This window comes from Halobellus sp. H-GB7, from assembly GCF_030848585.1.
GTDB lineage: Archaea > Halobacteriota > Halobacteria > Halobacteriales > Haloferacaceae > Haloquadratum > Haloquadratum inordinatus.
The window spans coordinates 1-57,671 of the sequence record NZ_JAVDDW010000011.1; the positions used below are offsets into that span (position 1 = coordinate 1).

43 protein-coding genes and 5 pseudogenes are annotated in these 57,671 nt (G+C 57.0%); 17 read left to right on the plus strand and 31 right to left on the minus strand.

The genetic code is table 11. The features are described from left to right. Nucleotides 1-234: 234 nt before the first annotated feature. Nucleotides 235-348: pseudogene (locus RBH22_RS14885) on the plus strand (IS5/IS1182 family transposase); the annotation flags it as partial. Nucleotides 349-403: 55 nt separating this feature from the next. Here the strand turns inward: RBH22_RS14885 and RBH22_RS14890 are convergent. The 7 genes from RBH22_RS14890 to gcvT all read right to left on the minus strand — a co-directional run bounded on the left by RBH22_RS14890 (nucleotide 404) and on the right by gcvT (nucleotide 8,787). After that, nucleotides 404-703, minus strand: a complete 300-nt coding sequence (locus RBH22_RS14890) for a UPF0175 family protein (RefSeq protein WP_306678025.1) — start codon at nucleotides 701-703, stop codon at nucleotides 404-406. A gap of 444 nt (nucleotides 704-1,147) precedes the next feature. Next, nucleotides 1,148-2,407: a tyrosine-type recombinase/integrase gene (locus RBH22_RS14895; RefSeq protein ID WP_306678026.1), complete on the minus strand. Its 1,260-nt coding sequence runs from the start codon at nucleotides 2,405-2,407 to the stop codon at nucleotides 1,148-1,150. A 630-nt stretch (nucleotides 2,408-3,037) separates the two neighbouring features. Beyond that, entirely contained in the window at nucleotides 3,038-4,447 is a 1,410-nt protein-coding gene (lpdA, locus tag RBH22_RS14900) for a dihydrolipoyl dehydrogenase (protein ID WP_306678027.1), read from the minus strand. Next, a complete protein-coding gene (gcvPB, locus tag RBH22_RS14905) occupies nucleotides 4,440-5,885 on the minus strand; it encodes an aminomethyl-transferring glycine dehydrogenase subunit GcvPB (RefSeq protein ID WP_306678028.1) in 1,446 nt (481 codons plus the stop codon). The genes lpdA and gcvPB overlap by 8 nt, the downstream gene beginning before the upstream one ends. Then, on the minus strand, nucleotides 5,882-7,249 hold the full coding sequence (gcvPA, locus tag RBH22_RS14910; protein ID WP_306678029.1) for an aminomethyl-transferring glycine dehydrogenase subunit GcvPA: 1,368 nt from the start codon (nucleotides 7,247-7,249) through the stop codon (nucleotides 5,882-5,884). Before gcvPA ends, gcvPB begins: the two co-directional genes overlap by 4 nt. 5 nt (nucleotides 7,250-7,254) lie before the next feature. Continuing rightward, nucleotides 7,255-7,629 (minus strand): glycine cleavage system protein GcvH, encoded by a 375-nt coding sequence (gene gcvH, locus RBH22_RS14915; RefSeq protein ID WP_306678030.1) that lies wholly within the window; start codon nucleotides 7,627-7,629, stop codon nucleotides 7,255-7,257. Nucleotides 7,630-7,692: 63 nt separating this feature from the next. Beyond that, a complete protein-coding gene (gene gcvT / locus RBH22_RS14920) occupies nucleotides 7,693-8,787 on the minus strand; it encodes a glycine cleavage system aminomethyltransferase GcvT (protein ID WP_306678031.1) in 1,095 nt (364 codons plus the stop codon). A 470-nt stretch (nucleotides 8,788-9,257) separates the two neighbouring features. Between gcvT and RBH22_RS14925 the strand changes: the two genes are divergently transcribed. Then, complete coding sequence (locus tag RBH22_RS14925; protein ID WP_306678032.1) at nucleotides 9,258-10,004, plus strand: IclR family transcriptional regulator; 747 nt, start codon at nucleotides 9,258-9,260, stop codon at nucleotides 10,002-10,004. 410 nt (nucleotides 10,005-10,414) lie between these two features. On the opposite strand, the gene RBH22_RS14930 is transcribed toward RBH22_RS14925, so the two are convergent. After that, nucleotides 10,415-11,056 carry a helix-turn-helix domain-containing protein gene (locus RBH22_RS14930; RefSeq protein WP_306678033.1) on the minus strand — a complete coding sequence of 214 codons (642 nt, stop codon included), beginning with the start codon at nucleotides 11,054-11,056 and terminating at the stop codon, nucleotides 10,415-10,417. Nucleotides 11,057-11,189: 133 nt separating this feature from the next. Beyond that, complete coding sequence (locus tag RBH22_RS14935) at nucleotides 11,190-11,543, minus strand: hypothetical protein (RefSeq protein ID WP_306678034.1); 354 nt, start codon at nucleotides 11,541-11,543, stop codon at nucleotides 11,190-11,192. A gap of 510 nt (nucleotides 11,544-12,053) precedes the next feature. Between RBH22_RS14935 and RBH22_RS14940 the strand changes: the two genes are divergently transcribed. From RBH22_RS14940 to RBH22_RS14950, 3 genes are all read left to right on the plus strand, one after another. Then, entirely contained in the window at nucleotides 12,054-13,838 is a 1,785-nt protein-coding gene (locus RBH22_RS14940; protein ID WP_306678035.1) for a 4Fe-4S dicluster domain-containing protein, read from the plus strand. A gap of 2 nt (nucleotides 13,839-13,840) precedes the next feature. Then, nucleotides 13,841-17,086, plus strand: coding sequence for a molybdopterin-dependent oxidoreductase (locus RBH22_RS14945; RefSeq protein ID WP_306678036.1), 3,246 nt, complete (start codon nucleotides 13,841-13,843; stop codon nucleotides 17,084-17,086). Nucleotides 17,087-17,149: 63 nt separating this feature from the next. Beyond that, nucleotides 17,150-18,331, plus strand: coding sequence for an Mrp/NBP35 family ATP-binding protein (locus RBH22_RS14950; RefSeq protein ID WP_306678037.1), 1,182 nt, complete (start codon nucleotides 17,150-17,152; stop codon nucleotides 18,329-18,331). Between the two features lie 557 nt (nucleotides 18,332-18,888). Here RBH22_RS14950 and RBH22_RS14955 read toward each other — a convergent pair. The 7 genes from RBH22_RS14955 to RBH22_RS14985 all read right to left on the minus strand — a co-directional run bounded on the left by RBH22_RS14955 (nucleotide 18,889) and on the right by RBH22_RS14985 (nucleotide 29,201). Continuing rightward, nucleotides 18,889-20,217, minus strand: a complete 1,329-nt coding sequence (locus RBH22_RS14955; protein WP_306678038.1) for an orc1/cdc6 family replication initiation protein — start codon at nucleotides 20,215-20,217, stop codon at nucleotides 18,889-18,891. A 791-nt stretch (nucleotides 20,218-21,008) separates the two neighbouring features. After that, entirely contained in the window at nucleotides 21,009-21,638 is a 630-nt protein-coding gene (locus RBH22_RS14960) for a hypothetical protein (protein WP_121570480.1), read from the minus strand. Between the two features lie 80 nt (nucleotides 21,639-21,718). Further along, nucleotides 21,719-23,086 carry a glycine cleavage T C-terminal barrel domain-containing protein gene (locus RBH22_RS14965; RefSeq protein WP_306678039.1) on the minus strand — a complete coding sequence of 456 codons (1,368 nt, stop codon included), beginning with the start codon at nucleotides 23,084-23,086 and terminating at the stop codon, nucleotides 21,719-21,721. Between the two features lie 837 nt (nucleotides 23,087-23,923). Next, on the minus strand, nucleotides 23,924-25,288 hold the full coding sequence (locus RBH22_RS14970) for a hemolysin family protein (protein WP_306678040.1): 1,365 nt from the start codon (nucleotides 25,286-25,288) through the stop codon (nucleotides 23,924-23,926). 277 nt (nucleotides 25,289-25,565) lie between these two features. Then, a complete protein-coding gene (locus tag RBH22_RS14975; RefSeq protein ID WP_306678041.1) occupies nucleotides 25,566-26,582 on the minus strand; it encodes an ornithine cyclodeaminase family protein in 1,017 nt (338 codons plus the stop codon). A gap of 209 nt (nucleotides 26,583-26,791) precedes the next feature. Beyond that, entirely contained in the window at nucleotides 26,792-27,904 is a 1,113-nt protein-coding gene (locus tag RBH22_RS14980; protein WP_306678042.1) for an NAD/NADP-dependent octopine/nopaline dehydrogenase family protein, read from the minus strand. Between the two features lie 112 nt (nucleotides 27,905-28,016). After that, nucleotides 28,017-29,201, minus strand: a complete 1,185-nt coding sequence (locus RBH22_RS14985) for an FAD-dependent oxidoreductase (protein ID WP_306678043.1) — start codon at nucleotides 29,199-29,201, stop codon at nucleotides 28,017-28,019. A gap of 442 nt (nucleotides 29,202-29,643) precedes the next feature. Here RBH22_RS14985 and RBH22_RS14990 point away from each other — a divergent pair, with 442 nt between their 5' ends. The 4 genes from RBH22_RS14990 (at nucleotide 29,644) to RBH22_RS15005 (ending at nucleotide 32,556) form a co-directional block, all read left to right on the plus strand. Continuing rightward, nucleotides 29,644-30,099, plus strand: a complete 456-nt coding sequence (locus tag RBH22_RS14990; protein WP_306678044.1) for a universal stress protein — start codon at nucleotides 29,644-29,646, stop codon at nucleotides 30,097-30,099. A gap of 139 nt (nucleotides 30,100-30,238) precedes the next feature. Next, the gene (locus RBH22_RS14995; RefSeq protein WP_306678045.1) at nucleotides 30,239-30,946 is read left to right on the plus strand and encodes an ATP-binding cassette domain-containing protein; all 708 of its coding nucleotides are present in this window, start codon (nucleotides 30,239-30,241) and stop codon (nucleotides 30,944-30,946) included. Beyond that, nucleotides 30,943-31,779: an ABC transporter permease gene (locus RBH22_RS15000; protein ID WP_306678046.1), complete on the plus strand. Its 837-nt coding sequence runs from the start codon at nucleotides 30,943-30,945 to the stop codon at nucleotides 31,777-31,779. The genes RBH22_RS14995 and RBH22_RS15000 overlap by 4 nt, the downstream gene beginning before the upstream one ends. 87 nt (nucleotides 31,780-31,866) lie before the next feature. Further along, entirely contained in the window at nucleotides 31,867-32,556 is a 690-nt protein-coding gene (locus RBH22_RS15005) for a thioredoxin family protein (RefSeq protein WP_306678047.1), read from the plus strand. Nucleotide 32,557: 1 nt separating this feature from the next. Here RBH22_RS15005 and RBH22_RS15010 read toward each other — a convergent pair whose 3' ends face one another. The 5 genes from RBH22_RS15010 to RBH22_RS15030 form a co-directional block, all read right to left on the minus strand. Continuing rightward, a complete protein-coding gene (locus RBH22_RS15010) occupies nucleotides 32,558-34,351 on the minus strand; it encodes an ABC transporter substrate-binding protein (RefSeq protein ID WP_306678048.1) in 1,794 nt (597 codons plus the stop codon). 145 nt (nucleotides 34,352-34,496) lie between these two features. Further along, entirely contained in the window at nucleotides 34,497-35,492 is a 996-nt protein-coding gene (locus RBH22_RS15015) for an ABC transporter permease (RefSeq protein ID WP_306678049.1), read from the minus strand. Beyond that, nucleotides 35,492-36,541: an ABC transporter ATP-binding protein gene (locus RBH22_RS15020; protein ID WP_306678050.1), complete on the minus strand. Its 1,050-nt coding sequence runs from the start codon at nucleotides 36,539-36,541 to the stop codon at nucleotides 35,492-35,494. The genes RBH22_RS15015 and RBH22_RS15020 overlap by 1 nt, the downstream gene beginning before the upstream one ends. After that, nucleotides 36,538-37,572: an ABC transporter ATP-binding protein gene (locus RBH22_RS15025; RefSeq protein WP_306678051.1), complete on the minus strand. Its 1,035-nt coding sequence runs from the start codon at nucleotides 37,570-37,572 to the stop codon at nucleotides 36,538-36,540. Before RBH22_RS15025 ends, RBH22_RS15020 begins: the two co-directional genes overlap by 4 nt. Then, nucleotides 37,572-38,486 (minus strand): ABC transporter permease, encoded by a 915-nt coding sequence (locus tag RBH22_RS15030; RefSeq protein ID WP_306678052.1) that lies wholly within the window; start codon nucleotides 38,484-38,486, stop codon nucleotides 37,572-37,574. The genes RBH22_RS15025 and RBH22_RS15030 overlap by 1 nt, the downstream gene beginning before the upstream one ends. A gap of 404 nt (nucleotides 38,487-38,890) precedes the next feature. Between RBH22_RS15030 and RBH22_RS15035 the strand changes: the two genes are divergently transcribed. Further along, on the plus strand, nucleotides 38,891-39,652 hold the full coding sequence (locus tag RBH22_RS15035; RefSeq protein ID WP_306678053.1) for an IclR family transcriptional regulator: 762 nt from the start codon (nucleotides 38,891-38,893) through the stop codon (nucleotides 39,650-39,652). 1,323 nt (nucleotides 39,653-40,975) lie between these two features. On the opposite strand, the gene RBH22_RS15040 is transcribed toward RBH22_RS15035, so the two are convergent. From RBH22_RS15040 to RBH22_RS15050, 3 genes are all read right to left on the minus strand, one after another. After that, nucleotides 40,976-41,560 carry a methyl-accepting chemotaxis protein gene (locus tag RBH22_RS15040; protein WP_306678054.1) on the minus strand — a complete coding sequence of 195 codons (585 nt, stop codon included), beginning with the start codon at nucleotides 41,558-41,560 and terminating at the stop codon, nucleotides 40,976-40,978. Nucleotides 41,561-41,904: 344 nt separating this feature from the next. Next, on the minus strand, nucleotides 41,905-43,107 hold the full coding sequence (locus RBH22_RS15045) for a threonine synthase (protein ID WP_306678055.1): 1,203 nt from the start codon (nucleotides 43,105-43,107) through the stop codon (nucleotides 41,905-41,907). 162 nt (nucleotides 43,108-43,269) lie between these two features. Beyond that, nucleotides 43,270-43,758, minus strand: a complete 489-nt coding sequence (locus RBH22_RS15050; protein ID WP_256289332.1) for an ArsR family transcriptional regulator — start codon at nucleotides 43,756-43,758, stop codon at nucleotides 43,270-43,272. A 115-nt stretch (nucleotides 43,759-43,873) separates the two neighbouring features. Between RBH22_RS15050 and RBH22_RS15055 the strand changes: the two genes are divergently transcribed. The 5 genes and pseudogenes from RBH22_RS15055 to RBH22_RS15075 all read left to right on the plus strand — a co-directional run. Further along, the gene (locus RBH22_RS15055; protein WP_306678056.1) at nucleotides 43,874-44,668 is read left to right on the plus strand and encodes a hypothetical protein; all 795 of its coding nucleotides are present in this window, start codon (nucleotides 43,874-43,876) and stop codon (nucleotides 44,666-44,668) included. A 106-nt stretch (nucleotides 44,669-44,774) separates the two neighbouring features. After that, entirely contained in the window at nucleotides 44,775-45,533 is a 759-nt protein-coding gene (locus tag RBH22_RS15060; RefSeq protein WP_306678057.1) for a HEAT repeat domain-containing protein, read from the plus strand. Between the two features lie 38 nt (nucleotides 45,534-45,571). Beyond that, nucleotides 45,572-45,865 (plus strand): hypothetical protein, encoded by a 294-nt coding sequence (locus RBH22_RS15065; protein ID WP_306678058.1) that lies wholly within the window; start codon nucleotides 45,572-45,574, stop codon nucleotides 45,863-45,865. A 505-nt stretch (nucleotides 45,866-46,370) separates the two neighbouring features. Continuing rightward, nucleotides 46,371-47,393, plus strand: a complete 1,023-nt coding sequence (locus tag RBH22_RS15070; protein WP_306678059.1) for an alpha/beta hydrolase — start codon at nucleotides 46,371-46,373, stop codon at nucleotides 47,391-47,393. Nucleotides 47,394-47,473: 80 nt separating this feature from the next. Then, nucleotides 47,474-47,742 (plus strand): annotated as a pseudogene (locus RBH22_RS15075) (PIN domain-containing protein); the annotation flags it as partial. 37 nt (nucleotides 47,743-47,779) lie between these two features. Here RBH22_RS15075 and RBH22_RS15080 read toward each other — a convergent pair. After that, nucleotides 47,780-48,225: pseudogene (locus RBH22_RS15080) on the minus strand (transcriptional regulator TrmB); the annotation flags it as partial. Nucleotides 48,226-48,362: 137 nt separating this feature from the next. Between RBH22_RS15080 and RBH22_RS15085 the strand changes: the two are divergent. Further along, a pseudogene (locus tag RBH22_RS15085) lies at nucleotides 48,363-49,639 on the plus strand (transposase). A 48-nt stretch (nucleotides 49,640-49,687) separates the two neighbouring features. On the opposite strand, the pseudogene RBH22_RS15090 reads toward RBH22_RS15085, so the two are convergent. The 3 genes and pseudogenes from RBH22_RS15090 to RBH22_RS15100 form a co-directional block, all read right to left on the minus strand. Beyond that, nucleotides 49,688-49,872, minus strand: a pseudogene (locus RBH22_RS15090) (transcriptional regulator TrmB); the annotation flags it as partial. A 367-nt stretch (nucleotides 49,873-50,239) separates the two neighbouring features. Then, complete coding sequence (locus tag RBH22_RS15095) at nucleotides 50,240-51,514, minus strand: orc1/cdc6 family replication initiation protein (RefSeq protein WP_256289503.1); 1,275 nt, start codon at nucleotides 51,512-51,514, stop codon at nucleotides 50,240-50,242. Between the two features lie 1,031 nt (nucleotides 51,515-52,545). Next, nucleotides 52,546-54,711 (minus strand): type B DNA-directed DNA polymerase, encoded by a 2,166-nt coding sequence (locus RBH22_RS15100; RefSeq protein ID WP_306678060.1) that lies wholly within the window; start codon nucleotides 54,709-54,711, stop codon nucleotides 52,546-52,548. A gap of 206 nt (nucleotides 54,712-54,917) precedes the next feature. Here RBH22_RS15100 and RBH22_RS15105 point away from each other — a divergent pair, with 206 nt between their 5' ends. Then, entirely contained in the window at nucleotides 54,918-55,307 is a 390-nt protein-coding gene (locus tag RBH22_RS15105) for a hypothetical protein (RefSeq protein WP_306678061.1), read from the plus strand. Nucleotides 55,308-55,524: 217 nt separating this feature from the next. Here the strand turns inward: RBH22_RS15105 and RBH22_RS15110 are convergent, their stop codons facing one another. Genes RBH22_RS15110 through RBH22_RS15120 form a run of 3 tightly spaced genes read right to left on the minus strand, consistent with a single transcriptional unit; the run spans nucleotide 55,525 to nucleotide 57,337 of the window. Next, nucleotides 55,525-56,181, minus strand: coding sequence for a ribonuclease H-like domain-containing protein (locus tag RBH22_RS15110; protein WP_306678062.1), 657 nt, complete (start codon nucleotides 56,179-56,181; stop codon nucleotides 55,525-55,527). After that, a complete protein-coding gene (locus RBH22_RS15115; RefSeq protein ID WP_306678063.1) occupies nucleotides 56,178-56,495 on the minus strand; it encodes a hypothetical protein in 318 nt (105 codons plus the stop codon). The genes RBH22_RS15110 and RBH22_RS15115 overlap by 4 nt, the downstream gene beginning before the upstream one ends. A 2-nt stretch (nucleotides 56,496-56,497) precedes the next feature. Beyond that, a complete protein-coding gene (locus RBH22_RS15120) occupies nucleotides 56,498-57,337 on the minus strand; it encodes a hypothetical protein (RefSeq protein ID WP_306678064.1) in 840 nt (279 codons plus the stop codon). Between the last annotated feature and the right edge of the window lie 334 nt (nucleotides 57,338-57,671).

Genomic DNA, 57,671 nt, shown 5'->3' on the forward strand with positions numbered 1-57,671 from the left:
TGAAAAGAGTGAGAACCAGTAACGGAACGAGCGAAATGAACGCTTGGTAGGCGATACTACCAGCCATGAACGTCACGTTCTCTTCACGCATCCGCCGCCAGACAACTCGAACAAACATGATAGATTCTCGAAAACGGCCCATTACGGCCAGTTACGGTCTGGAAATCGTTAGGAATTTGGATCGCGTTGGACCACGGTACCGCCAACGAGCATATGCGAAACCGCTTTTTCATGATCAAGCGCACGCTCGACACTGCCGTGCGTGTACGGATCTGGTGGCTGGAGTTCCGTGAAATGATCCTCAAGGCCACCGTCCACAACCTCTGCCGGAGCGTCCGGGACCGGTGAAATCCAGCGTCGTATACCGAAACTACAGAGCCGCCCGTTGGAATTTCGTCAGTCGTCATTGCGGGCGCGACGCCTCGTCACCAGCAGACTCGTCATCAAAATCGAATTCCGTCGCCGCCTCCGCCTCGTAATCCGCATCTTCCTCATCTACGACCCCGAACTGGAGTTCGACATCGTACTCACGGAGGATATCACGCATCGTCCAACGGTCGGCATCAGCGAGTCTCGTAGCATCACCGAGCGTGATCCGCTCGCGTTCGTAGAGGGCGACCGCAGCTGCAATGCGCTCGTTTTCGTGTTCCTCGAAGTATTCACGCACGAACTCCCGCAACGCATCGCTCTTGCCCCCGAACACACCAGCCTCGCAGCACCCTCGATGAGGAGGTCAAGGTCGTCTGGATACGACCCGGTGATTCGTGCCATCGTTCTATGGCCGACTACGCCTCCATACTATTCATGAACTACGCCAGAATACCATATGCATTGAGAAGACGAGTCTCAACTATTGACAGTGAAACTGTATATAGCGGTAAGTGGTTCACGCGAAGCCTGGGTCTGTCCAGATCGGCTTCACGAGACGATCGCTACGCTCAGCCTACGGAATGTATTGAGAGGCGGGCAATGGACCTCATTGAGCCGTGCCAAAACGAGAGGCGAGCACTATAGTAGCGTTTGCAAGTCTTCACCCACCTAATCCCACGCAGTCGTGCGGTTGACTGTGTAATCAGTTGCAAACGCTACTATAGAAGACTCGATGCTGATTGAGAGGCATCACACTTACACTCGGCACCAGCCACAGTTACAGATACTCGTCGAAGATGTCCGCAAACTCGTCTTGGACGAGATCCCGCATTGCATCTGCACGGGCCTGTCGGCGGGTGCGTTCGTCGAGGTAGTTTCGTTCAGAAACGGACGCATCCCGACTGCCTTGGGAAGCCGCGACAGCCGCGGTCCCCGCTTCGATACTGGGGCGTTGCTGGCGGTACAGACGGTACCAGGTTCGGCGTCCCATCTTTGGGAGCGGATGAGTACCGTCGATGTCCACGTCAGCTCGTTCGCCGAGATCGCGGAACCAACGCCGCGCTGTCTGTGTCGACATCGGCCGCGTGATCGATTGACCCGGGAGGAGATAGCCAGTCCACTCGTCGTTGTATGCGAGGGTATCGATACGGTCAGAAACAGCCTCAACGCCGGCGAGGAGTTCAACGGTGTTCCGGGCTCGGCGGGCGTTCTTCCGTTGGCCAGCCTCGAATTCGATGTAGGGGACGTCGCCTTCCTCCGGGTCTAGAACGAGTTGATCGACGTGGAGTTCACACGCCTCGATCGGACGGAGCCCCCAGCCAGCAAGCGCGAGGAGGAGAAACCGTTCGTCAGCATTGCCAGCTTCGAGGAGTGCAGAGAGGTCGCTCCGAGAAAGTGCAGGATGATCGTAGATCGGGTCTTCGTCCCACCCAAACCGGTTCAGAAGGTTCTCAGCCGGGTTGTAGAGGCTGCGTCCCATCTCTTCGAGGAACGTGTACCAGTTCTTCACCGCGGAGACGTACTTTTTCTTCGAGGCGAGTGTCCCCAGCTCGTCGTCGAGCACGCGGAACGTGTCGCGCACGCGCGCTATTTCGTCGGGTTTCGTGGTTTCGTCGAGGAGTGGCGAGAGCAAATCGTCCGTTTCGTTGACCTCATAGTAGGTCGTGACGTACGTCCGCAACCGAGAGCGGCGCGGTCCCACGGTCGTCGGGGCGCGCCCGCGGTCCCGTTCGAGTTCTTCGAGGTAGTCTTCGAGCCCGCGGATCGTTGGCTCGTGGTCGATGCCCCATTCGTCGTCGGCATCATCAGAGTTCGGTGGGAGGCCGACGGCGTCGTAGAACTCACCGGGTGAGAGGTCGTACTCACGGCGTAGGCGCTCGACGAATCCGGAGTAGTTACGCTTCAGCCACGCGTACGTGGGCGTTTCACGTTCGGGATCGGTGTCGACGTCTGCGTCAGCGCGAAGTGTAGGTGCGACTTCCTCACGGTAGAACTGGGCGAAGTCGTCGAGGCCGTCGAAGCGTGCGTAGTTTGGCATCGTTAGATCGTACCTGCAGGGAGAAGCCGACTCGCTTTCCGAGAGTGTGATTCTAAGGACACGGTTTTGAGCACGTAGAGAGATACAGTCGGTTTTCTTAGTATTTGTGGTGTAGTGTTGTCGGGGTGCGACAACAAAACAACACAGCTAACCAGAGGTTGTTCACTACGTTTTGATATACTACATATCGCTATACAAAATTTGAGGGATCGGGCCTCCCTATCGAATGCGGGGAGAGCAACTCAACATACTCCAGAGCTTCAATAGCGTTCGCAATTCTCGACTCAGCCGAACACACGCGGCCGTTCGATCAGCTGTGTACCGTTGCAAACACAGCTAGAGAGACAGTTGTTTTCAACAACGGTGAGCTGACACTCCCGCACAGTTATCCTCCGACACACACCCAATAACATACGTACTTCTGTTATTCTGTTGCCCAGCAAAACACAGTTACTTACTACGAGGTCACACCATCTTGACCTATTAATCCGCGTATAGCAAGCATTCGCCCATCAAGCACTGACGACACCGCTCCCGAAGCGCATTCGACAACCGACGAACTTCTGGGCGGCGTCAGCGGCCCTATTGCAGACCTTCTGGACGAGAGAGCTGGTAGACGCTGCCAGCGTATCAACGGTTGAGCGTGTGAATGGCCAGTCCCCGTTCGTTGGCGGCGGCTTCGTAGGTCGCTTCCGACAGCGTCGGGTGAGAGTGTACCACTTCGGCGAATTCGCTCGTCGTCAGTCCCTCCTCGACTGCGAGCGTGATTTCGGCGATCAACTCGGAGGCCTCCGGACCGACGACTTGGCCGCCGAGGACGACGCCGTCGTCGCCGCTCACGAGACGGACGAACCCCTCTGCGTGCCCGGTCGTGAGCGCGCGGCCGCTGGCACGCATCGGAAACTCCCCGACTGACACCGTGTGCCCGGTCTGTTCGGCTTCCGCTTCGGTCATTCCAACGGTGGCGATCTCTGGCGACGTGAACGCGACGGCGGGCGTCGCCCGGTCTTTCGAGACGGGATTCCGACCAGCAATCTCGGCGGCGGCGATCTCGCCCTCCGTCGAACCGGCGTGCGCGAGCATCGGTTCACCCGCCACGTCGCCGACGGCGAACACGTGGTCGACGTCCGTGCGTCCGTACTTGTCCGTTTGAATGAATCCGTCCTCGTCGGGGTCGAGACCGATCTGGTCGAGATCCATCGTATCGGTAACCGGATTCCGACCAACCGCGACGAGCACCGCCTCGGCCTCGTATTCGTGCCGAGCGTCGCCGTCGACAGATTCCGTACACACCACGACACCCTGATCGGTGGATCGACACTCCGAGGCGAGTTCGCCGTAGTTCGTTTCGATGCCGAGTTCCGACGCTGCCGAGGAAACGGGGGCGACCAGATCGGACGAGAACGCGGGCATCATCGTATCGAGCGCCTCTAAGACCGTAATGTCGACGCCGAGTTTCGCGAACAGCATCGAGAGTTCCATCCCGATGTAGCCCGCGCCGACGACGACGAGGCTCTCCGGGAGCTCGTCAAGTTCGAGCGCACCCTTGGCGTCGAGCACTCCGGAGTTGTCGAACTCGAACCCCGGCAGTTCGATTGGGCGGCTCCCCGTGGCCAACACGGCGTGCTCGAAGGTGAGTCGGTCCGACCCACCGTCCGACTGCTCAATGTGAACCGTGTGTTCGTCCGCGAACGTCACGCGTCCTTCCACGAACGAGACACGATTGGCTTTACAGAGCTTCTCCACGCTCCGGTTCATATTTCGAACGACGTCGTCTTTCCACTCGACCATCTGCTGGAAGTCGACGTCGATCTCGGCCGTGATCCCCATTGCCGACCCATTTCGGGCCTCGTGGACGACGTTTGCCGCAGATATCAGCGCCTTCGAGGGGATACAGCCGCGGTTGAGACAGGTCCCGCCCAGGGCGTCCATCTCGACGAGCGTCACGTCGAGGTCGTACTGCGCCGCTCGGATAGCGGTGACGTACCCCGCTGGACCGCCGCCAACGACGAGGACTTCCGTATCGAAGTTGTCACTCATCGGTTCCCTCCACATCCTGCCACGAGAGCCGCGGGTTCCGTGCAGCACTCGTCTGGTCGATGCGCGCCGCAGCAGTCTTCGTCGGTGCGTCGGCAAGTTCGTCGGACGTCTTTTGATTCGTCGCGGTGAACGCCGCTGCCAACACGTCGAGTTGCTCCTTACTCAACGCCTCGGTGGGCTCGGTCATCAGCGCCTCGTCGACAATCTCCGGCCACTTCGTCGTCGGCGGGTGGACGCCCTCGTCGAGCATTCCCTTGGCGAACTCAGCAGCGTCGACGTCGCCGGCGCTGGCGACGAACTCGTGGTGGAACGGCCCGTACGGGATGTCCAAATCGGTCTGGGAAGCCAGATAGTTCGCGTTCAGGACGGCCATCGCCGAGGTGTCTTTCAGGCCGCCGTCGCCGAGCCGAGAGATGTACGCGTAGGTCTTCAACAGCACCAGCCAGTTGCCGTAGAAGCCGTGGACCTTCCCGATGCTCTCGGCGGGCTCGTAGAACTCGAACGATCCGTCGTCGGTCTCACGGACGTGTGGATCGGGGAGGAACTCCGTGAGTTCGTCGACGACGCCGATCGGACCGGCTCCCGGGCCACCGCCGCCGTGCGGCGACGCGAACGTCTTGTGGACGTTGTAGTGCATAATGTCGAAGCCCATATCGCCGGGGCGGGCTCGACCGAGCAGCGCGTTGAGGTTCGCGCCGTCGTAGTAGAGCAGTCCGCCCGCGTCGTGGACGATGTCAGCGATATCGGCGATGTCGCGTTCGAAGAGCCCGAGCGTGTTCGGGTTCGTCAGCATCAGTGCGGCCGTCGAATCACCAACTGCCTCTTCGAGCGCGTCAACGGGGACTCGTCCGTCCTCGTCGCTCGGAAGTTCCACGACGTCATAGCCGGCCATCGCCGCGCTCGCGAAGTTTGTGCCGTGGGCCGACGCGGGCACGATCACTTCGCGGCGCTGGTCGTCTTCGTCGTTCGATTGGTGGTAGGCGCGGGCCACGAGAAGGCCAGTGAACTCGCCTGCCGCTCCAGCGGGCGGTTGGAGGGTGGCGGTCTCCATTCCGCCGATCTCCGCGAGATACTCCTGGAGTCCGTGGAGGATCCCGAGGGTCCCCTGGGCGTACTCGTCGGGACGGTCGGGGTGGATCGCACCGTCCTCCAGCGCGGCGACGTCCTCGATGAACTTCGGGTTGTACTTCATCGTACAACTCCCCAGCGGGTAGGGGCCGTGTTCGACGGAGTAGTTCATCTGTGAGAGCCGCGTGTAGTGGCTCGCGACCTCGGGTTCGGCCGGTTCCGGGAGCGTCAGTTCGTCGCGCACCAACTCGTCCGGGAGGTCGACGTCGTCGTAGGTGACCGTCTGCGTGCGCTTTTCGGACAGGAGCGGTTCGTTGACCGGTTCGCCGCTGTCGGTTTCGCGCGTCCACGTGGCTTGTTGGTAGTTCATTCGAGTACCTCCTGGACGGCCGCGACAAGGCCATCCACTTCGTTGCTGTTGGTTTCGGTCACGCAGATCTGGACCTCGAACTCCCCGACTTCGTGGACGAGGAACCCACGATCCGCCAGTTCTGAGGCAACCTCGGCTGCGGGACGCTCCGTGCGCGCGACGAACTCACGGAAGTGATGCCGATCGTCCACTGGAGCTGTGACGCCCTCAACGGCGTCGAGTCGAGCAGCGGCCTCAGACGCCGTCGCCACGCAGTCCTCGGCGAGCGCCGCCAGCCCCGAGGCACCGAGCGTCGCAATGTGGATCGCTGTTCGGAGCGCGACCCACGCCTGGTTCGTACAGATGTTCGACGTGGCTCGCTCCTTCCGGATGTGTTGTTCTCGGGTCTGGAGGGTCAGGGTGTACGCACGCCTACCCTCGGCTGTCTCACTCGTTCCCACGAGTCGCCCAGGGACCTGCCGCAGATACCCTTCTTTGACGGCGAACAGACCGAGTCCCATCCCGTGGCTGGCCGAGAGGCCAAGGACGCTCGCGTCGCCGATGACGATGTCAGCGCCCACGGCGGCCGGCTCTTTCAGAAGCGCGAGCGCGACAGGGTCAGATCCCAGGCAGAACGCCGCCTCGTGGTTGTCTGCGAGGGTAGCGACCGCCGACAGTCGCTCCTCGATCGCCCCGCGGGCCGTCGGAGATTCGGCGTACACCATCACGACGTCCTCGTCGATCAACTCCGAAAGCGCGTCGACGTCGGTGTTCCCCTCAGCAAGGGGGTACGTCTCTACCGTCAGCTCCGCGCCGTCAGCGTAGTTTTCCAACACGCTGTGTCGCTCCGAGCGGATCGTCTCGGGGACGAGGACGCGCGATCCGCTGGTCTCTCGGACGCGTGCGGCAAGCAGCGCTGCCTCACCGAGTGCGGTCGCGGCGTCGTACATCGAACAGTTGGCGACGTCGAGCCCAGTCAGTTCGACGATCATCGACTGAAACTCGAAGAGCGCCTGGAGGAACCCCTGCGACGTCTCCGGTTGGTACTGCGTGTAGGAGGTCAGAAACTCAGAGCGCAGCGAGAGGTAGTCGACGACCGATGGCACGTAGTGGTCGTAGTGACCGCGACCGAGGAACTCCGTCCGATCGGCATTCTGCCCGAGGAGCTCTTCGATTTCGGTCACGACCTCGTACTCGGATTTCGATTCGATGTCGAAGTCCCCGTGGAACGCGACTGCCTCCGGGACGTCGAACAGCTCTTCGACGCTGTCGGCGCCGATCGCCGAGAGCATCGCATCCACTTCCTGTGGCGTCTGGGGCGCGAAGGGGCTCGATTCGTCCAGTTCGTGTGACCGGTCCGTGCCGTCGTGCTGTATGCGTTGCATTGTCGTTATTCGATCTGCTCGCGGTAGTCGCCTGCGTCGAGTGCGTCGTCGGGTACCTGTCCGTCGATCTCGAAGAGCCAGCCGTCGCCGTACGGGTCGGTGTTGAGCAGTTCCGGCTGATCGAGAATCGCCTCGTTCGTCGCGGTCACCGTCCCCGAAACCGGAGTGTAGATGTCCGAGACCGCCTTGATGCTCTCGACGACGGCACAGGCTGCTCCGCTCTCCAAGGAGTCACCTTCGGCCGGGAGTTCGACGAACACGACGTCGCCGAGCTCGTCCTGTGCGAAGTCGGTGATCCCGATTCGAAGGGTGTCCTCGCGGTCGTCGATCCACTCGTGTGAGTCGGTGTACAGTACGTCGGCCGGTGTCTCGTGCGTCATCGGTGCTGGGGTTCCTGTAATGCGTCGTTCGTCATCGTCTCTGTGTCGAGCGTTCGGTTCGGATTATTCGCCACACGATTCGAGGAAGGGCGTCTCTACGACCGTCGCCTCGACGGACCGATCGCGTATCGATACGGTGAGTTCGGTGCCGGGCGAGGCAAGACTGGAGTCGACGTATCCAAGCGCGATCGGGATCCCGAGCGAGGGACTCATCGTCCCGCTCGTCACCCGTCCGACGGAGTCGCCATCGGAGCGGATCTCGTAGCCGTGACGAGCGATCGCCCGGTCCTCGATGCGCAGTCCGACGATCTGTTCGTCGGTCTCGTCTCGGGCCTGTTCTACGGCCGACCGACCGACGAAGTCCCCGCTATCGAGGTCGACGACGAATCCGATGCCAGCCTCGTAAGGGGTATGCGGCTCGTCCTCGGGGTCGAAGTCCTGTCCGGAGAGTAGCAGTCCGGCTTCCAGACGAAGGGTGTCTCTGGCGCCGAGCCCACATCGCTGGACGTCGTCGAACAGAGTGTCGATCGCTGTCGCATCGTCACCGGGGAACAGGATCTCGACACCGTCTTCACCGGTGTATCCGGTCCGGGCGACGAGGCACTCGACGTCACCAATCGAGGTCTCCGTTACGGTGAACGGCTGCAACTCCTCGACTGAGTCGTCCGCTTCCGCCTCGACACGAGCCACCGCTTCGGGACCCTGCACCGCGATCATTCCTGTCTCGGCGGTCCGGTTCTCGACCGTCACGTCGAGGTCCCAGCGGTCGGCGTGCTCGCGCAGCCGACCGTACAGAGGCTCGTCGTGGCCGGCGTTCGGTACGACGACGTATTCACTCTTGCTCGGGTGATCGTACACGACGATGTCGTCGAGTATGATGCCGTCGGACAGGAGGAAACACGAGTACTGTGCCGCGCCCGGTTCGAGGCTCCGAATGTCACTCGGGACGAGTCGGTGTAACAGCGTCTCCGCGTCGGGCTCGTCGACGACTAGCTGTCCCATATGGCTCACGTCGAACAGTCCGACACCGTCTCGAACGGCTCGATGCTCCTCCCGGATCGAGTCGAACGAGACCGGCATCTCCCACCCACCGAAGTCGGTGAAGTCAGCGCCAGCCTGACAGTGGGAGTCGTACAGCGGTGTTTGGTTGGATGACACAACATACACTACACAACTGCAAGTATTTATGCGTTTTTTACTTAGATAACCACGTATTTGTTGTATTTTGGCCCGATATATTTCGCGACACGTGAATGTCTGGGGTCGGTCGAGGTGATGATCGAATCCCGATATCACTCGTCACAGATTTGTCTACTTGATGGCTCGAACCCGTGTTAACGGCCGTATGGTAGTGTCTCAGCGGAGGAGGAATAGACCAGAGTCGAGCCATCGTTGGGCTATCTCGTGGTGCTTCCGGGACGGCCTTCGCTTCTGCGGGACAGTAGTATTGGACACTTCGAGTATACTACCGCGAGAGGTTGTTGGATTTGAGATTTATTCGACGGTTGGTGGCTAAAACAAAGCCTGAGATGACGACAACGATTCTGCCCCTCGGGAGCCACGCTCCGGTGAGCCCAGCAAATTCGGATTTCGTGAATATTTATAAACTCTCTCGATAACAGTCGAGCGTGCCAAGAAATGGACGCGAACTAACCACGACCGCCACCTCGCTCCGCATCGTCGACGTGATCAGTCGGCTGGAGGGAGCCCAGATGAGCGAGATCGCTGCGGAACTGGAACTGGCCAACAGCACCGTCCACGCTCATCTGACGACGCTTCGCAACCACGAACTCGTCGTGAAGGAGGGCAACGAATTCCACCTCGGAATCAAGCTCTTTCACCTCGGCGAGCAGGCGCGGCACAGAAAGCCCGAGTACGAGATCGTGCGACAGCACGCTCACAGACTGAGCAACCGCCTCAACGAGGAAGTCGCGTTCGCCATCACCGAGCACGGCCGGTCAGTCATCATTTTCGACGAGAACAACGACCCCACGAAAGAGGGGTTCCAGGTGGGACGGTACTTCCATATGCACAACTCCGCGAGCGGGAAGGCGATGCTCGCAGAGTGGTCCCGCGAGCGCGTCGAGGAGGTGCTCGATCGGTGGGGACTCCCCAAGGAGACAGAGAACACGATACAGAGCAGGACCGAACTCTACGAGGAGCTAGAGCGGACTCGCGAACGGGGTTATTCGCTCAACGACCAGGAGGCGCTCGAGGGGTTGATGGCCGTCGGGATGGCCATCACGAACCCGGACGGGAGCGTGCTGGGCTCTCTCGACGTGTCGGGACCGCCGTATCGACTCTCCGAAGAACAGATCGCCTCGGAGTTGCGGGAGACCGTGACCCAGATCGAACGCGAAATCGCGTCTCGGTGAACGATTCTGCCCTGTCCGTCTCCGTCGAGCACTTCGCGGGATCGGCGCCTCCTGACTCCGCGCCACGCAGAGTTGAGTCGTATTAACGCCCGTCGAGTCCCGCCAGAAAGTCGCTGAGCCACTGGGCGGTCGGAAGTTCCCATCCACGGTTGGCCGCGATCGATCGCGTCCCGAGGGTGACTGCAGCACACAGATCCTCGTATCCGGGGTGATGGTATCATTTTCGTTGACCTCATTGATCAAAATGCGTTCGTTTTATTCATTTTGTTCGTTCCGTTCGTTTTATTCATTGACCAGTATGAGTTCAACGAGCGTGTTTGCAAATGGACCGCAGTGCTGGAGGTGGATGCCTACAGCTCGAGGGAGCTGAAAAATCAACAGACAGAGAACGAAAAAACCAGCCCTGACCCTCACTCCAGATCTCGGTCCCCACTGCTGAGGAACTCTTTGACAACCTTCTCTTCCGCACGGTGGAGCTTCTCGCTCGTCGTCGACTTCGCGAGGCCCACAGCGTCGGCCAGTTCGGTGAGTGTACAGGTCCGCGGCGTGTCGTAATAGCCCCGCTCGATTGCTGTCCCGAGGAGATCATACTGTGCCTCGGTCAGGAGCGATTGGGTGTCAATCGACCGTGTGATCGACAGTAACTCGAACGGAATACCGAACTGGTCGAGTAGCGTGCCGAGTTCCGAAAGCTTCTCTCGGGAGGCCGTCAGTTCGAGCGTCACCTCCCCGTCGACGATGGTGATCGGAAGCTCCAGCGGCACTCCCGCTTCGCTCAGTGAGCGAATCAAGAGCGGTTCCGTCGTCTCGAATTGCACGAGTGCGCGATCGGCCTGCGCTTCGAGAACTGTCACCGAAACGACGGAGTCGTATCCGTCGATCGTGGTCACTATCGGTTCGATGTCGTCGGCGGTAATCTCGACGAGTCCGACTCCGGTCTCCCCGGCGGGCATCGCAGCGAGCACCGTGAACTCGGCATCGGGGTACTGCTTCGAGAGCGTCGAGACCCACACCTGTTCGGGGAGTTCCAGACAGAGCGTCGCTCGGGGCATCGTCGATGTATCTGTGTTGGAGTGGAGGTGGAAAAATACGCACGAATATGTTCGTCTTCACATCGGGTCGAAACCAGCGAGCACCTCCTGTGACGGAAGCTGAGGTTTTCGCCTCGAACTTGAGAAAACGTCGCTATGCCCCGGGGATCCCGAACGCCCCGACGCCGAGTCGGAGAACCGAGTTCACGAGCAGGAGGATGATCAGAGCCGCAAGCCAAGCCACGACGCCGATCATAGCGGCTTTGACCCAACCACCCGGGTACCGCCAGTTGATGACTCCGATCCACACGACCAGCGCGATGAGCGGACCGATGAGCGGGATCCAGGCAGTGAGCGCCCATCCGATCGCACCGAGCACTGCTGTGATGACTGCGTGTCCGTAGTCGTCGACATCAACTACAACCCGAGCGCTAACATAAATCGCCAGCCCGCCGATGAGCAAGGCGATGACAAACGCGACGATGGAACCGACGAAGGGGACGGCCATACTGTACTATCAGTAGACAATGAAATAACAGTATGGGGACCAACCAGAACACCACCTTGCAAGTGTTCCATACGACTTGCCCACGAATGTCAAGAACACCACTCTGCAAGTGTTCTGCGAGGGTGGCTCTCGACATTGGGAACCACCATACCGTGGTATCTCACGCGGTATGGGAGCAGATCTCAACGACACCACCCTGCAAGTGTTCTGCCCTGTCCGTTCCCGAGCTACAATTTCTGGAGGCTCTGTGGAAAAATAAGCCGCTTCGGTGGAGTCGTGGACTATAGTAGCGCTTGCAACTGATTGCACATCCGATCGCACGCCGTCGTGCAGTCGAGTGAGCGAAGACTTGCAAACGCAACTATAGATTTATCGTGGTTTGGAGAGCGACAGCGGACACTCAAGCGTGCGATGAAGCTCTGTATTCAATTGAGTGACTTCCGCTGCGAACCCGCGAAAGGAATAAGTGTTATCATTCTACACGTTAATTGTTATCATATAATAACGGAGGTGGCCCCTATCACAAACTACGGATTCGTAATCGATAACCGGAAGTGCATCGGCTGTCACGCCTGCACAGTCGCCTGCAAGGGCGAACACGACGACCCCATCGGCGTGAACAAGACGTGGGTAAAGTACATCGAGAAAGGGGAGTTCCCCAACACGAACCGGAACTTCTCTGTGATGCGGTGTAACCACTGCGACGACTCCCCCTGTACGGACGTCTGCCCGGTCACGGCCCTCTGGGAGCGCGAAGACGGCATCGTGGATTTCGACCCAGAGCGTTGCATCGGCTGCAAAGCCTGTATGCAGGGCTGTCCTTACGACGCGCTCTACATCGACCCGAACACCGAGACTGCCGCAAAGTGCAACTACTGCTCGCACCGGGTGGACTCGGGCCGGGAACCAGCGTGCGTGACTGTCTGTCCCGAAGACGCCATCCTCGCCGGCGATCTGGAGAATGCCGACACCGAGATCAGCCGCACCATCTCTCGGGAGGAGATCCAGGCTCGCAAACCCGAGAAGGGAACGGAGCCGAAGCTGTTCTACGTCGACGGCGACGAAGGCAGCACTACGCCAGGCACGACCGCGCGCGAGGAACACTATATGTGGAGCGACGCCCCACACCAAGTGGAGACGGAGGGCGCAGAAGTTCCGGACTTCGACCTCCAGAAGGCCGCCGAGTCGTTGGCCGAGTCCGATGTCGCCCTCGGGGATGGCGACGAGTCGGAGGCCCGGGCCGATGGCGGGGACCCCGACTGCGGCTGTGATTCCTGTGCCTGCGGCCAGGGCGAGGAGTCGGAGTCGGCTGCCGGCGCGGACCCGCTGTCCGACGGCGGCTACGGGACGGCGGCCGCGGCGACGTCGAACGACGACGAATCGAAGGGCCGCACCGAGCGGGCCTACGAGCTCCTGCACGAAGAGGCCAGGCGCGTCTACGACGTCGGCGAGAGCCACTATCAGTCGTGGGGCTGGGAGGTGTATTCGTACACGTGGACGAAGGGAATCTCCGCTGGGACGCTCCTACTATCGGCGCTGTTTATGCTGCTTGGCGTGGTCGACCCCGACCCGATTACCTTCGCCGCGAGCGCCTTGGTCAGCAGCCTATTCCTGGCTGCGACGGGCGTCCTGCTCATCCTGGACCTCGAACAGCCAACCCGGTTCCACTGGGTGCTGCTGCGGCCGAACTGGAACTCCTGGCTCGTGAAAGGAGCCTACATCATCACGGTAGCCGGCGCGTACCTCGGGCTTGCCGTCGTGGGGGGCTTCCTTGGCGTCGACGCCGTCGTCCATCCCGTCTCGCTGGGAGTCGGCGCTGTCCTCGGCGCAGCGACCGCCGTCTACACGGCGTTCCTGTTCAGCCAGTCGAAGGGGCGAGACCTCTGGCAGAGCCCCGCGATGCCGCTACATATGTTCGCCCAGTCGATCGTCGCCGGCGGCGGGACGCTGGTCATCCTCGGTGTCGTGGGCGTGCCCGGCTTCGGTGAGATGGTCGGGCCGTCCGCGCTGGCACTCGGCGCTGGGTTGGTCCTGCACGCTGTCCTCGTCGCCTCCGAGATATTCACGCCGCACCAGACCGAGGACGCCGAGGAGGCTGCCGCCCGGATCACCCGAGGCCGGTTCCGGACAGCGTTCTGGGCCGGCGGTGTCGTCGTCGGCATCGTCCTGCCGCTGGCGGCGCTTGCCGTCGGGTCACCTGCCCTCGCGGCGGCCGCCGGCGCACTCGCGCTGACCGGCCTGTTCGCCTTCGAGTACTGCTGGATAACTGCCCCGCAGACCATTTCACTCGCCTAATCATGGGACACGAATTCGATCCGAGCCGTATCGAGAAGTTCGCAGAGCGGCTCGGCGTGATTTCGAACCGAACCGAAGAGACGAAGAAACAGCGACAGCGCCGGGGCGTCGACGGCGTGGACCGCATCGCGCCCGAAGGCCAACTTGGCTCGTATCCCGACCCCGAACAGTGGCACGACTGGGTCGAGTACGAGTCCGAAGGCCTCCCGAAGGAGTACTCCGTCGTCCCCACCGCCTGCTTCAACTGCGAGGCTGGATGTGGGTTGCTCACGTACATCGACAAGGAGACGGGCGAGATACGCAAGATCGAGGGCAACCCCGAGCATCCCGGGAGCCGGGGCCGGAACTGTGCGAAGGGGCCAGCCACCATCAACCAGGTCAAGGACCCCCAACGAATCCTGTATCCGCTCAAGCGCGACGGGCCCCGAGGCAGCGGACAGTGGACCCGTGTCTCCTGGGACGAGGCGCTTGACGACATCGCCAGCGAGATGCGCCAGACCATCGAGGACGGCCGCGAGAACGAGATCACCTACCACGTCGGGCGTCCCGGCCACGAAGGGTTTATGGACCGCGTGATCAACGCGTGGGGACTGGACGGCCACAACTCCCACACGAACATCTGTTCAGCGGGCGCCCGAGCGGGCTACGCCTTCTGGCAAAAGTACGACCGCCCCAGCGCGGACTTTGCGAACGCCGAGTTCATCCTCTTGCTGTCGGCCCACCTGGAGTCAGGCCACTACTTCAATCCTCACGCCCAACGCATCATCGAGGGCGTGATGGAGGGTGGCCAGCTAGCCGTCCTCGACCCACGACTCTCGAACACGGCCGCAATGTCGGACTTCTGGCTCCCCACACAGCCAGGGAGCGAGGCGGCCGTCCTGCTGGCGATGGCCAACGTCATTCTCGAGGAGGGGCTCTACGACGAACAGTTCCTCCGGAGATGGGTCAACTGGCAGCAGTTCCTCGACGAGGCACATCCCCACCGAGAGCGGACGTTCGAGACGTATCTCGACGTACTCCAAGAGACGTACGCAGACTTCACGCCCGCCTACGCCGAGGCCGAAAGCGGCGTCGATGCCGATATGATCGCGAAGGTGGGCCGGAAGATCGGGACCGCTGGCTCTCGGTTCGCCAGTCACATCTGGCGGTCCGCGGCGTCGGGTAACGAGGGCGGCTGGCAGGTCTCACGAACGCTGCACTTCCTCTCGGTGCTCACCGGCAGCGTCGGTACGAAAGGTGGCACCGCCCCCAACGCCTGGCACAAGTTCGAGCCCGAGATGCCCAACGAACCGCCCCGCCAGCAGACCTGGGACGAGATGCAACTCCCGCCGGAGTGGCCGTTCGCTCACTACGAGATGAGCCAGTTACTCCCGTACTTCCTCAAGGAGGGGCGCGGAGAGCTGTCGGTGTACTTCACCCGCGTGTTCAACCCCGTCTACACCTATCCGGACGGCTTCTCCTGGATAGAGGCACTGTCCGACGAGGATAAGGTCGGGATGCACGTCGCGCTCACGCCGACGTGGAACGAGACGGCGTATTTCGCCGACTACGTGTTGCCGATGGGCCACAGCCCCGAGCGCCACGACATCCAGAGCCAGGAGACTCACGCCGCGACGTGGGTCACGTACCGCCAGCCGGTCCAGCGGGAGTACGCAGAGCGCGAGGGCGAGGACGTAGACCGCACCTACGAGGCCAACCCCGGCGAGGTCTGGGAGGAAGACGAGTTCTGGATGGACCTCTCCTGGCGAGTCGACGAAGACGGCGATCTCGGCATTCGCGAATACTTCGAGTCGCCGTACCGCGATGATGAGGGCGAGGAATCGGCCGGCGGCGGCGCGGCTGACGAGCGTGAGGGGACGGTCAACGACGGCGCGACTGACGAGCGCGAGGGATCGGTCAACCACGACGCTTCTGACGAGCGCGAGACGGGCGTGGATACCGCCGACGCCCCACAGATGACCGTCGATGAGTACTACCGCTATATTTTCGAGCACGAGGACAATCTCGTCGAGGTGGCCGAAGAGAAGGGGATGGAGCCGCTTGAGTATATGAAACACCACGGCGCGTTCGAGGCCAGCCAGAACGAGTACGAGCTCCACGAGGAGCCGGTCGATCCGGCCCTGTTGGAGCACGAAGCCGTGTTTGTCGACGAGTACGACACCATCCACCGGGTGCTGTCCGCTGACGCCGATGTCGGCGCCGCGGATACAAAGGCACTCGACTACGACGGCGACGCCTTCGAATCCCGCGTCTACGAGCACGACCGGGTCGCGCTGGGCGATCTCGAAGACGTCGAAACGACGGTCGAGGGCGTCCTCGTCGACGGCGAACCCAAGCGCGGGTTCCCCTCACCGACAGGCAAACAGCAGTTCTACTCGAAGACCCTCGCCGACTGGGGCTGGGACGACGACGAGTACACCATCCCCCACTATCTCAAAAGCCACGTCCATCCCGAGAACATCGACTACGAGGCCGGCGAGATGGTGCTGGTGCCGACGTTCCGGCTACCGACCCAGATACACTCCCGGTCGTCGAACTCGAAGTGGCTGGAGGAGATCTCCCACAACAACCCCGTGTGGCTCCACAGCAAGGACGCAGAGCGCTTGGGTGTCGAAACGGGCGATCTCGTTCGAGTGGAGACCGACATCGGCTACTACGTGAACGAGGTGTGGGTGACCGAGTCCATCAAACCCGGCATCGCCGCGATGAGCCACCATATGGGGCAGTGGAAGATCGACCGTGACGGCGACGGTGACGCCGACGGCGACTACGACGAGGGCGGCGATCCTTATGGAAAAGTCACCGTCGACCTACAGGACGGCGACAGCACGTGGGGGATGCGCCAGCAATCGGGCATCGGGCCGTTCGACAGTGATGACCCAGACTCCGCTCGGGTCTGGTGGACCGACGGGGGCGTCCCACAGAACCTCACGCACGCTCCACATCCCGACCCCATCTCGGGGATGCACTGCTGGCATCAGAAGGTCCGCGTCCGGCCCGCGACCGAGGACGACTACTACGGCGACGTCTACGTCGACACCGAGCGGTCGATGGAAATCTACCGCGAGTGGGTCGAAAAGACCAGCCCGGCACCGGGCCCCGATGGGATGCGCCGCCCGAAGTGGCTCAAGCGACCCATCGCGCCCCCGACCGAGCCTGGCGAGGACGACGCCTGGTCGATGGACGGCCCAGTCGGCCGTGAGAACCGCTGGGACGCCGAGAATATCGGCCCGAAGCGCGATGAGTGAGCCGGATCCGGGCCGTATTTCGGCGCTAACTCGAAATTCGGCGGGATCGGAGGGGCGCGAACGATGACGTCCGATGACTCTCCGACCGACCGTGCAGCAGCCGTCCGCGACGCCATTGCGTCGGAGGGCGTCGGCGAATCCGAGCTCCACGCCGACCTCGTCGATATCGATGGCGTCGGTGACATCGTCGTACGAGACGGCGTAGCCTCAGTTGAGATCTCACTCCCAGTACCGAGCGAACGACTCCGAGAGCACCTCGCTAGCGGCATCGCCGACGCAGCGGCCGGGGTCGAAGACGTCGACTCCGTCGAGGTCGGGTTCCGGGGGGAACCCGTTGACCCCGGCGAGCACATCGAAATGGTGCCGGACGTGAAGAACGTCGTCGCCGTCGCCTCCGGCAAGGGTGGCGTCGGCAAGAGCACTGTCGCGGCGAACGTCGCAATCGCGCTGGCCGACGCCGGCGCCTCCGTCGGCCTGATCGACGCCGACGTCTACGGCCCGAACGCGCCAGCATTGTTCGGCCTCAGTGAGCGGACGCCCGACACGACAACAGCTGACGAGATGGTCCCGCGAGAGGCCCACGGCGTCCGCGTGATGAGTATGGGATTCCTCGCCGACGAGGACGATCCGGTCATCTGGCGGGGACCGCTGGTCGACGAGTTCATCAAGCAACTGTTCGGCGACGTCCACTGGGGCGAACTGGACTACCTCATCGTCGATATGCCACCGGGAACCGGGGACGTGCAACTGTCGCTCGTCCAGCACTTGCCCGTGGCGGGTGCGATCATCGTAACGACGCCCCAGGAGGTTGCAGTCGACGACGCCGGTCGCGGCCTCGTCGGATTCGCCCGCTACGACGTCCCCGTGCTCGGAGTTATCGAGAATATGGCCGGCTTCGAATGCCCCGATTGCGACGAGGTCCACGACATCTTCGGGACCGGTGGCGGTGACTTCCTCGCCGAAGAGTACGGGGTGCCAGTCCTCGGCCGCATACCTCTCGACCCCGCTGTCGGGACCCTCGCACCCGACGAGGACGAGAGCGAAACAGTCACCGCACCTGGCATCGACCTGCCGCTGATCGGGCGGCTCCAGTTACCTCGCACGCGTGGGGAGCGCGAACAGACTGGGTCCCTGCCCCCGATGGCGCTGCGCGAGAACGGGGGCGAAGCCCGCGAGCGGCTCAGGGCTGCCGCCACGCGCGCCGCAGCGCGACTGAACCAGGCTGCCGTCCAGTTCGACCACTGACTGCTCCCGATCGCCTCGCCTCGTCATCGGGTTCCGACAGCAGTTGGTTTGGGAACGTCGACAGGGTGCTCGCATCACGAGGCCCGTCCACAGACACACCACCCTGCAAGTGTTCCAGTCGGTCTGTCGACGAGGCGCAGACACACCACCCTGCAAGTGTTCTAAACGGTCTGTCGATGAGGAGCTGACACACCACCCTGCAAGTGTTCTAAACGATTCGTCGACGAGGTGCAGACACACCACCCTGCAAGTGTTCTAACGGCCCATCGACGAAACACAGACACACCACCCTGCAAGTGTTCCAGACGATTCGTCGACGAGACACAGACACACCACTCGGCAAGTGTTCTAAACGGTCTGTCGACGAGACGCAGACACATTACCAGCAAGTGTTCCAGACGATCCATCGACGAGACACAGACACACCACCCTGCAAGTGTTCGGTGTGATTGATGAGGGCCGGGGGAGGTAACGGGGTCCTGGAGGAGGCTGTACGAGACTGGACGAAAATGGACAGAGAGCTTCGCGCACCTTGTGTTGGGGGCCTCTGCGTTGAATTAGGTGAAGTGCCAGATCTGCTGTTGGGTCTCGTCGTCGGGATTAGGGGCCTCGAAAGATGTTGCCTCGTCTTCTTTGTAGTGTTCCAAGATATTCCACACGTTGTTCGGAAGCGCTTCCTGATAGTCGGATTTTACGACAGCGTTGATGATGTCGACAGGGTCGTCGGTTACCTCGTAGATGAATCGCCGACCGCCACGGCGTCCCTGATTGTGATCTTCAGACCTGACGAATCCCTGCATCGAAAGCTGATCGAGGTATTCGTAGAGTTTCCGCTCGGAGCGCGGGTCGCTGCCCACAGCCTCGGCAATCGACGAGTACAGCGTGTAGATCCGCTTCGTGCGAGCCTCGTGTTCGGGTTCGATGATCGCGAGCGTCGTCGCAATGTATGCGAGTGCCTGCTGTCGAGTGAGGTCGTTGTCGAACGAGTCGAGAATCTCGTCCGTCTCGATCGTTTCGGTAGCCCGGCGAGTGTGGTCCTCAGTGACCGACGATTTTCCGTCCATCCGCGCGTATTCGCCGGCTTTTTCGAGGATCTTGAGCCCCTGGCGAACGTCACCCCGCTCTTGGGCGGTGAATGCCGCAGCGAGTGGGATCACGTCGTCGCTCAAGACGCCATCGCGGAAAGAGAGGTCGGCATAATACCCGAGAATGTCACGGAGTTCGTTGGCATCGTACGGTCCGAACTTGATCTCCCGCTCACCGAGCGTGCTTTTGACCTTGGGCTCCAGCGAGTCGACGAACTTCAGGTCGTTCGAGATACCGATGAGGCCGATACACGCCTCGTCGATCGCGGCGTTCTCACTCGCCTCTGCACGTGGGAGGTCGTAGAGGAAGTCGTTGCGGGCGTCCGGCGGTATGTTGTCGATCTCGTCGAGGATGATGAGGACGTTCCCGCCTACGTCTTCGATTTCTTCGTACAGGAACTCGAAGACAGTGTCCGTGCTATATCCACTCTTCGGGAGTTGATTGTCGGGATTCCGGAACTCGTTTACGAGTCGGCTGACGAGCCGGTAGGACGATTTGTAGTTCCGGCAGTTGACAGGGCCGAGGATGTCGAGGTCGACGTTCTGCTCGTCTGCTTTCTCGAGTAACATATCCCGGACCCACTTGGTCACCGCAGTCTTGCCCACTCCCGTTGGCCCATACACGAAGACGTTGTTCGGTTCGTGGCCGACCACGACGTCTTGGAGGGCGTTCACATAGAGGTCGATTTCTTCATCTCGGTGGAAGATCGTCTCGGGGTCGAAGCTGTCCTTCTTGAGCGGTTGCTTGGCCGCGAAAATCTCGTCCCGCCCATCGAACGGATTCTCGTCCGTCTGTACCATCTTACTCCCAGTTTTTAGCGTCTGTCGTTATAAAACCCAGCACCAGGCTGCAAGTGTTTCAAGTGTTTTGCGTCTCTCGGTTTTTTCGGACCCACACACACCACCCTGCAAGTGTTCTTAGATTTCGCGTGTGAGGGGCAGTTCCTCGTCATTCCCAACGTGGAGTGGCCTTTCCGCTAGCTAGAGTTACTGCCTACTGCTGCTACAACTGACTAGAATATCCCGTTATAATATAATATAAATCTTTTTGAAAAAGTAAATAATGGAATGGTAGCTAGAGAAAGAAAACGTAGAAGCGTCTATATCAGTATAATATGAATATAGACAACTAGTGACCATTTTATTTATATGCTACTGGTCTCTGTCCATATTATCGGGTATCTCATTGCCGACGCTCAGAACACTTGCAGGGTGGTGTGTGTGTAGGTACTAGGGATCCCGTGTGAACGATCTCGAAATATTTGATCAATCGGCTTTTCGAGGCCTGTAACTGATTGTGATAGCCTCAGCGGAGTTCAGGGAGTTGGGATTGGTACTGCCTCTAGGAGCTGTGGAACACCTCTCTGCAAGTGTTCTTTTGGAATCGAGCGAACCAACACGGTTTGAGTCCCGAGTACCCCGATCCTCCACAACTGCAGAACACTTGCAAGGTGGTGTCTGAGGGATCATTGTGGGTTGGCTCCGACACCTCTGCCGTTTCGATGCTAAAAATACCTCTCTAGCGCTAGCAAAGGAACCGTAGAAAAGCGACGGGTGTTATGTGGTGTGTCGCGAGTTGGAGCCGTACTCTGCTACCCTGAACGAGTGAGACGTAGCACACGAGCGATGTAGATCTGCTTCCAGAGGGCCCACCCGCCGACAGCGATAGTTGCCAATCCAAACAGCGTCAGACCGACCGCCCCCCAATGCATCTTCGTGAGCGCACACGACAACGTTTCGTCCGCACACGCCCCAAACAATTCCTGTCTGACGGCACCAAAATAAGTAATCCACACGCCGGCGAATCCGGCGCTGGCACCGGCTACTGCCTTCAAAACGAGTTCTGCGACAGTCGGTGGGTTGGCACGTATCGCGTGCTGGACTGTTCTCCGAGGTCCGGTTCGATGGGAAGCGATCGTCGCGATAACCAAAAATATCGCCGCAGGAACGAACAGCAGTCCGGCCGACCACATTCCGAAAACCGTGAACCCGAGTAACAAGAGTGAGGCCATCCAAGCGATCGGAGTATGATTCGTCCATACTCCGAACATTCCAAGGAGACTGAAAAGGACGGCAAGCAGCACGATCCCGCTGAAGAATACATCCCTGAACGGATGTGGACTCCAGAGCCATCCCGCAGCGACACTAGCGGCGAAGACCGATAGCGCGCCGAAGAACCGGCTGACAGGCTCAAGCTTAGCGTGGTGGAGGGCGAGAACCATATCGGAACTTCACTGCGGTCGAACTTAATTCCTCACAATAAAATAACATTCTTGCGCGATGTCGTTCAGCGCAGACGACCTCACTCGTCCACGTCGTCCCGGGCGTGAATCTTGGCCTGTTCGCGAGCACTGGGATTGACCGACTCTTTGAACGGGACCTTCGCCAGCGTCGCATAGACAGGTTCGCCGGGCTCCGCTGCGTACTCGTCCGGGAGGTGTACCTCGAACTCCAGGTCGAGATCTGCGTCGTATATCGAGTCGTCGAGCGGGACGTCGGTCGCGGCCTGTAGTTTCTCTGCTGGCACGAATCCGAGGCCGAGGTTCGCCTCGAGATCCGGATTCCACCCCGCCGACGTCAGGTAGCCACATTTGTCGCCCGTCTCTGGATCCGAGATGAGCCAGTAGTCCGAGGCCCATTCCAGAATCGGGTCGCCTGCCATTTTCAGACCAACCAGTTTGTGCGTGAACGGGAACTCGCCGTTTTCGATGGCTTCCTTTTGACGTTCCAGTTCGGCTTTGCCGACGTAGTCCGCGTCCTTATCGTCGGGGACCTGATAGCCGAGGTTGACCTGGAAAGGCGACGTCTCGTGGTCCATATCCTGCCCTAACGACAGGATTCCGGCAGCGATCCGTCGACGACCGTTTACTGGCGCCGCGGCACCACCGTGGTCTTTGACCGTTTCGAGTACCGGGTTCCACACTGCTTCGGCGTTCGTTGTTGCTTCACGGACGTATATCTCGAACCCTGCCTCTCCGGAGAAGCCCGTTTGGCTCACCAACACCGGGACGTCGTTGATAGTCGCTTCCAACAGTCCGTAGTACGGAACGTCTTCGACCGCGTCATCGATGAGAGACTCGATCACGTCGGGCGATTTCGGGCCCTGAATCTGCATCGGCGAGACGTCGATCTCGTCGACGTCAACCTCGAAGTCGTTCCCAATTGTGACCCCTTGCAACCACTGCAGTAGGTCCGAATCGGCGATGGAAAACCAGAACTCGTCGTCGTCGGGACGCAACAGGACGAAATCGTTGAGGATGCCACCGTCATCGTTGCAACAGATGGCGTACTTGCCACGCATCGGCTCGATGTCAGTCGCATCCCGCGTGATGACGTAGTTGACGAATGCCTCTGCGTCGGGCCCTTTAACACGAATCTGGCGTTCGACTGCGACGTCCCACAGCGCTACGTCGTTGACCAGCAGTTCGTACTCGGCTTCCGACCCTCCGTCTTCGGGGTCGATGAACGCCCGAGGGTGATACATATGGTTGTACACCGTCGCCTCGTGACAGCCTTCCTCGACGGAAAGATGCCAGAATGGCGACTTCCGGACTCGGTTCGAAATCACGAGATCGATGTCTGCGTCGCCTGATTGACGCAGATTTCTGGGAATGGTGCGGTCCGATTGGTCGACGCTGGGGTAGTTCGGATGGTGTTGATTTCCAGGCATTATTATCTATGTCTGTGGTCCTACGCCGTTGTTGAACAGCTGTCCCCAGAGACGCTCGAATCGACCGGCTTCGACCGGCGAGGTGGCCCTGGCGGGGAGGTAGAGTTCTAGTTCGGTCGCTCTGTCTCGGTCGTCAGCGCGGGTTCTCGCTACCATGCGACACAGTTGACGACCCGTACCCGCATTGAGTTGTATCTTAACCTTATAACATATTTAAGTAGAGGTCCGGAAGAGTCTGTGAGGCTGCGGAGTGACGAACACTGAGGCGACAGATTTCTGGCGTATTTGGATCGAAACTCGTTCACATTCCCCTATTACATCCGCGGTGAAGGTCCACTACCAGTTACAATTCGGGACTGGCAGCTGATGGTCGTATCCGCGAGATTCACCGTATCGACACCACCGTAAATCGGCAAGTAGCTCACGCGGCGTCGACTCACAGTCACCCTTCACCCGCTGGAGGGATAATACGGTGAAAGAGAGTGCCCAGGATCTGACCATATCTAGCGATACGAATTTTTCGTGGACCTAGTTAGTCTTGAGTTGGCTGTAGTACTCAACTAATCGATACACTAGTGTAATTGATATTCTTGACCAATCAGATTCCGGAGACGATCCAGATGGCTGCTCATACAGTTCTTAGTAAAAGGCGTAACACGAACGTGAATGTTTCTTGCGAGCCAGATCCCGAAGCTCTTGTTCTACTAATTTATTTTCATATTAGTTATATTTACAACTATTAGTTTCAAAAAATATCTAAATTGTTAGAACCAGAGGGTCCTGTAGCAATCAGTCGTATTTCTGAAAAAACACGTCCCTCGACTTGGACAACTGAAATCACTTGGCGGAGACTTCAGCCGAGTTCGGGCTCTCCGGCTTGACGCTCGACTGGGAGGAATTCTTAGATTGGCTATAGTGGATTCGAACCTGGATTATTCGAGTTTGATCCATCGCCTCTACCTGCAGTTGTACACCTTCTACACCAAATTTTTCTCCCTGCTCAACGAGCCGGCCAGCCCGGTTGAACAAGAGTCCTGCGAGCGTCTCGAATTCCTCCCCATCTGGTAGGCCCAAACCAAGTTGCTCATTTACCGTAGCAATATCTACATCACCGCGAACAAGCGCTGTCGTTTCGTCAAGTCGCGTGATCGGTGCATCTTCTGCTCCTTCGAGGATTTCCCCGACGATTTCTTCTGTCAGATCCTCTATCGTCACGAGTCCTTCCGTCGTCCCGAATTCGTCGATAACGACCGCCATCTGAGTTCGAGAAGTCTGCATTTCACTGAGTAGTTCGTCTACAGATTTACTCTCTGGGATATGATGGGGAGGGTCTAAGAGTTCAAGCTCGCTAAGAGGACGATCTTCGCCACTTCGGTGTGCTGCAATGAGCTTATGAATATCAGCGGTTCCGACGATATCATCTAAAGTGCCATCATAGACCGGGAGACGTCGGTGTCCACTTTCAAGACAGCGAATGATCGCGTCGTTGAGTGCGGTCTCTTTCTCGATCGCAACAATATCTAATCGTGGTGTCATCACCTCTTTCGCAATGGTGTTTCGGAATCGAAAAATGCGCTGGAACATCTCTCGTTCTTCTTCGTCGATCACACCTTCACGTTCTCCCGTCCGAATCATCTCTTGAATCTCATCACGGGTGACGTACGAGGACTCGATCGCAGCGCGACCCCCTGTCACTCGGTTAACTAACCGTGTGAGATGATCGAAGACAACGACCAACGGGTACAGCACGTACTCGGAGCGTTTGATCGGTCGAGCGACCCACAATGCCCAGGATTCTGTATTCTCGACGGCATACGATTTAGGTGCGCTTTCGCCGAAGAGTAGAACAATCGCCGTAATTCCAAACGTTGAGATGAGTACAGCAGGCCCAGGATCAAAATAGAATCCGACGATAACAGTTGAAATAGAGGACATCGCGATGTTGACGAGGTTGTTCCCGACGAGGATCGTCACGAGTAGTCGGTGCGGGTTGGATTTCAGGTCTGCAACGGTTTCCGCACCAGGGGCTCCCTGCGCAGCGAGTGCATCGATACGATGCTTCGCAAGTGAGAACAACGCAATTTCAGATGACGAAAAGACCGCCGAAAGCCCGAGTAGAATGAGGAGGGTTACAGCCCCAATAAGAGTAACCGATGTTTCCGAATATAGTCCGTCAATGATGATTGTGAGAATAGAACTCATTGGGTTTGTCTCAAGCGGATCCACGGATAGAGGCATTTGCTAACATATGCCTTTGGTTCACAATCGAATATAGGCTTTTGCATAGACCTCGCGAGCCTCAGAGAAACGTACTGAGAAACACCATGGAAAGCCCTCATCAAGATTGATCATAGAGTCGATAGGATCACGAAGAGAAGCGAGCTATCGAGAGCCGTTACAGAAGTTGAGACACACAGTGTTGCCAATGTCCAATCAGGAAGAACCTGATGAGAAGCACTCTGGTCTGTAAGATCCTAGCCTACTGGTTTGAGGCGGTTAATTTAATATCTTTACCAGCACCCTCAAGCGCTTGATATACGACACGAGCAGCCGCAATGTCCTGAATAGCCAATCCGGTGGAGTCGAAGACTGTGACACCGGATGCGGTGTCGCAATCAAGTGCATTACCGACGACAACCTCGCCGAGTTCGGCGTTGATGTCTCTCTTGTCGATTTCCTCCGTGCTCCAAGGCACGTTGATTTCGCCGGAGTGAGTGGTCTGCTCAAAGTCGTCGATGACGAGGGTAGCGTCGCGTACGACCCCCGTTTGCAATTCCTGCTTCCCTTCGGCGTCGGCTCCCATCGCGTTGATGTGCGTATGATCGCCAAGATCGTCCATCGAAACGATCGGGGATTCGACCGGGGTAACTGTCGAGAGCACGTCGCACGACGCTGCTTCTGAAACTGTGCCAGAACGTATCTCGAAGTCATCCTCGAATGCCTGGATGAACCGTTCGATTCGATCCTCGTCTAAGTCGCTGATCACTACGGTTTCGATTGGCCGAATTTCTGAAATGGCTTCGAGTTGAGAGTACGACTGGACCCCAGCACCGATAATACCAAGAGTCGAAGCCTCCGGGATGGCAAGATGGTCAGTTGCTACTGCTGCTGCAGCCCCCGTCCGTTTCATCGTTAGTTTCGTCGCGTCCATCACTGCAAGAGGGAAGCCATTCCGGGGATCGGAGTACACCAGCGTTCCCATAACGGTTGGTAAGGCAAACTGATCCGGATTGTCTGGGTGGACATTCACCCATTTAATTCCAGCCGCCTGCCAGTCATCCGTTTGGAGATACGCAGGCATCGAGCGGAAGTCACCATTATATTGGGGAAGGTCGATGTACGATTTTGGCGGCATCTGCGCCGTTCCGTTCTCGTAGGCGGCGAACGCTGCCTCAATGGTTGGGACGAGATCCGCCATCTCGAGGTGTTCTTCAACGTCACGGCTTGATACGATCGTTGTCTCCGCAAGGCTCTGTTCGGCCGGATCTTCTGTCATACTCATAGCGTGTTATTGGTGTGTGATCGGTTGTTCGCTGATCAAGATCTGGTACTCGTTGGTGTGACGGCAGACGTCACTGGCAAACACCCGCTTCCCCGGACTGTGTAGCCAGGCAGCTGCTAGCCCCAAGTCGCCAACAGTGACATCTTCTTGTTCGGTGGGAGAGCGTCCGATAGCTCTGTGCTCTGTTGGCATTCCTCGTGACACTAGACGCGGGCGTTGCTTCGAGTTGCCATCTTCAGCAGTGCATCTCGATCGGTTGTCGTGATGCCACAGTCCTCGAGCGTACGGCCATTATTCCGGAAGTCGGCGTGGTGAATGTCGTCCGCGAGTTGAATGAGGGAGTCGATCGTCGGTGTCTCCACGCCACAGGCTGAGGCCATCTCCGATAGGGGTACTAAACCGTACGGGACGTCCTCGGTGACGTAGCGGTGGTCGAGGGAGTCGGGCCCCTGAAGCGGACTGTGTATCGAACTCGTTCGGAGAGAATTCACCGTCGTTGCGTAGTACTCGCTTTCGCCGATGCCGTACCAGTCGTGGAAGAGTTCACCGACTGTCTTTACTTCCAAGCCCAGCGCCTCTCCAATCTTTGCACGTTCCTCGTCTACTCTCGACATCACCCGTCCAATCGAGTCTGTGACGTTCTGATAGAGGTAGTACTCATCCTCGGGTGACTCAATTTCACCCACGTTTAGCAATGCCCCAACAGGATGGATGACTGGATTCGCGTTTAACAGACTCGTCTCGTAGACATTTTCTGCCGCATTAATGGAAAACGGGAACACGTTGTCCATCAAATCCGCTAGTGCTGACGAATGTTCTGCCGGGAGACCTGCGACCGAAAGTTCGTGTTTGATCCCTAGAACGTGGACGCTACTGCCGCTGGTCTTCCGGACCGCATAGGCAAGCGATGGCGTCTCACCGAGGCGGAGTTCTGGGGCACCCACATCATCGAGGATCTGGCGGTACTCTAAGGCGCTCATAGTGTTCGCCGAGAGAAGGACGAACGCCTGCCCTTCGGAGAGATGAGGTCCTACGGCTTCTGCGAACGGCTCGAACGCGAAGTTCGGGACAGCCTGGAAAATGAGGTCTGCACCCTCAACCGCCTCTGCTGGATCCGAAGTGATCGTCTCCGGGTTTGCATACCCTTCGTTTGCAGAACCCGTAATATCGATTCCACCATTCTTCCGAATTGCGTCCAAGTTTGATTCGAACTTCGGAAGCTCAAACAGCGTCACCTCGTGGCCTTCAATAGTCAGATCAGCGGCTGTCGCAAGACCACCTGCACCTGCACCAAGGACTGTGATCTGTTGTCCCATATCTCGCATGTTGAGGCCCACTGCCTTATAATTTCCTAATATTATTGATGAAATAAATCTCTAGATTTGTAAATAGGCGCCAAAAGGCTTCAAAGGGGGTCTGGGTGCGTGTCTACTTGTGGTCTACATATGAGTCGAAGCGGCTGACCGAAAGCCCCTCGTAGAACGAGGTTGGATCGTTGTCAAGAAGTTGCGTGGCGATCACCTTCCCTGTCGCCGGAGCAAGTTGGATGCCCGACGTGCTGAAGGCCGCTACTGAAAAGCCATCGACGCGTGTCCAACCAACAACTGGGTTTCCATCCGGTGTCGAAGAACGAATTCCGACTCGTTCGTCGACGACATCGAATGTATCTGTGACCGGAAGCAGCGATTCGAGCACATCCAGGCCCCGCTGTCGAAGGTCTGTCGGAACAGAGTCTTCGACCGCATCAGGGTCATACTCGGTTGCGTCCGCGTGCTTGCCTGGGGGGTGATGCGTCATTAGCACGCGACCATCCGCGTTTCGGCGGATAGAGAATCCAGACTCTCTATGTGTGATCCACGGTATGGTGTATTGAATTGGCTCGGCAGGCTCCAGTTCGAGGACTGGTGCGAGCGTGTGTTTGACTGGAAGGTCAACGTTAGCCATTGCGGCGACACGGGGATTCCACGGCCCAGCAGCTGAAATAACCTCGTCCGCCGTTCGCTCTTCACCGTCGACAGACAGTCCAGAGAGGACCCCATCATCGACTGTGAGGTCAGTTACTGTAGTGTTCTCGTGAAATACGACTCCTTCGTCTCGCGCCCGTTCGATGAACTCGATCGCCATCTCTCTTGGACGGAGGTAGCCAACTTGCGGCCGAAATATACCCCCAGTGACGGTATTAGTATCGAGAAACGGGAGCACGAGGGATCGCTTGAGTTCGTGGGGCTCAGCAAAGTCTACCGGCGACGTGTCTACTCGCTTCCCGTCCGCATCTGCAAGTCGTTTATTTCGATTTTCGACGTCCTGTCGGAGTGCTTCTGCACCCTCTTCCGACGTCGCGACGTTTAGTCGCCCCGTAGTAACATATCCTGGGTCAGCACGAGGTGATGAGAGAAAGTCGTTGTACAGTTCCATCCCGTACTGTTTCATACGGTACTGCGTTTCGTCACCATAGAACCCAAAGAACGCAAGTGACTTTTTCGTCGTCTCGTTCGCCAGCGTCCCTTTCTCGTAGACGTGGACCGGGTCATTGGTTCGCCGGCCGATATGGTATGCGATACTTGCACCGACAATACCTCCCCCGATGATGTGATATCCTCCCTCAGAGGTCATCGGGTATTCTCCTCCGTACCTTTGTAAGAGTATACGTCCGCAGCGGCGCGACTGGCGGCAACGTCCTGTGTTCTAGGATCCTGAGACCACGTCGTGATCACATCTGGAGCTAGGTGTTGACTTTTGAAGCTGCGATCCTCCGGATCGATCAGCTCTGTATAGTTGTTTCTACTGCACGATGGGAATCTGTGTCGGCCCATGCTATCAGTCTACACGCAATGCGTTCTTATACTGAATTATAAATCTTTGGTACGACTAGGTATCAAATCTTGAGTTAACTCAAGTGGCGAAAATCCTGATACTCTCCGCTTTGCAGCAGTGTGTAGCCTGTAACTGCTGTAAATTGCTCCTACGGGTCCGCTGTCTGGCCTCACTCCTTCAAATTGAATATAACCTTCTTTCCTAGAGAAGGTTTTTTACTCTAGGTTATGAATCCGTGTTTATGGCTATACTAGCTGCCATTGGGGAAGAAGAGGGATCACGCCGTGTTATTAAAGTAGCCGCTGACCTTGCGACAGCGTACGACGATACGCTCGTAGTGGTCCACGTGATCCCTGAGGAGGAGATGGACGAGCACATCCGAGCAATGCGAGAATTGCCAGGATACTCTGATACAGGGATCACAGATGAAAGTGACCGTGCTGCGAACTTCGTCAGGCGAATGGTTGAGGACTCACTGAACCAAGACCAACAAGATCGAGTCACGATTGAAGGACGAGTTGGTAAACCAGAGGACCAGATCCGTTCCACCGCCGAAGAAGTTGACGCGAGGTATCTGGTGATCGGTGGTCGGAACCAATCGCCAGTTGGAAAAGCAATGTTTGGCAGTACGACCCAATCGATCTTGCTGGACTCTGACCGTCCGGTACTCACCGTTAGAACACCCGACTCTTCTTGAGAAATGCGTAAGCACGACTGACTTCCGGCCAGTAGCGTTCACTTGGACCGATAGTTTTAGCCGCCATCACGACCAGTTTCAGACGACGTAGGGCTTCAGAAGAACTTGGATTGCTTCCAGATTGTACTATTTAATACGTATGAATCCTGATACCGCAAATACAGGTCTGGACGACGCGCCACTTATTGAGACAGTGGAACTGACACGGATTGTTGAGGAAACAACTGTCGTCGATTCAGTTTCGGCAGTCGTTTCGAGGGGAGAAATAGTGGCTGTTGTTGGTCCTTCAGGAGCGGGGAAATCATCGTTTCTCCGCCTCCTCAATCGGTTAGATGAGCCAACTTCTGGGACGGTGTACGTAGACGGAGAGGATTACCGGCGATTCTCCCCACGAATACTACGACAACGTATCGGTCTCGTGCCTCAGAAACCTTCGTTGGTACCCGGAACAGTCTGGGAAAATGCTGTCCGAGGGCCAAAGCTTAGAGGCGAACCCGTCCCTGAAGAAAGAACGTACGAATTGCTAGAACGCCTGGACATCGCCGACTACGAGACGAAGAGCGTGAGCGAGCTTTCTGGCGGGGAAGCCCAACGAGTTGCACTAACAAGGACGTTAGTGAATGAACCGGATGCTCTACTGCTTGATGAACCAACCTCGAACCTCGATGCAGAAACCGAATCACACGTCGAGAAACTACTGCAGGAGATTGTCACCGACTTCGGCATAGCGTGTGTAATCGTCACTCATAGTCCCGACCAGGCAAGACGACTAGCTAATAGGGTGCTCTCGCTCAAAGGTGGTGCCGTCACGGATCGCGGAACTTCTTGTGAGGTCCTCTCACGATGACTCCAGAGGCCCTATTCGCACAATTGCTTGCTCACATCGATGCGACGGTCCTGAAAGGGCTGTTCCAAGTCGGGGCTGCTGTCGCAATTGCACTATTGGTCGTGGGAGTTTCCCGCGTCCGTGGTCTTGCGCTTGAACGGGAGTTTAGCATCGCACTCGTCCGGGGGTTCATTCAGGTTCTGGTTATGGGGTCACTCATCGGTGTCCTCCTCAGTGTACAGTACTTCTGGAGCTGGATCATTTTGATCGGGATGATCGGTGGTGCAACGTGGATCTCGAAAAATCGAGGGGACGGTCTTCCTGGAGTTACTCGTGTCTCGTTTCTGGCGATATCGTTTGGAGCAGGGATAGTGATCGTAGCGATGACGCTGATCGGTGCTATCGAATCAACTGTCAGGGATCTCGTACCCATCGGAAGTATGATTATCGCCAATGCGATGAAAATCAACTCGCTTGCGCTTGACCGAATACGCGGTGAAGTAATCTCGAACCGTGATGAGATTGAAGCGGGGCTCGCTCTTGGGGCGCCACCTTCTTCGGTTGTCACACGTCACATCCAGACCGGTGTCAGAGCAGCCCTCATTCCGACGATTGACTCTCTTAAGAGCCTCGGGTGGGTCTGGATCCCGGGTATTATGACTGGTATGATTCTTTCTGGCGAAAATCCACTCTATGCTGGCCTCTACCAGTTTGTCATTATGGCGATGATATTTGCCGCCGGCGGCCTGACAAGTATGAGCAGCAGTCTGCTAATTAGTGAACACCTGTTTACCGATGCAGAGCAACTGAAGCAGATCAAATCAGACGAGGGCAGTGCTGACGCTATCGAGTAGGGAGCGAACCTTCATACGTGCCATACTTCGATTTTCTTTCTCCTTCCCCAAAGTTCTATACAACCGGAGGAATTCTCAACGGGTGTAATGAACGAAACCGAACTCTTCGAGACCCTAATCCAGTCTGGGATCCTGACGGAGCAGGACGGAGAGGCAGTCCAGTTGTCGAGTGAATTTGAGTCAGCAGTTATGGAGTACAGCGATCAGATGAACACGGAAACCGATCTCCGGGTCGTATTAGAGGAAGTCGGAACCTCACCAGAACACGTGGATAATCTGGTCTCGATTGCAGACGATGATCCGGAATTCGTCGCCCGTTACCTCGCAGTTCGCGACCAAGCAGAGACGCTGGAATTCGTTGAGAGCGTTCGAGTTCTGATACTACTTGATCAGTTTTCCGAACCAACTCCCCCAACAGATGGATCTCCGGAGCGATTCTTTCCGATCCGAGGAGAGCGCCTTCCCGCAATGCTCGCGATCTTCCCAGTCACCGTAGTGTACGTGTGGCGCGAACAATGTCCAGACTGCGATGCGATGCGGGACACCCTCGAAGCGGTGTTTACGGACAACTATGACCAAATCACGCTGTTTTCAGTGTACGGCCCGGACTGCGCGAAGATGCTGAAAGACCGGTACGAGGTCGTCGGCGGCCCAACGACGTTGTTTGTAGTCGGGGGAGAAATTGATGCGCGGCTTCAGGGAGCACACGTTGAGGAAGTCGTCGAGGAAGAAGTTGACAAGTCGTTAACGACTGCCGAAATGCAAGATCTTCTGTGAGCTAGTTATCTGGAAGTTCAGAGAGACACGGGAAGTCTTCTTCAGACGGAGTTTCTCCCTTAGGCCAGAGCGGGCTCAGGTCTGCGTCAGGCGGATAATGGAGCCGTCCTTGACTATCCCAACCCCAGCCGTTTTCTTCGAGTAACTGCTTCGCGGCCTGGGGTTCGCCCGTGGGCTCGGTAGTGTACTTGTAGACGTCGCTATCATCATCGGGGTACGAGGGGTGCGTAGAGATGAAGTGACTACCGTGGTATTGAGGCTCACCACGCCCTGACTGAGAGACTTGGTTGATCTCTTTTCGATTGAGCGCTTTGCCCCAAGCACGACGGAACTCACGGAACTTGGTTGGCGCGACGCCGTGATGCGGATGGAAGTGATATCCCATAAACCCATCAAACACGTTTGTCTGAATGCCGTCCGTATCTTGCAGCTGATCGAAGAGCCCCGTCGGGAGCCGTGAGACGACGTCGACTTCTCCAGCTTGTAGTCCTTGAGAGGCGGCCTGTTTGCTATCGAATGCTAGGAACACCTTCCGCTGGTTTGGCGGATCGTGGGCTGCACATTCCGGGAATGGATCGAGCGTGAGTGACTGTCCCTCTCGGAAGTTTTCGACTTGGAAGGGACCACAGCCGATAATCTCGTTCAGTGTGAACCCGGACGGATTGTCATCTGCCCCAGAGTCGACGAACGACTGTTTGTGATAGATCCCCCGCTTTTGGAGCTTCTTATTGACGAACGGCCAGTATGCCTGTTCTAGGTTGAACTCAACCGTTTTGTCATCGACAACTTTGATGCCGTCTGTCCCGTTCTTGTAGGGAATAGGCGTGTGATCGGGGACGACACTACCGTTCTCGTGGTTCCACTGGAACGTGTACTGGATGTCCTCTGCGGTTACGGGATCGCCATTGTGGAACGTCGCGTCTTTGACCTCGACAATGATACGCTTGCCATCGCGTGCTGTCTCGAGGCTGGCAGCCATATTCTCCTGGAGTTCGAAGTTCTCGTCGTACTCCATTAGCGTCGACGTCACGAGGTGGTTCCACACAGAGCTCGAGTCCATCCGCGGGTATGCGGACGTCGTTATAGCGTGACCATGGATGTTGAACACCATTTGGTCTTTGTCTTCGACAGTCGAATAGATGTGGAATCGGGGGTTGTTTTTAGCGAACCCAGCTTGGCCAACCCGCTCCGTGTTCACTGCCGACCTAGCCGCGTTAAAATTGAGTGTGTTCGTCGTTGGGATATGGGCGGCATCCTCGCTCATAATTTTGATCCCTTCTCGAACCATCTCGTTGCGCTCCTCAAGCGAGGGCGCAGAGACTTGTTCGTGCGCGAGCTGTGAGAACTCACAGGAAGGGTAGTGGGAGGAATTGAGCAGCCCATCTCCACCCGCCCGAGTGACCATATTGCGGACCATAATCGGATTGGGGTCAAGTCGGCCGCCAGTGTTACCCATATACCAGTACGCAATTGGGAAGCTTCGAACGTCGTTGTTCCACTCGGAGATGACCGTGGCAATGTCTTTTGGCTCGAGTTCGACTTGGACTCCCAGTGCGCTTTCCACGTTGGACTTGGCAACAGCGAGTTGCTCCTCACAGGTCGAGGCACGGCCGACGTCCGACCAGTACGGGCAGGCCATCGATGGAACTCGCTCTCCAAGGTTCTTATCGCTGCTATCACCCGTTCCATTGCTCGATTCTCCACTTGAGCTGTTACAACCGGCAACAGCCGTTGCCCCAGCGAGGGCCCCCATCGTCTTCACAAAGTTTCGTCTATCCATGGTATGCTTGCCCATTTCTATGTTCCTCCGTGACATACCAAATAGAACCTGATAAATAAATCCTTTGTTTTAATGAACATCTCCCACTATTTGGAGAGAGTATGAAGAACACTTTTCGAGCGCTCCCATACCGAAACCGTAGAGGAGAGTTAAAACGGCCTCAGGCGTCGTCTGTCACGCTGACGCGTGGATCAATGATCCCATACAGGATGTCAACGGCGTAATTTCCGAGCACCACGCTTACAGCGGCAGCAAAGAAGACAAATTGGACGACTGGATAGTCCCGACCTAGAATCGACTGCACCAGCAGATTACCGATCCCTGGCCAATTAAAGACCACTTCGATCAAGACGAGCCCACTAACCGCTTGCAGCATCGACGTGGGCAAGAGTGTAATGACTGGGAGGCTCGCGTGTTTTGTGACGTGCTTGAGCCGTTTTCCAGAAGGAAGGCCCGTGATCCGGTGGTAGTAGGTGAAGTCTTGGCCCATAACTTCCGTCACACTCGTCCGCATCACTAGTAGCGGCGAATAGACGTACCGGAGGATCACCGCCGTGAACGGTAAGATGTAGTGATGGAGGAACGTCTCAGTAAAGTACGGACGCCACCACGGCCACTCCGGATGCAGTGCCAGAAACCCAGGAGAGAACATACCCGAAGTCGGGAAGAGGTTGAAGTACATCGCGAAAATCACCACGAGGATGATGCTCAGGAAGAACGAGGGGAGCGTTCCCATAACGAAGAATGGGATGATCCCGTAACTCTCCAGCTTGGTTCCCCGCTTGGAACCAAGGACTGCACCTACGATGGATCCAATGATGTAGAACGCAATCGTTGCCGGCCCAACCAAGATGAATGTGTTAAATATCTTCATCCGGACCAGTTGCCAGACCGGAACGCCGCTGGTCAGTGAATTGCCCAGATTGAATGTGATCAGGCTTTTCACATACTGCAGATACTGGATGTGAATCGGCTCATCAAGCCCCCAACGCGCCCGTGCCGCGGCGACTGCTTCTGGACTCGCTCCCGAGTTCAACATAAGCGTTCCCGGGTCGCCGGGCATCGCTCTGAACAGGAGGAATAAGAAAGTCAGTATTCCCCACAGCAAAAGGACGGTCTGGAGAGTTCGGTTGATGAAGTAACGCACTGTCGCCATCAGTCGTCACCTCCCTGTTTCGTGGTCTGCTGATGACCATTCATTATCTTAGCGCCAGCCTGTGCTTGTTGTTCGTGTTCGTAATGAAGGTGGCAGGCCACCTCACGTCTGTCTTCAACTTCAGTGTCCATTGGTGTCTTTTCACAGATGTCCATTCGATCTGGGCATCGGTCACGGAACCGGCACCCACCTCCGAGACCAACGGGGTCCGCAACTGCTCCCTCGATGGACGTGCGGTCACGCTCGTGATGCGGGTCCGGAATCGGGATCGCTGAAACAAGCGCTTGTGTGTACGGGTGCTTGGGATCGTCCAACAACGCCTGGGTGGGAGCTGATTCGACGATTCGGCCGAGGTACATCACCTTGATTTGGTCGCAAACGTACCCAACCGTCGAAAGGTCATGTGAGATATAGACCATACTCACACCAAGTTCAGTCGTCAGATCCGAGAGCAAATTGAGCACAGACGCTTGCGTGGACACGTCCAACATAGACACGGGCTCGTCGGCTAGAATCACGTCGGGTTCCGTCACGAGTGCTCGAGCGATAGAGACCCGTTGTTTCTCTCCGCCACTCAATTGCTGTGGGAGCCGGTCGAGGTAATTCCGAGCGGGATTCAACTCCACTTGTTCAAGGACGTCCAGGATTCGCTCTTCAGTCGCTTCCATACCGTGGATTTTGAGCGGTTCCTTCAGCGTCTCCCGGACGGACATCTTCGGATCAATCGAATTAAACGGGTCTTGGAAGATGAGTTGCACGTTCCGCCGGAACTGTTTCCAGTCTGCTCGGCTGAATGATGAGAGCGGTTTCCCATTATACCGAATCTCACCACCTGTTGGGTCGTGTAGCCCCATCAGCGTTTTGAGCAGTGTCGTTTTACCACACCCACTCTCACCGATAACACCGACGACCTCGTTTTCCTCAAGAGTGAACGAGACTCCGTCGACGGCTTTTACGTAGTCGTCGCTGCCGAATAGCGAATCGAGGAATCCACTACTCCGACTAAAGTACTTCTCCATTCCATCCAACTCCATTAGTGGGTCGTTCACGCTTGATCACCTCTTATTGCCGCGAGACTCTCATCGGGGTCTTGCTGCTCAAATATCTCTTTTGACCGGAAACAGGATGCACGATGATTTTCTGCTGATCGGTCGCTAACTTCAAGCTCGGGGGCAGCATCACGACATCCCTCTTCGGCCCAGGGGCATCGATTTGCGAACGTGCAGTAGTCTACATCGCCAAACTGCTGTGGGGGTGTACCTTCGATCGTTTCGAGTTCTCTGTCAGGGTAGCGAATGTCCGGGAAGGCCCGCTGGAGTAAGTACGAGTACGGGTGCTTCGGATTGTCGTACACGTCAGTGATCCGTCCAGTCTCGGCGATTTGGCCGCCGTGCATTACAGCCAGTTCGTCGCACGTCTCGAAAACCAGGCTGATATCGTGCGTGATCAGGATCATACTGGTGTCCGTCGCCCCACGGATCTCGTCCAGATATTTGAAGATCTGATCCTGCATTATCACGTCTAACGCCGTCGTAGGTTCATCAGCAATGATGATTGACGGCTTCAGGAATAGCGCCAGAGCGATTATTGCACGCTGTTGCATTCCCCCGGAGAACTCGTGGGGGTAATCCCGAATGCGGTTTTCGGGTAGTCCGACAACCTCGAACATTTCTTTGAACTGCGTAAGCGCTTCTTCGTCAGTGAGGTCTGTGTGGACGTTCGCGATCTCGATCGCCTGTTCGCTGAGGCGCTGTAACGGATCCAGGCTATTCATCGACGCCTGTGGAATATATGCAATCTCTTTCCAGCGGATCTCCTCATTAAGTTGGGCGTCACTGAGGTCCTGAATCTCTTCGCCTCGGTACTTTAGTTTCCCAGAGGCAATCTTACCGTTATCATCCAAGCCGCCAATGATCGACTTGGCGAGAGTACTCTTACCGCATCCAGATTCCCCAACGAGACCGAAGTACTCTCCCTCGCCGACTGTGAAGTCAGCATTTGAGACCGCTGTAAGCGGCCCTTGTCGGGTCTCGTACTCGATAGTCAGATTCTCTACTTCAAGTAGCGGTTCGCTTGACATTAGGGACCAGCTCCTGTGACGGATCGCTCATCATCATCACTATCCTCCAACTGCCGACCGATCATAAATGCGGACATCACAGTTAGTGAGATCAGAATTCCTGGCGGGAGTGACCACCACGGTGCCGAAACCATCGTCCCCGACTGGTATGCATTCCGGATCATAACGCCCCAAGATGGGATAAACGGACTCGAAACTCCAATGAACGCCAGCCCAGCGTTAACCAATATCGCGTACCCGACACCCAACGAGAAAAACAGCGCTGCCATTGGAGCGATATTTGGAAGGATATGCTTCAGAATGATTCGGATTCGGCTAGAACCTGTTGCCTTCGCGGCCAGAATAAACGGCCGCTCTTTGATTTGGATCACCTGAGACCGCAACACGCGGGCGTTTCCACGCCAGAGGATGAGTCCGATGACAATAATAGACGCAAAGAATCCAACCTCCAGAAAACTAACCAGAACAATCGCAAACGGGATTGTCGGCACAGAGTACGCGAAGTCGGTAATTCGCATAAGTACTGATTCCACCCACCCGCCGACATATCCGGCCACCACCCCAACCGTCATCCCGATACCGATGATAATCGCTCCACCAACAAACCCCGTGACAACCGTTGGCTGGACACCATAAATGAGCCGCGAGAGGACGTCGCGGCCACTTGCGGTGGTCCCGAGTGGGTGAGCGATCGACGGTGGCTGCGAGCGCAGGAGACCCCCTTCGGTCGCGTAAAAGACGCGATCGTAACTGTACGGTGTGATCTCCTGGCCAACTATTGCGAGAACCAAGAGCGCCGAGAGGTAGAGGAATGCGAACCTCGATGTCGGATTCCTCCAGATAACCTTGAAACCACGACGCAGGTTTCGGATGAGGTATTGATTACGACCGATCTCTTTTCCGAGGACATTCATTGGTATAGTATTCCATCACATTGTGATCCATAGCGATTTATAATACTTACGGTAATGGAAGTTCATTAACGTGCGACACGATACATTCCACGCGATACAGGGATTTAATCGGAGTCTCGGCGAGAAGGAGCAAAGTGCTGTTTCTATAGGAGTAGTCGAAAACTGGGTGTAGAACTCCAGCCCGTGGCGTTTCGCCTTGTACTTTCGTCATTTAGAACCAAATGAGGGAGGATCGGGAAGGGGCACTGGCACGAGTGTCTGACGGGTGTGATTCTACTCTCCAAGCCCACAGCAACAACATAGACTGTGTTATAAAGGTCTACAGAAGATTCTCCCAAATCAGCTCGCAAAGTGTTTGATATATTCATACAAATTTATGGGTTTTTAGCTCATTGACAGCGAGTATGAACGGGAACCGACGAACGATACAGTCCGTCGAGAACGCACGAGAGATAATGAGTGTTCTCGAGCAGAAAGGAGGAGCCTCAATCGCAGACGTATGCAAGGAGGTGGACTTGACGAGAGGAACAGTTCATACGTACTTGACGACTCTTGTGCAGGAGGATTTCATTCGGAAGTCCGATGACAACATTTACGATCTCAACTTGAAAATTCTCGAGATAGCGTCTTCGATCCGCGAACGCCAGCCGATTTACAAGTACGGAAGGTCAGAAGCTGATGAGTTATCGATGGAGACGGGCGATGTGACGCACCTTGCCATCGAATCTGACGGTGTCGTCTATATCTTGTATACTTCCCGAGGGTCGTTCAAAAGAGAAACCCCCAGCAATAGGAGTCTCCCAATGCATGCCTCGGCAACCGGGAAAGCCCTGCTCGCAAAAATGTCTGATGAGCGTGTCAACAGAATAATCGATAACCACGGACTCGAACCTCGTACCCCCTACACAATAACAGACCGTGATGGCCTCTTTGAGGAACTAGAGACAATCCGAGAGCAGGGGTACGCTAATAACGATCAAGAAGGAATTCTGGGAGCACAAACATATGCGACTGACGTACAACTTGCCGACGGAGATTTGGCTGGATCGGTTGCTATCAGCGGGACTACCGGGCGATTCGAGACGAAAGATACCGAGGAGTTGATCCAGGCACTGGTTGAAACTGCCAACCAGATCGAGATCAACATTCAGCGAGCACGGTCTTGACGGTGACTGTTGTCGTATACAGCAAGAAGTTTATTTTTAATATAGCGGGTCGATTTCGAGTCCAGACCAAATCTGTTTGAGCTTAGTTCTCACCTCGATATCCAGCATTGATATGTTCAAACAAAGATGTACAATTGAGCTGATTGAATCAGATACGAATACTTGCGATCAGTTTCAACAGTATCTAGCTAAATGTATCTGGCGTGGTCAGCAAACCCATCAATTCGGCGCTCTGACTCTTTGAAAGCCCGCTCAACGGAGTTCCGGTTTCTGTGGATGACGTGGTCGAGCCGAAGCGAATGATCGTAGGAGAGCACCTAAAACCACAGTGGGCAATCAACTAAAAAGAGCGTATGGTCAACGAGATGTTTCTCATAGAGTTCGGCTAGGAACATCTTGCTCACCGGTTGAGTTTTGATCGGAAACAGCCACACGTGCAGCAGGTAGTACGTGCCGGGATTAACTGCGAAAAACAGTCGATAACTCACAAATGCAACTGGATTCCTGACTGTATCGCCGGCTCGGGTGTCAAACCTCGATCTTCGAACTCTAGATCTGGATGCCTGCTTACTCGGTAAGGAGCCAGATTCTTACATAGGCACCGAGCAACTACAACCACTTCGGCCAAACAGTGACACACGTTACCAATAATGACGATTCTGTTTGAATATATCAACGACAGCTGTCGTACGATCACGGCGCTGTGACTCTGGATTAAACAAAGCAAGAATGATCCACGCGGAGTAGATAACAGACGTACATATGTTAGGGCAAAATCTGGTACCTAATTATCAACAATGCTACTACAGGTAAGGACGGTTTAATTCAGCATTGATTCGGAATGGATCTCCAGACTAACATATGTACGTTTGTTATTTATATCCGAGGTAGCCGTGTAATACGCTAACGATATGATCAAACAGCAAATCAAGGCTGTAATGCCATCAGATAATAGAGACGACCAAAATCAACTCAAGAAGAACAGCCGAGCAACAGCTTCAATTGCTCGTCAATAGTCTGGACATTGACAAGGTTGTTGGATAACCAGCAGTGGCCATATAATACAATAAATTAAATGATGATATCTGTATAATATATAAAAAAGAGAGACCCAAATCGCACAGCTTTTGAACTGAAAGATCACATCTTTGTAGAACTTCTATAACCAATTCTATATAATATCAGATCCTACGGAAGATCCCAACTAAACAGCTTTCAATTAACAAATTATTATATGACGTTTATATTTGGTAATTTATTCTAGTATTAAAGATTTCTTACTTAAAAATTTCAGCGTTCAATGTGATTTGAAGCGACCACCAGTTACGTGTCAGTATTCGGAGGTCCTGTCCCATCTGCCGAGGTCTCAGCTCTGTTCTGGAACGATTCAGTTCGTTGTTGTATCTTTGCAAGACTCGATGTCGCTCCCTGACTCTGCCCAAGCGCTTTGCTGATCCCTTCGTTGACTTCCTCGAGCTTTTGGACCGTCTGGTCGATATCTGACTCGACGGCCGCGACGAACTCGTCAATCTCCTCGGTTTGATCGTGTGTTTGCTCTGCAAGCTGTTTGACTTCGTCGGCCACGACGGCGAATCCGTCTCCGTCTTCGCCAGCCCGCGCAGCTTCGATGGACGCATTGAGTGCCAGCACGTTCGTCTTGTCGGCGACTCCATCGATGAGGTCGACAATCTCGGAGATCTGATCGACTGTCTCGTTCAGTTTGGCAATACTCTGTCTGGCCTCACTCGCCCGAATCGCGATCTCCTCGATTCTCTCTTCAGTTGAAGCCGCTTTTCCGTGTCCCTCCTGCGCGAGTGCGTCTATTTCCTCACAAATAGTCAACGTCTCCCCAGCCGACTTGGTTGGCGGCCCCTTCACCGCCTCCGTCGAAGATTGTTGATCGGACATAGCTGTTAATCCCTTGTGTTCACGCCTGTCAGCCAGCGTCCAACAACTGGCAGACACACTGTGAACAGGGGGTCTACGTTCTCATTTCCAACATCCGAACAAAAATCTACCCCTGAAATAGTCACTTAACAACGTCTAGACGAAATGAATATCGGCTCATAGTGTGCTCATCATCCCGATTACGATCAGGAGTCACGCGTGTTCAGCAACGAGAAGACCACAATAGTCTGGGAAACGGTATGTAGTATTCAAATGACGAGTGTCGACGATGCCATCAACATTCCCCAACGACAAACAGTCCAACAACTGTTAGTGCTCCAAATGTTGAAGCGGTCAGCTTGATTCTACTCAAGTAGAGAATCGAGTAACTCCGGCAGGTCCGCTCTACTTGTGGTCTCAGTTTGGACCGACGCGTTGCCAGTCCCAAGTTCTTTGAATCCCGTCCCAGTCGGCACTAACACGACTGATTCATCGGACGTAATTTCACCGCGCTCGGAAAGACGTGTGACGCCCGCCAACGGCGTTGCTGCCGCCGGCTCGACAGAGAAGCCGCCAGCAACAGCGAACCGTCGTTGGGCTGTCTGAATCTCCTCATCGGAGACCGACACCACCGCCCCGTTCGTTTCGCGGACAGCCGCGAGCGCACGAGTGCCGCTTGGTGGATCCGGATTTCCGATCGAGTGGGCAATTGTCTCGCCAGTTTCGTCGGGTGAGAGGGCCGTTGGTTCGGTCGCACCAGTTTCGAAGGCTTGTGTCAGCGGATCGGCAGCGGCGGTCTGGACGAGATACAGCCGCGGTAGCTCGCTAAGTAAGCCGATCGACTCGAGGTTTCGAAGTCCACGCCAGATCCCTGACGCAAACCCTCCCGAACTCACCGGCAGCACGATCGCATCAGGCGTCTCCGGAGCGAGTGACTCGTATATCTCGAACACTGCTGTTTTGTACCCGCTAATGCGAGCTGGCGCATCGCTGACGAGAATCGATATCGGGAGTGATTCCGGCAGTGATAACGCATCTGAATACAGGGCTCCGTAGTCGCCGCTGACCTGCACAATCGTCGGCTCATATTGTGCAATAAGCTCTAACCGGACCGACGAGATCTCGTCGGGGACTAATACGACACACTCTCGGCCCAGACTGGCTGCGTGAGCGGCAGTGCTTATCGCCATATTTCCGTACGAAATGGTACCGATGACATCGGCCCCTTTCTCGATGGCGTGTGGAACCGCCACCGCGCTCCCTCGGTCCTTGTACGCGCCAGTCGGGTTTTCGCCCTCATCTTTGACGTACACTCGACACCCCGCAGCGTCATCAAGTGCCTCGCTTCTGAGTAGCGGGGTCCCGCCCGCAGCGCGCGCGATTCCGTTGGGCTTCTCGACCGGGAGTAACGCCTCATAGCGCCACATACCCCCCATCTCTGGACTGTCTGACCAGGTAAAGTCCGTACTAGGAGTGTCGAACCAGAGCGGTTCACCGCATACACATCGCACGCGTGTCTCGTCGTCGTAGTGCTCTCCACACCGAAAGCAGATCATAGAAGAACTCATATTACATCTTCCAATTACTCGGAAATATATCTTCGCTAAAGCGTGTCGTGAAAACGATTCGGTGGAATGGCAGCGTTGACTTTTCCAGAGAAAGCACGCGTACCAACAGTACAGGGAGAATTTGACTCTCCGGTGTTGAGAACGGTGCTGTTCGACGACGAACTATCGGTCTGTGCCGACATCAACGGCGTCGAGATCGGGTTCGTCGAACTCGAGGGCCTCCGCAACAGCATCAGGAAGCTCCGGTCGGGGGGCCGATTCGTGGCGCTCGATTTTTTCGGTCTTGCGCGTGTTTTCGTAGAGCGCGCGAGCAACCGGGAGGCCACGGAGATACTTGTAGTCGTGGAGCACCTCGACACCTCGCTCCGTGAGCCCGTAGAACTGGGCGGGGAGATCACGTTTCTTTTCGCTCGGTTCGTACGTGTAGCGTGCGAGGAGTCCGGCGTCGATCAGCGTCTCTAGCTGATCTTTGATAGCCGCCTGACTCTTCCCAGTCATATACTCGAGTTCAGCGAGCGACATCAGATGAGCGGGATGGCCCAGCAGCTCCTGAATGATGAGATGGCGCGTATCTTGGGACAGCAGCTCGAACAGTCGCTGCTGTTCCGCAAACGGCCCCGCATCGGCCGCGCCGGTGTCGGTTTCGCTCATACGTAGGGGTATGCCGGACGGTGCTATAACAGTTAGGATTGTCCAAGTTGGTAAAACCAGAAAAAGCCAAAGTGGTTCAGAAGAGATAAGCTGGAGTGGTTTGAACCGAGAGTTAATGACCGATCCAAGCCCTCCGCCGGATGCTGCGGACATTATGACTGTCGTTCACGAGGCCATCGGGGGCATCGCACTTGAGCCAGCGGAGAAACGAGAGATCTGGCGGTTCACCCAGCGTGAATTGCCGTATCTCTGGAGTCAGCGAACGTCGTATTTCATCCTGGGGAGCTATCGCGACCCCTATATCCGCCGGCTTCGCGCCGTCCAGAACGAACTCACGAAGCAGCTCGGTGCCTATCCATTCATTATGGGTGATCTCCTCGAGCTCCCGACAGACCGGCTCAATACGTTCGATGTGATGTTTTTGTTGCTCGCGACCTATACAGACTATATTGTCGGTGTCTTCGAGAAGGAAAGCGGTGGTGAAGCTCCTGAATTGGGCGAAATTGATGACCCACCGTATTTCCGCAAGTCGTACGTGTTCCCGCGTGATTATCTGTGGGTAACTGATACGAATCTTAAATCGAAACAGCACGTCATTCAGGCCGCCCTCGAGATTGCGTTCGCAGACGATTTGTCGGAAGATGAGGTCCAATCGAAGATCGAATCGCTCGTTGATCGCGCACAAGATAGCGGTCTCGACATCGACGAACAGAAGATTCGGAGTGTGATCGAGGACCGGGTGGATGATAGAGCAGAACCAGCAACGTACAGTTGGGTTCATCTCAACAAATTCCGCAAATTCGAACTCCACGATCGGTGCTTCCCGTGGACGACAGAAGACGAACTTCGAACTGCGGTGGATAAACTCCCGTCGCCGACGCCACGTCCAGAGTGGGAAACAAGTGAGTAGTCAGAGGTAGTTCACATTCCTGTGTTTGGATCTCGGCGCGCTATGCGGCCCGAGGATCTGACTGCACCATTTGCTTAAAGTGTCGCTGTACCAACTCAGTAGCTGAATGTCCGACACGCTCACTGCTCGGCAGCGACAGACGCTTGATACAGTCGAGAGATCGCCCGCGAATGCCGACAAAGAGGACGTTGAGGTACTCGCTACGCTGACCAGGCAGACTTCTGGAGACACGCAGACCGCCGCCGCACAGACCTTATCGATCGTCGCCACCGAGCAGCCCGAGCTCGTCACCGATACCATCGGGTCTGTCCTTTTATCGTTGCAGAACAGTGACGTGAACGTCCGAACGTTTACACTGGATACCATTGGCACTCTTGCACAGCATTCGCCTGCTCGGATTGCTGAGACGACTGCGATCACCAACGTTGTGCAGGCCCTCAACGATCGTAACGAGTGGATCCGCGCGAACGCGGCCGAGGTACTCGGTGATATCGGCACTGAATCCCCTGAAGTCCTCGCCAACACCGGAGTTGTCCGAACGCTCGTGCACGGAATTGGTTCCGAAGAGTTTCCCGATGCCCGTGCCCAGATGGCACGAACGCTTGGACGGATCGCGCAGACAGCCCCACGACTAATTGACGAGCAGGACGCATCTGAACTTGAACGCCACATTGGCGACGACGAGATCGAAGAGTCGCTTCAATTCGCCGTTGAGGCGATGGCGGAAGCCCGAGCATCGACAAGCGCAGTGGAACCCGGCTCACAAGGGGCGACCACATCGACGTTCTGCCCAGAGTGCGGGCGAGAGATCACTACCGAGCCCCTACCGAACTTCTGTCGTAACTGCGGTCAGGAGCTGTCGTGAACTGGTGGGCTTTGCATAGAACCTGGTGTTACCTCTCGATGACAGATCGTCCCATCGCCATCCCGACTGCGCCTACGAAAGACTTCAGCGCTTTTGTCGAGGACGTAGAACAGTCCCGCGCCAGAATAGAGACCGCTGACGAAGATACAAAACGGATTGTTGTCGAATATCCGGGAACCCGTAGTGAGTTAGCGGACGAGTTGTGTCTTCAGTATGATATCGGTGAAGCTGTGCATTCTGAAGGGGAGACGATATACGTCGTCCTCAATCCAGATGATAAAGTCATACAGGAACACCTTGGGGCGGGCCACCCACTGGATCAGGATTTCTGAAGCGTGCTCGCCACGTCGGCGCTCATTGGGCGATAGTCCCCCGAGGCAATCCGGGTGGCGGGCTACCGGACGTGGCAAGAGGAGCTCGACCGGCACGTCCACTGTAGGTACGCGGAGTCCTCTTCCTCAAGGAACGAGCAAAGCGAGTGAGTAGGGAGGGGAGGAGCGCGCTTCTGAAGCGACTACAAACAGATGCCGCTTTCGTAGGTCGATGACCAGAGAAAGGCGCAAGACAGCACGAGATCGCGTGATCACTGCTGTCCTGCGCCGGCAGCATTCTGTGTACGGACGCCCGTCACATATCGATTCCTGGCTTTGTTGAAACCCTCAGAACCATCCGTGTTCGGTTAACACTCCCAGTAATATCCTATGGGGTCCGAAATTGCCTGAGCCGGGCGTAGACGGCGGAATCAACCGATGCTCAAACCCTCCAGAACCGTCGGCTCGGGCTTAACCGAACACCGATGCCCTCAGAACCTATACCTGTGAAATCGTATTGACACGTATGCGCCGAAACTTGAGACGGTCGATTAGAATCGGTGCGGGCTTGCTCCTCTGCGCGGCGGGCGGTGCGTTCTGGCGCTGGAAACGGGGCCGACTCGCGGAGCTATCGGCCGGGAGTGAACTCGTCGAAACAGATCGGGGTGTCGTCGAGGTCGCCCGGCGGGGTTCGGGGTACCCCGTTCTGGTACTTCACGGAGCACCGGGCGGCTACGACCAGGGACTCCTCTTGGACGGGGTATTTGGAGACAATGCTGAAGTCATCGCCCCCTCCCGGCCGGGCTTTCTCCGGACGCCGCTTGACGACCACCGGTCCTTTGAGGACCAGGCCGCCCTCCTCGTGGCGCTCCTTGACGCCATCGACGTGGAACGCCCGATCGTCGTCGGGATCTCCTGTGGGGGCCCGGTCGCCCTCCAGCTCGCTGCTGATTATCCCGAGCGGGTCGCGGGGCTGGTCTTGGGATCGGCAATCACAACGGAGATCGACGACCGAATGTACGACACGGGAAACCCGATCCTTGACCCGTTGCTCACCTCGACGCCGGTACTTGACATTCGCTCCGGTCTGCTCGCCTTCCTCCACCGGTTTATGCCCGATCGATTCATCGAGAATATGCACGCCGAGTTCTCGACGCTGGAGGGCAAAGACCTCGAAACCTACGTCGAATACATCCTGACACACCCTGCACAACACAGGAGAGACCTCGATTTCGTCCCGACCATCTTCCCCGCCAGTGCCCGCATCGACGGGACGCTTAACGACGAACGCTGGTGTCGCGAGCTCCCCGTTGTCGACTACAAGACAATTGAATGTCCGGTCTTGGTTTTTCACGGGGAGTTCGACGCGGCCGTCCCGATTTCTCACGCCGAGTTTGTGGTCGAAGCGCTGCCAGACGTCGAGTTCGTCCGCGTCGATGCCGATCACCTCGCGGGTGTCGGTCCGGATGCCGACCGCGTCCAAAGAGCGCTGCAATCGTTCGTTGAGTCGACAATCGAGCAGGTGGAGTCGACGACTACCCGACAGTAGGCCCAACTGCGTTTCCGGCGTGTGGTGGCCGTTTTCAGCCAATCGAATTATGGATCTCGACTGCTGCGCACGACCTCTGTACCCACGCTGGCCACGACGCAGCCGTGGATCTCCTCGATCGAATCGAAGAAAACGCCCGCTTCCACATCGACTCACTCACCACCGACGCCTCGCGACAGGGAAGGCCCTCTTTCGCCAACACGAACCGCTCTCCTTCGTCGATGCCTGCATTGTCGCGTATCTGCAAACCGAGGGGCTCGGCCACCTGTATGCGTTTGACGACGATTTTGACGCTGTCGAGGATGTCTCTCGACTCGATACAGTAACGACTCTCTACCATCCGAACTGACGCTGGCAGACGGCACGGCTGGTGACGATGTTCGGTCTCAGGACGGTCGCACCTCGTAATCAGCCGCCAGCTCCTGGAACTCGTCCCAGTCCGGGAGCCGGTCGACGTCGACGTGACTGAGTAGGAGGAGACAGTACGACTGGTGGCGGCTGCCGTCGTCGATCAGCGGCGTGTGACAGCAGAGCTCCGCCGTCGAGACAGCATCGAGGTCCTCGGAGTAGACGTAGTCGCGTGGCCGGTGAGCAGGAACTGGAGGTCGAAGACCGCGAACCGAGCGAGGCCGGTTTCGTGGAACACCTCCGCGTCGATTACCGTCTCGGTCTGGGCGAGGAATTCGTCGTAGTCCTCCCAGAGAATCGTACCCTTCGGGGCAACGGCTTCGAAGCGTTGGCGATGCAGATGGTGTGTGAGTCCCCGGGCGAACTCGTGGAGGCGGTCGAAATCGGCGTTGAACTCGTAGTGGCCGTCGTCCGTCCCGACGAGTTCACAGGCGGTACAAGGCGGATGCCCCGACCCTTGAGGTCGGGGAGGAAGCCGACAACCGATGACACAAACCACGCGACGACGGCAGGCCGACTCCCAAACGTATAACTAACACTGTCCGTATGTGTGAAAGCACAGTGGAATACCGTCGTACCGCCGTCATCAAACTCGACACTCCCAAAGGAGCCGACGCCTCTCTTCGAGAGACTGTCGAGCAATTCAAACACTGCGCCAACACCGCAAGCGAGTGTGCTGGCACGGGCGTCGCCAGATTCCTCTGGAATCTGGCTGCCAACCAGAAACATCTCGCGTTTCTGGTGACGACGACGGATACCACGTCACCTCGAAAGCGAAAGCCGAACGCGCTCTCTACGACCGACTCCGCGACGAAACCGACCTCACCGCCAACCTCGTCCAGAAAGGGATTCGCAGGGCTGTTGAAGCCGCCAAAAGCGGGGTCTCGCGTCTTAAACGTGGCGAGAACACGTCGCAACCGTACTTTTCTGCCGATAGCGCAGTCTACGACAAGCGGAGTGCGACGTTCCACCGTGACCACGTTTCCCTCTCGACCGTAGACGGGCGCGTTGAGTGCGATTACATCCTTCCCGACGACTCGGAGACACCGCCGACGAAGTACGTCTCTGACGAGGACTTCGAGTTTCGGATGGCGCACTTGCAGTACCGTGACGGTGACTGGTATCTCCACGCCTCAATGCGGAAAGTCGAACCCGACGAGGAAGCGTCTGAATCCGAGTCCAAGCACAGAACAGTCCTTGGTGTGGATTTGGGCGTCAACAACCTCGCCGTTGCTTCGACTGGGCGATTCTGGTCGGCAGACGAGTTCAACCACTGGCGACGAGAATACGAGAAACGTCGTGGGTCGCTTCAGCAGTGTGGGTCTCGACACGCCCACGAAAACATCGAGAGTGTTGGGCAGAAAGAGTACGGGCGGTTCGAGATATTCCTACACTCGGTGGCAAACGAACTCATCGAGGAGGCCGTCGAACACGACTGTTCTCATATCGTGTTCGAGGACTTGACCCATATTCGGGAGAACATCCCCGAGGCGACGTGGCAACACGTCTGGGCCTTTCGACGCCTCTCCAAGTACGTCGAATACAAAGCCAAAGAACACGGTGTTGAAGTCGTACAGGTTGACCCGCGCAACACGTCGAAGCGTTGCTCGACGTGTGGGTTTACCCACGACGATAACCGTAACGGGGAGTCGTTCGAGTGTCAGAAGTGTGGGTATGAGAACCACGCGGACTACAACGCGTCCAAGAATATCGGCTTGCAGTATCTCCGTCGTCGGCAAAACGCAAACGACGGAGGCGCACCCGTAGATGTGCGCTTGAATCGCGGGATGTTGAACGTGAGTGGGGAGTACGTACCCCCTGCCTCTACCGAGGCATAGAATGGGAGTCCACGCGAAAGCCTCGGGGCTTGACTCCGAAGGCGATTTACGGTCACGAAATCGCTTGAGGACGCGGTTAACCGTGTTGCGGTAGTTGTCGCTCGGGTTGGCGATCTCAGAGACGGTTCGCGGCCGGTCGAGGTAGTACAGCACCTTGAGTGTCTTGCCGGTCAGCAGCTCGGAGAAATCGATGTGGACTGCTGGCGGACGAGGTCCTGATAGAGTTCGACGGAGTTCCTCTCGACAATAGGAGCTCCAGATCTAAGATGTACACTTCGATAGAGGGGTGTATGCGGACAATATTCTCTCGAACACATCGATAGAGGGGTGTACTCGAAACGGAAGCATCTGCTGATACTGTTACAACACGAGATTGAGAAGCCCTACCATCACCAAGTCGCCCCTCAAAATACTGCATTTCAGACGGTCTAAGCACGGCATACATATCGATAGAGGGGTGTCAGGAACATAGCTCGGACAAGACACATTCGCTGAGTGAAATAAACCGACTATCAATTGGGATTTGCTACCAGACAGGCTGTACACATCGATAGAGGGGTGTCCGGTGAGGGGTGTCTTCCGTACAATTGCTCTGTTCGGCTACGTCTGGTTTCTAATCTGTGCGTTGACGACAGAGTTGACCTCGTCTTCAGAGACCATCTCAAGTCGAGAGTCCTCGCGAAGCGTTTCCAGAATCGTGTCTGGTTGCTCAGCGAACTGAAACTCCAGAAACATCCCGGAACTAGGGCCGTGGCTTCGCCGCTCGAAGTCCACGAGAGAATACGTGGTCAGTTCTTTCATTTTGTTCACATAGGTTTCTTGGTGATACTGATCGGCATCGATTGCCTCCGTGAGAAACTGATAAACTCGATACCCAGTCGTACTCCGAGCTGAACTATTATCAGATTGTGCGGCGACAGCTGCTGTCGCATAGAGGCATAACTTCTTTTGAGTGCTGATGCCGCGAACGACTTCGAGAACGCGGTTCTTTTCCACTTTTGCCTGTGCGGATCGTACGTGCTCTTCACGAACGCGTGCGTCACCCTCTCGTTCGGCGAGTTCGCCAGCAACGCGGATCAAATCGATTGCTTTCCGCGCATCACCGTGTGTCTGAGCGGCAAAGGCTGCTGCGAGCGGGATTACGTCAGCATCTACGACGTCTTCGTAGAATGCGTCCTCTCGCCGACGAAGAATCGACTGCAGCTGATTCGCATCGTAGTCGTCGAAATGGACGTCCTCTGGCGTAAACGAACTGACGGCGCGGCTGCCAACGGCATCCATCATTTTCGTGTCGTTCGAGATAGCAACGACGGAGACGTGGGCACTCAATTCGTTGTTCGCGCCCGCGCGGGAGAGTTGATACAGGAGTCGCGAAAACGCCGGTTCTTGTTTGTCTCGGCGTCCCACGAGCATATCTAGTTCGTCGAGTACGAACACCACCGAATCGAAATTCTCGTTGACGATTCGGTAGAGTTCATCCCACTTTTCTTTGGTTGCGACGCCGTGTTTCGGGACCTGGATATCGACCTGGGCCTCGTCTGCAGCCTGCTGGACGAGTTCATACACTGCAACTCCGAGGGTATCGAGATCCTGGCAGTTGACTTCGATGGTCCCGAACCGGATGTCGCGCGAGTCACAGATGCGGCTGATGTTGTTACAGACGGCCTTCGTAATGAGTGATTTGCCCGTTCCCGAGGGACCGTACAGGAAGAGATTCGGCGGTCGGTTATCACCGAGGGCGACACGGAGCATTTTGGTTACTTCCTGCAGTTGGTCGTCCCGACCGACGATACGGTCCTCTTCAACGACGTAGTTCGGATCCAGAAGCGATCGGTCACGAATGAGCCCCTCCTGGTCGTCGAACTCCAGCAGCATATCCTCAATCGACTGCGTCGACTCCTCAGAAGACGACGTGGAAGCCGAGGTATCCTCGGGGAGCGTGGAATCCAGTTGATCCGTCGAGAGTTCCGGTTCAGTAAGTTCAGAACCGATATCGGTGTTCGTGGTAGTCTCATCCTCCGGTATTCTCGAATCATCCCGAGAATGCTCGGAGTCGTCAGTTCCCATATGGGAGGCCATACAGCCAAGTTACAAAAAGATTCTCACCCTTATCGAAGTGTGATCATACGCGTCAGATTGTCCATCTGCTCAAATTCTAAAATTCCACCGTGAGCTGCCGATCGAATCCCCAGACGCCCGACGAAGTGTTATGTAATTCGGTCGATCCAGAGACACACCCCTCTATCGATGTGTTCGTCGTTTCGGTAGGGAGGGGGGTTACTCGAGAGAACCTCTGTGGTCAATCATCAGAATGGCGGCCTCTTCCCCTGATTTCGCGACTGAACCTGATTAGATCCCTGAATAGTGTCTCATAGAAAGAGCTAATTTCTATTTGTTCTCTTCTAGTTTTCTAGAACACATTCACACACACCTCTATCGATGTGTTCGATGTGTTAGCTTAGTCTTCTCCTATCGAGTTTTCACCTATCGCTTGCTCGGTAATCGGGAAACTCCACTAAACGATGAGATGAGCGGGTGAGTCGGGGTTTACTTCCATTCGATCACATCGTTATCGGTGTTCTTCCAATCAGACGCCTCACGCTATCCTATGGAACACATCGATAGAGGGGTGTCTGTGCTCTCGATGGGCTGGCCTTCTTGGATAGCAGTGAACTGACTCAAAACACATCGATAGAGGTGTGTGATCTGCTTTCGAGTCATTCAGAACCCGTGGTTATAACCAATCTCCACCAAGTAACCAACGACCAGAACGATGACCTCGGTGCTGGCTAATTCAGTCATATTTTCGGGGTGTAATTTCGTCTCTCCTAGCTTGATCTGAAATCCGGCAGCGTGGTCAAATTTAATCTTAACCAACACACTTCCGATATTCCCAGAATTGTTGGTCAATTCTCGTCATTCCCGGTGAAGGCAGCCAAGTTCGTCTCCCAAGTCTCAGCGATTCCCCGTCGGATTTCCCTGCGGTCCCAGCCCAACGGCGACAACAGACTTTCGACGGCTCTGACAAGTTCCGTCTCGTAGTACGACGCATCGTACGACTCTGTCTCCTCGTGAGCCAACGCGACCCGTTCTCGTGATCGCTTCTCGTCGTCGACGACCACGTACTCGATGTCTTGCCCTGGATGGACAGCAAGATCCTGCTCCCGGGCCCGCTTCAACGCGGCCACGTTCTGAGTGTTCTGCGTGTACCCCTCCAGCGGCTTGGAGACACGATTCTGTTCGACGAGCTGCTCGACCGGCACTGTTCCAGCGTGGAGGCGCTTGATGGCGTCCTGAAGGCAGTCGAGTACGGGGTCCGGTGACCGCATAGCATCGAGCCGTTCGAGACAATCCCGCTGGACGGCCTCGATGAACGGTGGGGTTGAGCGCTGCCGTGCTTCGATGCCTCTGATCTTGAACTCGTCACCACCTGCCACTTTGCCGAAGTACTTCGTCAATGCGCCGGCGTCGCTCTCGCGCTGTGGGACGAACGCCACCCAGTTGTAGTGAGCCTCGTGTTCGAGCCGAATCTCGACGCACTCCGTGATCTCTGTCGCGAGTGCCTCGAGGTCCTCGCGGTCATCGTCGTCGACGTCAGGATTGGGTGTTACCCAGATCGAATCAACAATCCCGTGGACGACCCGCCAGCCGCCGGCTTCCAGCCGCTGTTTCGCCAGTAGTAGAATCTCGCGAGCGAACGCGTTGATTGCTTCGTGGCACTCGATGCGGCCGAACTTCGCGTTACTGAACCCTTGATAGCCGAAGCAGGCGACGAGGATCCACTTCAGCGCGCCCGACCGTCCTTCGAGTTCCGCGAGTCGGTCCCTGTCGGGATCATTCCGCTCGTTCTCGCGACGGATGGCCGCCTTGATCTCGTCGCGAGCGTCGATGATCGGCTGTAGCACGTCGACGAGGTAGCCCCGGTCGTCGCAGATGGAGTACCCGAGGCCGGGGACATCCTCGCGGTCGCTATGGCAGTCACACCGGATGACGTCCGGTGAGACGTTTCGCGTACAGATGATGTTCGGGTACAGGCTCGAAAAGTCGAGTTCGTGGACGTTCTCGTGAAAGCCGACCTCAGGCGCGAAGATGAAGCCGCCGCGGTCGGCGTCGTGGAGCGTCCCCATCGGTTTGTAGAACTCGTGGCGCCAGGAGTTCCACGGCACGAGGACGCCGCGGTCGTGGGCCTCACAGATCTGAATCGCTGTGAGGACGTTCCCGATTGATGCCCACGCAAGCTCCTGGACGGGCTTTCTCGAGCGCGATACGAGGTCGAGGACGCCGTCGAGGTTCGTCTCCCCGTAGAAGAACGTGTTCGACTCGTCGATGATTGCCCGCCCGGGGACGTTGTACCGCGCTGGCGAGTGGCCAACGCGGCCGTAGCTCGAGTACGTCGACCGGCTCGCGAGCTGCTGGTAGTCCACGTCCGGCCACCGACTCAGCGAGAAGTCGTCGATGCCGGCGTCTGTCGCCATCTCGTAGAGGGTCGGGACGATCTCGCTCGTCGAGCAGACTAGGACGTCCGGATCGTGTGCGTCGAGCGCCCCCTGGACAGCGGTCAGGATATCCGCCGGCGAGCCGGTGACGGTGTCGCCGGCGACAGACAGTTCCCCATAGATGTCGTTGCTCGTCTCGGTCACCGGGACGCTGAGTCGGAGCGTCGACAGCTCGGTTGCCGGCGTCGGATCAGCGCCGGTCTCCAGACAGTACCGGAACTCTCGCGAGAAGTCCACGTTGAAACAGGTGAGATCCCCGATTGGATAGTCCGACAGCTGGCGCGCTTGCCGGGCGAGCGCAGTGACGCGGTCGATGTGGGCGATGTCGACGGCGAGGACTGGTTCCTCGTCCCGTCGAAAGCCAGGGCGTCGCCCAACCAGCTCGGTCGCGACGACGTCCGGGTGTTGGTCGTACACCGACTGGAGTGTCGTGAGGTCGAGATTGGCGTCAGGGTCGCGAGCGGCGACGTAGAAGCGCGGAGTGTAGTTATCCCGTTCTGTTGCGACGGCACCGTCGGCGGTTGTTTCCCATTCCAGGACGCGACCGTCGTCCAGAAAGTCGATGCTGAACGGCATCTGTTATCAATATTCTGAACATCTTAACCCAATAAGCGACGGCGTGTCGCTTCCGGACTTCAGCAAACGGCGTCAGAAAGCGTCTTCAACGCCACATTCCGGCTTATTGTTCGTCGTCGTTCACTTCCGGAACGGTTTCCGGAATCCGTCAGACTGAGCGGACGACCGTCCACAGCATTATCCCTTTCGCTCGCGCAAGAACAGGTATGGCAGATACCAAAGAAGGACGAGAGAACCAAGCGGATAACGCGGAACGACGTCAGCGGGAGCGAGAGCTTGCGGAGGCACGTGACCGTGCCGACGAACCGGACCCGACTGCTGACGATCAGAGCCCCCCTGACGAGACCCGAGGCGAAGCGGACGACTCTCCAGGCCCGCCCCGTGAGTGTCACCGTCGCGGCTGCACCAAGCCGCCGGAATTTATTGTCTGTGAACGCTATCAAGAGGAAACCGGCCACGGCGCCGTGGAGTCAAAAGCCGCCCTCTGTCGGGAGCACACCGCCGAAGAGAGTCCGACGAATCTGGATGGCGTCTACCCGGACTACGTGTTTCGAGTTGACCCTATCCCAGAAGCACGAACCAGCGAGCACGTGTAGGACACAGCCAACGGTTGGGCCGGTACTGCTGCTGTTGATCGGTACTCTCCTCATCCAACTCCCGCTCGGAGTCGCACATCTCAACGGCAACACCATCCTCTCTACTGAGCAGGATTACGACACCGTCGGCGTCGAGCGCATCCCGCTTGATTCGTACCTCGACGACAGGTGGACTCTTACGAGAGGAGCCGGCGCTTGCGGGTGTCGGGGACGCTCTTCATTTTCCAGTCGCGACGGGGTCCAACGATTTCATCGAGAAATCTGATTTCGAGCAGTAGCGTTCGGCAACATCCATCAGCGCTCGTGTGCGCCGGATATCAGCGACGTTGTGGAGCACGACCGCTTCGAAGTCGCCGGTCTGCCAGGCCTCGACGGCCTCGCTACTCGCTGCAAATGGATCGACTGTCCCGTGCCCGGCAGCGACGAGTTCCTCGTAGACTCCGGTGAGGCTGTTCTCGCTCGTGTTGAACCGTGCAGCGAACACCTCCATCACGTCGATGTACGGCAACTCAGCAAACGGCCATTCGCGTTCGTGATGGCTGAGCCGCGTTCGAAGAAACGGCAGATCGAACCCCCCGTTCCAGGTTTCGCCGTTGTACGCGACGAGTTTGACGTCTCGCTGTGCGATCGTGGCGTCGACGAACGTCTTGACGGCGTCCAACAGCGTGCCCTCATCGTCGTGAACCGAGAGCGTCACTGGTCTGGTGAGGCGCTCGTTTATGCGCTGTTCGATGTCTTTCGACCACGTGCTGCCGTCTGTGTTGAGGAACACTCGCGAGCCAATCTCGGCGTCGAAGCCGACGACGGTCAGTTGGTCGGTGGTCGAAAATCCCGTTGTCTCGATATCGAATGCGATCGTCGCGAGTGTGCTCATCTGTGTGTCTCGCTGGTCTCTTCGTCGGATGCCGGTTCGGTGTCGGGCTGTTCGTTGAGGCGGTGTTCGAGGGCTTCGAGACGATCCTCGTGATCTTCTAACGTGGCTTCCTGTTCGAGGTCGATGCTGAACAGCGCCGCCAGGAGTGGATTCCGGTGGTTCAACAGTCCACTCGCGTCGGCGTGCTCGCGAGCGTACTCGAACAGTCGGTCGAAGCGCGGCTGGTCACGACGCCGTAGTGCCCGGCGGAACTCCGCCCAGCGCTCTTCGATAGCCCGGAGGGCATCGCAGTACGTCGGGTTCGTACGGCCCATCGCTATCGGCCTCCGGTACCGGCCGCTGTCCACGCATCCAGTAGGGGATCTGTGGTGGTCGATATCGTTTCGCCGTCAGCTGTGACGCCCGTCCCGATACCCTCCGGAGTTGTCGTCGACGGCGCCGGCGTCACCGGTTCCACGCCGACCTGCGTAGCGCGCGCTGCGAGCAGCTGCCGCCAGTACGCGAACGTCGTCTGGTAGTACGCGCCGTCCTCGACAGGATAGACGAGCGTCTCGAAATCGTCGCCGACGACCCGTGGTCCCATCCGGGTCTGCTCACACTCCATGTGGTTGTCGGCGGCCGTCGCGACCGGCTCGGTGAATTCGTTACGTTCGTTTCGCGTAACGAGCACCGGGATGTCGTACCCATCGGCGTAGGTCCTCAACTGGGCGAGCGTTCGGGTCTGAAGGGTTTCTGCGTGCTTTCCTCTGAACGTGTCGTCGCTGCGGTACTGGACGTCGACGGCCGGTGCAACGATGAGCGAGGGGGTGTGTGGTGACGAGCTCTCGTCGCGACCCACCGGCTGTCTATCGCGTGTCCCAGTGTCGGTGGTCGAGTTCCGGATGGCTTGGTTCACCGCTGTCGGGAGATCACAGACGGCGCCGTAGTGCTGGGAGGCGGTGAACCCGCGTGCGACGTGGACGCGATCGAGCAACCGTTGACTGGGCGCGATCTGCGCCAGTGTGGTCGTCGTCGCGTGGCCGTTTGCGTCGACCCAGAAGGCGGGCCCGTCGTGCAGGAGGAGATGATCGAGTACCAATGACTGGACAATCGGGACGCCACGACCTCCCTCCACGTCAAGCAGGGTGATGCCATCCTTGAGGGAGGGCAGTAGCATCTCCTCCGTGGCTGGGTCGGCTTGGTCACCCAGAGACTGATTCCGGTCAGCGCCCCGTGTCGGCTGCTCCACTGCCAATTGATTCGACGGTGAGTGGTCTCCCATACACGACTCTATGTTCACGGCCTTCGATAAGCCGCGGCGTGGCGCTTCCGCGTTTCAGGGAAGGCTCGAGACTGGTGCTGACCTATCCTCAATCGCCGAGTTTCTACGGCCGTCCGACGGTTTCCGAGGTCGGTTCCGGGGACCGAATTCAGCCCGCATTGGAGATTTAATTACTACGATTGAAATACGCACGCAAACTGACCACGACCAGGTCGCGGGTATCGGCCTT

What these genes read in the sequence shown, in the direction of transcription:
- RBH22_RS14895 (WP_306678026.1), bottom strand. Translation starts at nt 2,407, where the DNA reads ATGCCAAACTACGCACGCTTCGACGGCCTCGACGACTTCGCCCAGTTC.
- lpdA (WP_306678027.1), bottom strand. Translation starts at nt 4,447, where the DNA reads ATGAGTGACAACTTCGATACGGAAGTCCTCGTCGTTGGCGGCGGTCCA.
- gcvPB (WP_306678028.1), bottom strand. Translation starts at nt 5,885, where the DNA reads ATGAACTACCAACAAGCCACGTGGACGCGCGAAACCGACAGCGGCGAA.
- gcvPA (WP_306678029.1), bottom strand. Translation starts at nt 7,249, where the DNA reads ATGCAACGCATACAGCACGACGGCACGGACCGGTCACACGAACTGGAC.
- gcvH (WP_306678030.1), bottom strand. Translation starts at nt 7,629, where the DNA reads ATGACGCACGAGACACCGGCCGACGTACTGTACACCGACTCACACGAG.
- RBH22_RS14930 (WP_306678033.1), bottom strand. Translation starts at nt 11,056, where the DNA reads ATGCCCCGAGCGACGCTCTGTCTGGAACTCCCCGAACAGGTGTGGGTC.
- RBH22_RS14935 (WP_306678034.1), bottom strand. Translation starts at nt 11,543, where the DNA reads ATGGCCGTCCCCTTCGTCGGTTCCATCGTCGCGTTTGTCATCGCCTTG.
- RBH22_RS14945 (WP_306678036.1), top strand. Translation starts at nt 13,841, where the DNA reads ATGGGACACGAATTCGATCCGAGCCGTATCGAGAAGTTCGCAGAGCGG.
- RBH22_RS14950 (WP_306678037.1), top strand. Translation starts at nt 17,150, where the DNA reads ATGACGTCCGATGACTCTCCGACCGACCGTGCAGCAGCCGTCCGCGAC.
- RBH22_RS14955 (WP_306678038.1), bottom strand. Translation starts at nt 20,217, where the DNA reads ATGGTACAGACGGACGAGAATCCGTTCGATGGGCGGGACGAGATTTTC.
- RBH22_RS14960 (WP_121570480.1), bottom strand. Translation starts at nt 21,638, where the DNA reads ATGGTTCTCGCCCTCCACCACGCTAAGCTTGAGCCTGTCAGCCGGTTC.
- RBH22_RS14965 (WP_306678039.1), bottom strand. Translation starts at nt 23,086, where the DNA reads ATGCCTGGAAATCAACACCATCCGAACTACCCCAGCGTCGACCAATCG.
- RBH22_RS14970 (WP_306678040.1), bottom strand. Translation starts at nt 25,288, where the DNA reads ATGAGTTCTATTCTCACAATCATCATTGACGGACTATATTCGGAAACA.
- RBH22_RS14975 (WP_306678041.1), bottom strand. Translation starts at nt 26,582, where the DNA reads ATGACAGAAGATCCGGCCGAACAGAGCCTTGCGGAGACAACGATCGTA.
- RBH22_RS14980 (WP_306678042.1), bottom strand. Translation starts at nt 27,904, where the DNA reads ATGGGACAACAGATCACAGTCCTTGGTGCAGGTGCAGGTGGTCTTGCG.
- RBH22_RS14985 (WP_306678043.1), bottom strand. Translation starts at nt 29,201, where the DNA reads ATGACCTCTGAGGGAGGATATCACATCATCGGGGGAGGTATTGTCGGT.
- RBH22_RS14990 (WP_306678044.1), top strand. Translation starts at nt 29,644, where the DNA reads ATGGCTATACTAGCTGCCATTGGGGAAGAAGAGGGATCACGCCGTGTT.
- RBH22_RS14995 (WP_306678045.1), top strand. Translation starts at nt 30,239, where the DNA reads ATGAATCCTGATACCGCAAATACAGGTCTGGACGACGCGCCACTTATT.
- RBH22_RS15000 (WP_306678046.1), top strand. Translation starts at nt 30,943, where the DNA reads ATGACTCCAGAGGCCCTATTCGCACAATTGCTTGCTCACATCGATGCG.
- RBH22_RS15005 (WP_306678047.1), top strand. Translation starts at nt 31,867, where the DNA reads ATGAACGAAACCGAACTCTTCGAGACCCTAATCCAGTCTGGGATCCTG.
- RBH22_RS15010 (WP_306678048.1), bottom strand. Translation starts at nt 34,351, where the DNA reads ATGGGCAAGCATACCATGGATAGACGAAACTTTGTGAAGACGATGGGG.
- RBH22_RS15015 (WP_306678049.1), bottom strand. Translation starts at nt 35,492, where the DNA reads ATGGCGACAGTGCGTTACTTCATCAACCGAACTCTCCAGACCGTCCTT.
- RBH22_RS15025 (WP_306678051.1), bottom strand. Translation starts at nt 37,572, where the DNA reads ATGTCAAGCGAACCGCTACTTGAAGTAGAGAATCTGACTATCGAGTAC.
- RBH22_RS15030 (WP_306678052.1), bottom strand. Translation starts at nt 38,486, where the DNA reads ATGAATGTCCTCGGAAAAGAGATCGGTCGTAATCAATACCTCATCCGA.
- RBH22_RS15035 (WP_306678053.1), top strand. Translation starts at nt 38,891, where the DNA reads ATGAACGGGAACCGACGAACGATACAGTCCGTCGAGAACGCACGAGAG.
- RBH22_RS15040 (WP_306678054.1), bottom strand. Translation starts at nt 41,560, where the DNA reads ATGTCCGATCAACAATCTTCGACGGAGGCGGTGAAGGGGCCGCCAACC.
- RBH22_RS15045 (WP_306678055.1), bottom strand. Translation starts at nt 43,107, where the DNA reads ATGAGTTCTTCTATGATCTGCTTTCGGTGTGGAGAGCACTACGACGAC.
- RBH22_RS15050 (WP_256289332.1), bottom strand. Translation starts at nt 43,758, where the DNA reads ATGAGCGAAACCGACACCGGCGCGGCCGATGCGGGGCCGTTTGCGGAA.
- RBH22_RS15055 (WP_306678056.1), top strand. Translation starts at nt 43,874, where the DNA reads ATGACCGATCCAAGCCCTCCGCCGGATGCTGCGGACATTATGACTGTC.
- RBH22_RS15060 (WP_306678057.1), top strand. Translation starts at nt 44,775, where the DNA reads ATGTCCGACACGCTCACTGCTCGGCAGCGACAGACGCTTGATACAGTC.
- RBH22_RS15065 (WP_306678058.1), top strand. Translation starts at nt 45,572, where the DNA reads ATGACAGATCGTCCCATCGCCATCCCGACTGCGCCTACGAAAGACTTC.
- RBH22_RS15070 (WP_306678059.1), top strand. Translation starts at nt 46,371, where the DNA reads ATGCGCCGAAACTTGAGACGGTCGATTAGAATCGGTGCGGGCTTGCTC.
- RBH22_RS15095 (WP_256289503.1), bottom strand. Translation starts at nt 51,514, where the DNA reads ATGCTGCTGGAGTTCGACGACCAGGAGGGGCTCATTCGTGACCGATCG.
- RBH22_RS15100 (WP_306678060.1), bottom strand. Translation starts at nt 54,711, where the DNA reads ATGCCGTTCAGCATCGACTTTCTGGACGACGGTCGCGTCCTGGAATGG.
- RBH22_RS15105 (WP_306678061.1), top strand. Translation starts at nt 54,918, where the DNA reads ATGGCAGATACCAAAGAAGGACGAGAGAACCAAGCGGATAACGCGGAA.
- RBH22_RS15110 (WP_306678062.1), bottom strand. Translation starts at nt 56,181, where the DNA reads ATGAGCACACTCGCGACGATCGCATTCGATATCGAGACAACGGGATTT.
- RBH22_RS15115 (WP_306678063.1), bottom strand. Translation starts at nt 56,495, where the DNA reads ATGGGCCGTACGAACCCGACGTACTGCGATGCCCTCCGGGCTATCGAA.
- RBH22_RS15120 (WP_306678064.1), bottom strand. Translation starts at nt 57,337, where the DNA reads ATGCTACTGCCCTCCCTCAAGGATGGCATCACCCTGCTTGACGTGGAG.